The organism is Micromonospora sp. AMSO1212t, assembly GCF_008868145.1.
GTDB lineage: Bacteria > Actinomycetota > Actinomycetes > Mycobacteriales > Micromonosporaceae > Micromonospora > Micromonospora tulbaghiae.
Window position 1 is genome coordinate 1 of record NZ_WBKS01000024.1, and the last position, 55,363, is coordinate 55,363.

At 72.7% G+C, this 55,363-nt stretch carries 45 protein-coding genes, 2 tRNA genes, 1 rRNA gene, 1 other RNA gene and 1 pseudogene; 30 read left to right on the forward strand and 20 right to left on the reverse strand.

Features of this window, described 5'->3' with window-relative positions:
* The first annotated feature begins 4 nt into the window (after positions 1 to 4).
* A 5S ribosomal RNA gene (gene rrf, locus F8279_RS09325) occupies positions 5 to 121 on the forward strand.
* 206 nt (positions 122 to 327) lie between these two features.
* A complete protein-coding gene (locus F8279_RS09330; RefSeq protein ID WP_151499681.1) occupies positions 328 to 954 on the forward strand; it encodes an NADPH-dependent F420 reductase in 627 nt (208 codons plus the stop codon).
* A 58-nt stretch (positions 955 to 1,012) separates the two neighbouring features.
* Here F8279_RS09330 and F8279_RS09335 read toward each other — a convergent pair whose 3' ends face one another.
* Positions 1,013 to 2,827, reverse strand: a complete 1,815-nt coding sequence (locus F8279_RS09335; protein WP_192580664.1) for a VanW family protein — start codon at positions 2,825 to 2,827, stop codon at positions 1,013 to 1,015.
* A gap of 186 nt (positions 2,828 to 3,013) precedes the next feature.
* On the opposite strand from F8279_RS09335, the gene nudC reads away from it, so the two are divergent.
* Positions 3,014 to 3,958, forward strand: coding sequence for an NAD(+) diphosphatase (gene nudC, locus F8279_RS09340; protein ID WP_091426076.1), 945 nt, complete (start codon positions 3,014 to 3,016; stop codon positions 3,956 to 3,958).
* On the opposite strand, the pseudogene F8279_RS30550 reads toward nudC, so the two are convergent.
* A pseudogene (locus F8279_RS30550) lies at positions 3,861 to 5,105 on the reverse strand (polysaccharide biosynthesis protein); the annotation flags it as partial. The gene nudC and the pseudogene F8279_RS30550 overlap by 98 nt on opposite strands.
* Entirely contained in the window at positions 5,102 to 9,616 is a 4,515-nt protein-coding gene (locus tag F8279_RS09345; RefSeq protein ID WP_151499684.1) for an alpha-(1->3)-arabinofuranosyltransferase, read from the reverse strand. The pseudogene F8279_RS30550 and the gene F8279_RS09345, both read right to left, overlap by 4 nt.
* 162 nt (positions 9,617 to 9,778) lie before the next feature.
* Here F8279_RS09345 and F8279_RS09350 point away from each other — a divergent pair, with 162 nt between their 5' ends.
* The 3 genes from F8279_RS09350 to F8279_RS09360 are packed head-to-tail and all read left to right on the forward strand — an operon-like array spanning position 9,779 to position 13,601.
* Entirely contained in the window at positions 9,779 to 11,662 is a 1,884-nt protein-coding gene (locus F8279_RS09350) for a hypothetical protein (RefSeq protein ID WP_151499686.1), read from the forward strand.
* Complete coding sequence (locus F8279_RS09355; protein ID WP_091425996.1) at positions 11,662 to 13,371, forward strand: hypothetical protein; 1,710 nt, start codon at positions 11,662 to 11,664, stop codon at positions 13,369 to 13,371. The genes F8279_RS09350 and F8279_RS09355 overlap by 1 nt, the downstream gene beginning before the upstream one ends.
* A gap of 35 nt (positions 13,372 to 13,406) precedes the next feature.
* A complete protein-coding gene (locus tag F8279_RS09360) occupies positions 13,407 to 13,601 on the forward strand; it encodes a hypothetical protein (protein WP_091425994.1) in 195 nt (64 codons plus the stop codon).
* Here F8279_RS09360 and F8279_RS09365 read toward each other — a convergent pair.
* Positions 13,586 to 14,764, reverse strand: coding sequence for a glycosyltransferase family 4 protein (locus tag F8279_RS09365; protein WP_091426073.1), 1,179 nt, complete (start codon positions 14,762 to 14,764; stop codon positions 13,586 to 13,588). The two genes, F8279_RS09360 and F8279_RS09365, sit on opposite strands and share 16 nt — an antisense overlap.
* Positions 14,765 to 14,915: 151 nt before the next feature.
* Entirely contained in the window at positions 14,916 to 16,145 is a 1,230-nt protein-coding gene (locus F8279_RS09370; RefSeq protein WP_091425991.1) for an acyltransferase, read from the reverse strand.
* Between the two features lie 113 nt (positions 16,146 to 16,258).
* Here F8279_RS09370 and F8279_RS09375 point away from each other — a divergent pair, with 113 nt between their 5' ends.
* The 3 genes from F8279_RS09375 (at position 16,259) to F8279_RS09385 (ending at position 20,065) form a co-directional block, all read left to right on the forward strand.
* Positions 16,259 to 17,416, forward strand: coding sequence for a DUF3068 domain-containing protein (locus F8279_RS09375; protein WP_091425988.1), 1,158 nt, complete (start codon positions 16,259 to 16,261; stop codon positions 17,414 to 17,416).
* Between the two features lie 391 nt (positions 17,417 to 17,807).
* Positions 17,808 to 18,431 carry a DUF6230 family protein gene (locus tag F8279_RS09380; protein ID WP_091425986.1) on the forward strand — a complete coding sequence of 208 codons (624 nt, stop codon included), beginning with the start codon at positions 17,808 to 17,810 and terminating at the stop codon, positions 18,429 to 18,431.
* 77 nt (positions 18,432 to 18,508) lie between these two features.
* On the forward strand, positions 18,509 to 20,065 hold the full coding sequence (locus F8279_RS09385) for a DUF6114 domain-containing protein (protein ID WP_091426071.1): 1,557 nt from the start codon (positions 18,509 to 18,511) through the stop codon (positions 20,063 to 20,065).
* A 45-nt stretch (positions 20,066 to 20,110) separates the two neighbouring features.
* Here the strand turns inward: F8279_RS09385 and F8279_RS09390 are convergent, their stop codons facing one another.
* Entirely contained in the window at positions 20,111 to 21,781 is a 1,671-nt protein-coding gene (locus tag F8279_RS09390; RefSeq protein ID WP_151499688.1) for a DUF885 domain-containing protein, read from the reverse strand.
* A 73-nt stretch (positions 21,782 to 21,854) separates the two neighbouring features.
* On the opposite strand from F8279_RS09390, the gene F8279_RS09395 reads away from it, so the two are divergent.
* Positions 21,855 to 22,829 (forward strand): DMT family transporter, encoded by a 975-nt coding sequence (locus F8279_RS09395; RefSeq protein WP_192580663.1) that lies wholly within the window; start codon positions 21,855 to 21,857, stop codon positions 22,827 to 22,829.
* Between the two features lie 3 nt (positions 22,830 to 22,832).
* On the opposite strand, the gene F8279_RS09400 is transcribed toward F8279_RS09395, so the two are convergent.
* Entirely contained in the window at positions 22,833 to 23,903 is a 1,071-nt protein-coding gene (locus tag F8279_RS09400; protein WP_091425981.1) for a PHP domain-containing protein, read from the reverse strand.
* Between the two features lie 56 nt (positions 23,904 to 23,959).
* Positions 23,960 to 24,700 (reverse strand): M23 family metallopeptidase, encoded by a 741-nt coding sequence (locus F8279_RS09405; RefSeq protein ID WP_091425979.1) that lies wholly within the window; start codon positions 24,698 to 24,700, stop codon positions 23,960 to 23,962.
* A 175-nt stretch (positions 24,701 to 24,875) separates the two neighbouring features.
* Between F8279_RS09405 and F8279_RS09410 the strand changes: the two genes are divergently transcribed.
* From F8279_RS09410 to F8279_RS09420, 4 genes are all read left to right on the forward strand, one after another.
* Complete coding sequence (locus F8279_RS09410) at positions 24,876 to 25,172, forward strand: hypothetical protein (RefSeq protein ID WP_091425977.1); 297 nt, start codon at positions 24,876 to 24,878, stop codon at positions 25,170 to 25,172.
* A 72-nt stretch (positions 25,173 to 25,244) separates the two neighbouring features.
* On the forward strand, positions 25,245 to 25,415 hold the full coding sequence (locus F8279_RS30235) for a hypothetical protein (protein ID WP_175438845.1): 171 nt from the start codon (positions 25,245 to 25,247) through the stop codon (positions 25,413 to 25,415).
* 122 nt (positions 25,416 to 25,537) lie between these two features.
* The gene (locus F8279_RS09415; protein WP_091425975.1) at positions 25,538 to 26,059 is read left to right on the forward strand and encodes a tRNA adenosine deaminase-associated protein; all 522 of its coding nucleotides are present in this window, start codon (positions 25,538 to 25,540) and stop codon (positions 26,057 to 26,059) included.
* Between the two features lie 172 nt (positions 26,060 to 26,231).
* Positions 26,232 to 26,675: a nucleoside deaminase gene (locus tag F8279_RS09420; protein ID WP_357905441.1), complete on the forward strand. Its 444-nt coding sequence runs from the start codon at positions 26,232 to 26,234 to the stop codon at positions 26,673 to 26,675.
* A gap of 4 nt (positions 26,676 to 26,679) precedes the next feature.
* On the opposite strand, the gene F8279_RS09425 is transcribed toward F8279_RS09420, so the two are convergent.
* The 3 genes from F8279_RS09425 to deoD all read right to left on the reverse strand — a co-directional run bounded on the left by F8279_RS09425 (position 26,680) and on the right by deoD (position 28,602).
* Positions 26,680 to 27,147: a thioesterase family protein gene (locus tag F8279_RS09425; protein WP_151499692.1), complete on the reverse strand. Its 468-nt coding sequence runs from the start codon at positions 27,145 to 27,147 to the stop codon at positions 26,680 to 26,682.
* A complete protein-coding gene (locus F8279_RS09430; protein WP_151499694.1) occupies positions 27,144 to 27,782 on the reverse strand; it encodes a TetR/AcrR family transcriptional regulator in 639 nt (212 codons plus the stop codon). The genes F8279_RS09425 and F8279_RS09430 overlap by 4 nt, the downstream gene beginning before the upstream one ends.
* A 112-nt stretch (positions 27,783 to 27,894) precedes the next feature.
* Complete coding sequence (gene deoD / locus F8279_RS09435; protein ID WP_151499695.1) at positions 27,895 to 28,602, reverse strand: purine-nucleoside phosphorylase; 708 nt, start codon at positions 28,600 to 28,602, stop codon at positions 27,895 to 27,897.
* Between the two features lie 75 nt (positions 28,603 to 28,677).
* Between deoD and F8279_RS09440 the strand changes: the two genes are divergently transcribed.
* Positions 28,678 to 28,764 (forward strand) — tRNA-Ser (locus F8279_RS09440).
* Positions 28,765 to 28,832: 68 nt separating this feature from the next.
* Here the strand turns inward: F8279_RS09440 and F8279_RS09445 are convergent.
* From F8279_RS09445 to F8279_RS09455, 3 genes are all read right to left on the reverse strand, one after another.
* Entirely contained in the window at positions 28,833 to 31,325 is a 2,493-nt protein-coding gene (locus tag F8279_RS09445) for a hypothetical protein (RefSeq protein ID WP_151499697.1), read from the reverse strand.
* A gap of 102 nt (positions 31,326 to 31,427) precedes the next feature.
* A complete protein-coding gene (locus F8279_RS09450; RefSeq protein ID WP_151499698.1) occupies positions 31,428 to 31,949 on the reverse strand; it encodes a hypothetical protein in 522 nt (173 codons plus the stop codon).
* Positions 31,946 to 32,560, reverse strand: a complete 615-nt coding sequence (locus F8279_RS09455; RefSeq protein WP_151499700.1) for a hypothetical protein — start codon at positions 32,558 to 32,560, stop codon at positions 31,946 to 31,948. The genes F8279_RS09450 and F8279_RS09455 overlap by 4 nt, the downstream gene beginning before the upstream one ends.
* 233 nt (positions 32,561 to 32,793) lie before the next feature.
* Here F8279_RS09455 and F8279_RS09460 point away from each other — a divergent pair, with 233 nt between their 5' ends.
* Positions 32,794 to 33,126, forward strand: a complete 333-nt coding sequence (locus F8279_RS09460) for a YciI family protein (protein ID WP_151499702.1) — start codon at positions 32,794 to 32,796, stop codon at positions 33,124 to 33,126.
* Complete coding sequence (locus tag F8279_RS09465; protein WP_151499704.1) at positions 33,123 to 34,343, forward strand: RNA polymerase sigma factor; 1,221 nt, start codon at positions 33,123 to 33,125, stop codon at positions 34,341 to 34,343. The genes F8279_RS09460 and F8279_RS09465 overlap by 4 nt, the downstream gene beginning before the upstream one ends.
* 63 nt (positions 34,344 to 34,406) lie before the next feature.
* On the opposite strand, the gene F8279_RS09470 is transcribed toward F8279_RS09465, so the two are convergent.
* Positions 34,407 to 34,491: transfer RNA gene (locus F8279_RS09470), tRNA-Ser, on the reverse strand.
* Between the two features lie 81 nt (positions 34,492 to 34,572).
* Here F8279_RS09470 and ffs point away from each other — a divergent pair.
* The 9 genes from ffs (at position 34,573) to F8279_RS09515 (ending at position 44,954) form a co-directional block, all read left to right on the forward strand.
* Positions 34,573 to 34,662, forward strand: an RNA gene (gene ffs / locus F8279_RS09475) — signal recognition particle sRNA small type.
* 107 nt (positions 34,663 to 34,769) lie between these two features.
* Positions 34,770 to 37,676, forward strand: coding sequence for a DNA polymerase III subunit gamma and tau (locus F8279_RS09480; protein ID WP_151499705.1), 2,907 nt, complete (start codon positions 34,770 to 34,772; stop codon positions 37,674 to 37,676).
* Between the two features lie 108 nt (positions 37,677 to 37,784).
* Positions 37,785 to 38,093, forward strand: coding sequence for a YbaB/EbfC family nucleoid-associated protein (locus F8279_RS09485; RefSeq protein WP_064446817.1), 309 nt, complete (start codon positions 37,785 to 37,787; stop codon positions 38,091 to 38,093).
* An 8-nt stretch (positions 38,094 to 38,101) separates the two neighbouring features.
* Positions 38,102 to 38,695, forward strand: a complete 594-nt coding sequence (recR, locus tag F8279_RS09490) for a recombination mediator RecR (protein WP_013289050.1) — start codon at positions 38,102 to 38,104, stop codon at positions 38,693 to 38,695.
* Positions 38,696 to 39,017: 322 nt separating this feature from the next.
* The gene (locus F8279_RS09495; RefSeq protein WP_091425902.1) at positions 39,018 to 40,679 is read left to right on the forward strand and encodes an ABC transporter substrate-binding protein; all 1,662 of its coding nucleotides are present in this window, start codon (positions 39,018 to 39,020) and stop codon (positions 40,677 to 40,679) included.
* A gap of 78 nt (positions 40,680 to 40,757) precedes the next feature.
* Positions 40,758 to 41,762, forward strand: a complete 1,005-nt coding sequence (locus F8279_RS09500) for an ABC transporter permease (protein WP_091425900.1) — start codon at positions 40,758 to 40,760, stop codon at positions 41,760 to 41,762.
* Positions 41,759 to 42,727, forward strand: a complete 969-nt coding sequence (locus F8279_RS09505; RefSeq protein ID WP_091425898.1) for an ABC transporter permease — start codon at positions 41,759 to 41,761, stop codon at positions 42,725 to 42,727. The genes F8279_RS09500 and F8279_RS09505 overlap by 4 nt, the downstream gene beginning before the upstream one ends.
* A gap of 11 nt (positions 42,728 to 42,738) precedes the next feature.
* The gene (locus tag F8279_RS09510; RefSeq protein WP_091425897.1) at positions 42,739 to 43,854 is read left to right on the forward strand and encodes an ABC transporter ATP-binding protein; all 1,116 of its coding nucleotides are present in this window, start codon (positions 42,739 to 42,741) and stop codon (positions 43,852 to 43,854) included.
* Positions 43,851 to 44,954: an ABC transporter ATP-binding protein gene (locus F8279_RS09515; protein ID WP_151499706.1), complete on the forward strand. Its 1,104-nt coding sequence runs from the start codon at positions 43,851 to 43,853 to the stop codon at positions 44,952 to 44,954. The genes F8279_RS09510 and F8279_RS09515 overlap by 4 nt, the downstream gene beginning before the upstream one ends.
* Before the next feature lie 53 nt (positions 44,955 to 45,007).
* Here the strand turns inward: F8279_RS09515 and F8279_RS09520 are convergent, their stop codons facing one another.
* A complete protein-coding gene (locus tag F8279_RS09520; protein WP_151499707.1) occupies positions 45,008 to 45,460 on the reverse strand; it encodes a hypothetical protein in 453 nt (150 codons plus the stop codon).
* The gene (locus F8279_RS09525; protein ID WP_091425889.1) at positions 45,442 to 46,101 is read right to left on the reverse strand and encodes an HNH endonuclease family protein; all 660 of its coding nucleotides are present in this window, start codon (positions 46,099 to 46,101) and stop codon (positions 45,442 to 45,444) included. The genes F8279_RS09520 and F8279_RS09525 overlap by 19 nt, the downstream gene beginning before the upstream one ends.
* Before the next feature lie 108 nt (positions 46,102 to 46,209).
* Between F8279_RS09525 and F8279_RS09530 the strand changes: the two genes are divergently transcribed.
* On the forward strand, positions 46,210 to 47,655 hold the full coding sequence (locus F8279_RS09530; RefSeq protein ID WP_151499709.1) for an MFS transporter: 1,446 nt from the start codon (positions 46,210 to 46,212) through the stop codon (positions 47,653 to 47,655).
* Positions 47,656 to 47,673: 18 nt separating this feature from the next.
* On the opposite strand, the gene leuA is transcribed toward F8279_RS09530, so the two are convergent.
* Both leuA and F8279_RS09540 read right to left on the reverse strand, forming a co-directional pair.
* Positions 47,674 to 49,419, reverse strand: a complete 1,746-nt coding sequence (gene leuA / locus F8279_RS09535) for a 2-isopropylmalate synthase (RefSeq protein WP_151499710.1) — start codon at positions 49,417 to 49,419, stop codon at positions 47,674 to 47,676.
* A gap of 238 nt (positions 49,420 to 49,657) precedes the next feature.
* Positions 49,658 to 50,932, reverse strand: coding sequence for an MFS transporter (locus F8279_RS09540; RefSeq protein ID WP_091425882.1), 1,275 nt, complete (start codon positions 50,930 to 50,932; stop codon positions 49,658 to 49,660).
* Positions 50,933 to 51,003: 71 nt separating this feature from the next.
* Between F8279_RS09540 and F8279_RS09545 the strand changes: the two genes are divergently transcribed.
* Complete coding sequence (locus F8279_RS09545) at positions 51,004 to 51,990, forward strand: DUF5937 family protein (RefSeq protein WP_151499711.1); 987 nt, start codon at positions 51,004 to 51,006, stop codon at positions 51,988 to 51,990.
* A 23-nt stretch (positions 51,991 to 52,013) separates the two neighbouring features.
* Here F8279_RS09545 and F8279_RS09550 read toward each other — a convergent pair whose 3' ends face one another.
* Positions 52,014 to 52,739, reverse strand: a complete 726-nt coding sequence (locus tag F8279_RS09550) for a hypothetical protein (protein ID WP_151499715.1) — start codon at positions 52,737 to 52,739, stop codon at positions 52,014 to 52,016.
* Positions 52,740 to 53,013: 274 nt separating this feature from the next.
* Here F8279_RS09550 and F8279_RS09555 point away from each other — a divergent pair, with 274 nt between their 5' ends.
* Together F8279_RS09555 and F8279_RS09560 are read left to right on the forward strand one after the other, a co-directional pair.
* On the forward strand, positions 53,014 to 54,279 hold the full coding sequence (locus F8279_RS09555) for an aspartate kinase (RefSeq protein WP_091425876.1): 1,266 nt from the start codon (positions 53,014 to 53,016) through the stop codon (positions 54,277 to 54,279).
* 6 nt (positions 54,280 to 54,285) lie between these two features.
* Positions 54,286 to 55,363: aspartate-semialdehyde dehydrogenase (locus F8279_RS09560; protein WP_151499713.1), on the forward strand; the 1,078-nt coding region annotated here is incomplete at its 3' end.

Genomic DNA, 55,363 nt, shown 5'->3' on the forward strand with positions numbered 1-55,363 from the left:
GAGTTACGGCGGTCATGGCGGAGGGGAAACGCCCGGTAACATTCCGAACCCGGAAGCTAAGCCCTCCAGCGCCGATGGTACTGCACTCGGGAGGGTGTGGGAGAGTAGGACACCGCCGGACAATCTTTCATTCAGGGCCACCCCACACGGGGTGGCCCTGAATCGTATTCTCCCCCGGAAAACACCACGACGGGCCCTCTCGATCTCGTACCGTCGAGCGGGAACCGTCGACGCACGCACACGCCCGCCGGCTCGGTGGCGCGAAACGTGACGTGCCGTACGCCGGGACCGTGATCGGGTCCGACCGCACGGGGTACAGGAGTGGGCATGGAGATCGGAATCATCGGGTCGGGGCACATCGGGGGCACCCTCACCCGTCGTCTGCGTTCACTCGGTCACGGCGTCGCGGTGGCCAACTCCCGCGGGCCACAGAGCCTGACCGACCTCGCCGCCGAGAGCGGCGCCCGGGCCGTGTCGGTGGAGGAGGCCGTCCAGGGCGCCGAGCTGGTGGTCATCGCGATCCCGCTGAACGCGGTGCCGCAGCTGCCGGCGGCGCTCTTCGACGGCAAGCTGGTGGTCGACGCCAACAACTACTACTCCCAGCGCGACGGCGACATCCCCGAGCTGCTGGACCGCAGCCTCAGCTCCAGCCGCTGGACCGCTGATCACCTCAAGGGCGCGCGGGTGGTGAAGGTCTTCAACAACATCCAGGCCGCGCACCTGATGGACCAGGGCAAGCCGGCCGGTACGGCGGGCCGGATCGCGCTGCCGGTGGCCGCCGACGACGCGGACGCCAAGCGGATCGTGATGGGGCTGGTGGACGAGCTGGGCTTCGACCCGGTCGACGCGGGCACCCTGGACGAGAGCTGGCGGCAGCAGCCGGACACGCCCGTCTACGGCACCGACCGGGACGCCGACGGCGTACGCGAAGGGCTGGCCGCGGCGCGGCCCTGAGAAGCATGGAAAAAGCCCCGCCGGATGCGTCCGGCGGGGCTTTTCCGCGTTCGGTGGATCAGTCGTCGCCCGGCTTCGGGGCGCAGATGAAGCGCGGCTCGGCGTCGTAGCGCCAGCTGAACTTCTCCCGCTTGAACACCTTGCCGTCCTTCTTGATGACCCGGTACGCGTCCTGGGCGAACCCGACTGCGCCGGCGGCGGCGATGCAGCTCGGTCCCGGCGTCAGGTAGACCGTCTTCGGCTGGGTGATGTTGCGGCGCGGGCCGTACTCGGTCTTCACGCTGTCGTAGATCTTGGTGCTCCAGATCGAGACGGTGATCGAGCTGGACGTGTACGACGTGTCGATCAGTACGCCGTAGGGCGTGTTGTTGCGGAACTTGAAGTCGAGCTGCGGCCAGTAGATGGTCGACTCGATCACCGCCGGGTAGCGGCTGAAGTAGAACGAGTGCGGCTTGTGCTCGACGTCCTCCAGACCGGCGTAGTAGCTGGCGTTGAACAGCGTGGTGGTGAACTGGGAGACGCCGCCGCCGACGCCCGGCACCAGCTTGCCGCCGACGATCGTCGGGGCGTCCTTGTATCCCTGGTCGTAGCCGCGTTCGCCGGTGTGCCCGTTGAGCGAGAACGTCTCGCCCGGCTTCACCAGCGCGCCGTCCACGTCCTTCGCCGCGCGGACGATGTTCTGGCTCCGCGGCGACGAGAGGCCACCGGTGAAGTGGGTGGTGAAGGTCGACACCCGCTCCTTGATACCGAGCTTCGCCAGCTCCGCCTCGGTCAGCTCGGGGGCGGCCGGCTTCAGCTCGGCGGTCACCGTACGGCCCTCGGTCTTCGGCAGCACCGCGAGCAGGGCCGGGCCGAGCGCGGCGGCGTCGACCTGGCGCCCGGCCTTGCTGGGCAGCACCTTCGGCTTGCCGCCGCTGATGGTCAGCCCGGCGTTCTGTGGCTCCACCTCGAGCTTCGTCAGCCGGTCCCCGAGCGCGGTACGCAGCCGCTTGACGTCGACCTTCGGGGTGAGCGTGCCGGCGTCGTCGGCGGAGAAGCGCAGCGACCGGGCGATGGCGGCGGGCGGGACGGTGACCGAGCCTCCGTCGGTGGTGAGCGTGACCGGTGCGGCCACCGCGGGCCGGGCCAGTTCGGCGATGATCCGGTCCACCTCCTCGCGGGTGGTGGCCGGCCACTTCTCGACGAGCGGCACGGTGACCGGCTCGGCGGCCAGCCAGCCGGCCTTGACCACGGCGGCGGCGCCGTCGGTGTCGATCGTCAGCGCCGGCTTCGGGTAGACGGGCTTCGGTGTGGTCCCGGTCCAGATGATCGCCGGCATGGTCATCTCACGCCCCTGCGCGCCCATCACCTTGCGCAGGGCCGCCCCCAGCTTGGCCTGGTCGACGGTGACCACCGGCTCGACCGACCGGGAGCCGACGAGTCGGCTCACCGCGTGCGCGTCCGCCTCGGCGGCCGCCGCCACGGTCGCCTCCACGTCGATGGCGAGCCCCACGTCGGACGGCTTCAGCTCGGCCTTGTTCCCACCGACTGTGACCGCGAGCGGGGTGTTCAACGTGTCGGCCCGGCGTTCCAGCTCGGCGCGGAGCGCCTGGGCCGCTTCGGCCTTGCTCCGCCCGCCCAGCTCGGTGCCGAGCACCGTGGTGCCGCGGGGCACGTCACCGGCGTACGCGTAGGCACCCAGGCCGACGCCGCCGGCGAGCACGGCCGCGACGATCCCGCCGGCCAGCAGCAGCCGGGCCCGTCGCGAGCGTGCCGGCTTGCCGCCGCCCCCCGGTGGTGTGGCGACCGGCTCCATCTCGACGCCGGGCCAGCTCACCGCCGCCACCTTGATGGTGGGCCGGTCGTCGGCAGCCGGCATCTTCTCGCCGTACATCGTCACTGCAACCTCGATCGGAAGTACACGCGGGGACCGCTTCCCCCGCGGGAGACACCTACGGTAACCAACGCTCGGGCCCGCCGGGAGTGTCCGGTCCGGCGGTCGTGTCGGTTGACCGCCGGTGTCGCACCGATCACCCGTTTCGGGGCCGTGCCGGGGCGTGGATCGTGGCACGGTGAGCTGGTGCGGACACAGGATCGGGTGCCGGCGTACGGCGGCGGATGGCTGGACCGGGCGGGGGCGCGACGCGTCGACGCGGACTGGCTGGCCGAGCGGCTGACCGATCCGGCGAGCGTGGTGCTGCCGTTGTGGCGGGACCGCTGCCTCGTCGACGGGGACGGCCCGGTCCGGCTCACCGGGGAGCGTGCGTCGGCGGTCCGGGCCGCCGCGGGCGAGACCGTCTTCCTCGGGGTCGACGGCGATGCCGCGGTGTTCGCCGTGGATCTCTCCGCGCTGGGCGAGCGGGCCGCCGTGGCGGCGGCCTCCGCGACGGGGACTGTCGACCTGCGGGCGCTGGCCGGTCGGCTCGACCCGGCCGGGGCGGCCGTCCAGGCGTACGCCCGGGGGTTGCTGTTGTGGCACCGGCAGCAGCGATACTGCGGCGCGTGCGGCGCGGCGGCCGTGGCCGGGGGTGGCGGGCACGTCCGGACCTGCGCCGGCGCGGAGTGCGGGCGGCTGCTGTTCCCCCGGATCGAGCCGGCCGTCATCGTGCTCGTCGAGGCGCCCGGCCCGCCGGGGCGCTGCCTGCTGGCCCGGCACGCGGGCGCGGCCGAGGGGGCCTGGTCGACGCTCGCCGGCTTCGTCGAGGTCGGTGAGAGCCTGGAGGACGCGGTCCGTCGGGAGCTGGCGGAGGAGGCGGGTGTCACCGTCACCGACGTGACCTACCAGGGGTCGCAGGCGTGGCCGTTCCCCGCCGGCCTGATGGTGGGTTTCCGGGCCGTCGCCGCCTCCGAGCAGATTCGCGTCGACGGCGTGGAGCTGCTGGAGGCGCGCTGGTTCACCCGGGCGGAGCTGCGGGAGCGGATCGCGTCCGGTCGGCCGCTGGGCCGGGTGGACTCGATCGACCACCTGTTGCTGGAGGACTGGCTGGGCGCCGACTCGCCGGCACGGCCATCAGCAGTGTCGTGACCACGGCCGTCGCGAGGGCCGCGACGACCAGACCGCCGACGGTACGCGGGCGCACGATCGCGGCGACCGTCACCAGCGCGCAGGTGCCCAGCCACAACGGTGCCGCCGCCCACCTGACGCCCCCGGCGAGACGGTCGTTGAGCAGCACGAACGTCACCGCGTAGAGCGCGCCGACGGCGGCGAACAGCGGCGCGTACCGGCCCAGCGCCGTGTAGCCGGGTCCGCCGACGAGCCGGAAGGCCAGCCCGCCCGCGACCGCCGACGCGCCCACCAGGACCAGACCGCAGGCACCCGTCACCGCGAGCGCGACGGTGCGGCTGCGGCGGTCCCCGCGGGCCAGGCGCGGCAGGGCCAGGACGGCGGCGACCTGCGGCGCCCAGAGCGCGCCCTTGGTCAGGACCGTCCCCACCGAGTACGCCCCGGAGCCCGACGGCGGCAGCAGTTGCCGGGCCAGCAGCAGGTCGGCGTAGGAGACGACGAGCATCGCCAGCGTCGCGCCGCATCCGGCGGTCACCTGGGCGACGGTCAGGCGCGGTGCGGCGGACGGTCGCCGGGGCGTACCGGTGAGCCAGGCCAGCGCCGGGGGCGCGAGCGCGGCGGTGAGCGCCCCGATCGCGAGCGCGCCGGTCAGGCCCGCGCCGAGCAGCAGCCCCACGATCACCCCGCCGTAGCGGGCGGCGGCCAGCAGCGCCATCGCGGTGGCGAGCCGCAGGAAGCGCTGGCCGCCCTGCAACTCGCCGAGCGAGCGGGACGAGAGCACCACCGAGGCCGTGGTGACCGCCAGCAGCGCGGGTACCACTGCGGGCAGGTCCAACGCGGCGACCAGCACCGGCGTCGCCACCAGCAGCGCCCCCGCGCACACGGCGGCGGTCAGCACGGTGAGCCGCCGGGTGTCCGACGGGCCGTGCCGGGCGTGGTGCACGGCGACTGCCAGTTGCAGGCCGAGCCCCGGCACACCGGCGATGGCCACCAGTCCGAGGGCGGTGGCGAGCGCGCCGAGGTCGTCCGCGTCCAGCTTCCGCGCGGCGAGCACCGGCACCAGGTAGGCAAGGCCGTTGACCAGGACACCGGCCAGCGTGACGGCGACACCCGCCGCCCCCAGCCCGGTTCTCCGGGCGTCCGCGGCCTCCGGCCGGCCCTCGCTCACGTGATCTCCGAGACGCGGGACACCGGGTCGCCGCCCGGCCCCGGCCGCCCGTCCGAGCCCGGCTCGGCCCGACCGTCCGGGTCGGCACCTCGGTCCGCGTCCGGGTCGGTACCTCGGTCCGCGTCCGGGTCGGCGTCGAGGTCCGGTCCTCGATCAGGACCCGCGCCCGGGTCGGTGTGGTCGGCGGGAGCGGCGACGGCCGCGGCGGCGAGGGCGGGGACGGGCGTCGGCGCCCGGGGGGCCGGCACGGCCGGGCCCGCCGCCGAGGCCGGGCGGATCCGGCGTACGGGCCGTCGGCGGGCGGTCGTGGAGAGCCAGAGCGCGCCCAGGGCGGCGACCGTGAGGAGCTGCGGCAGCGCGTCGGTGTGCTGGTCGGCCGATTCCAGGTAGACCCATCCGGCGAGCACCACGAGCGCGCCGGGAAGCCACGTCTCGGCGGCCCGGGCGATCCTCCTGACCCGCCGGGGGTCACCGATCCAGGGCAGGCGGCGCGGCCCGGGTACGGCGAGCATGAAGCCCGCCGCGACCAGCAGGGCGCCGAGCAGACCGCTGTGGAGGACGAGCGCGGCCGCGCCGACTGCGAGCAGCGGCAGCGAGCGGGTGAGCCGTCGACGGGCCGCCGGCACGACGGCGACCGCCCGGTCCCCGGCCGGCCGGCGATCAGGCAGCACCGCGAGCAGGACCACCGCCGCCAGCAGAACCCCGCCGAGCAGCAGACCCATCCGGTACGGGGTGTCCGGCGTGAAGCGCAGCACCACGTCCCCGGAGACACCGGCGGGAAGGATCCAGCCCTGCTGCCAGCCGTCCACCACGAGCGGGGTGAGCGTCCTCCCGCCGATGGTCGCCTGCCAGCCGGTGTTGGTGTTCTCCCGTACCGCGAGCACCCGGTCGACGGGGTGCTCGGAAACCCGTACCCGCCGCTCGGTGGCCGACCAGGAACCCACCTCGATGTCGCTGGCGGTGGCCGCCGCGGCGGGCGTGGCGGTGCGTGGCGCCAGCGCGACCCGGGTGGCGGTGGCGAGCGTGCTCGCCGTGGTGACGACGCGGTGCTCGCCGCTGCCCAGGTCGAGCTGCCGGGGCGTGTTCCGGCCGCAGGCGGTGACCGGCATCTCGCGCAGTTCCAGCAGGTCGCGCACCGTGCCGGTGAGCGTGGTGGTGATCCGGGACGACCCCACCTGGAGCGTCGGGCCCGATCCGCAGGCCAGCTTCAGCGGGGTCTCCGGACGGGGTGCGACGGTGGTACCGAGGGGCAGCACCGTCACCTCGCCGACCGCGACGGGCAACGCCTCGGGCAGCCGCAGGCCGTACGGGTCGGTGCTGGTGGCGGACGGCTTGTCGAGGAACTGGATGGTGATCTCGTCGGTCCGCATCGGCGGGTCGAGCGTGAGCACGCCGTCGTTGGTGAGCAGGTTGCTGCGGAACCCGTCGTCGCCGACCACCCGTACGCTGCCGAGCCGGGTGGCGGCGGTCCCCTCCTCGACGGTGAAGCGGATCCGGCTGATGACCTGCGGTTCGAGCCAGGTGAGGCGCAGGATCGGCGCCTCGTCGTTCAGCGCCGGTGACCAGCTCGTGGCCGGGTCGCCGTCGAGGACCGCGCCGGGCCGGCCGGCCGGGTCGGGCACTGCCGTCGAGGACGCGGTGACCTGCGGCGCGAGGCGCAACGGCTGGGCGTCGGCGACCAGCTTGTCCAGGGCGGCGTTCAGCTCCGGGCCGGGCGTCGGTCGTGCCCACAGCTTCGCGTCGTACGTCCCGGCCACCGGCAGCGTGAAGGTGCGGTCGATGGTGGAGGCGTCCTCCGAGCCGCGGATCGCGTCGGTGGAGCAGCGCGGGCGGCCGTCGACGGTGAAGCAGGCGGGCGTGGACGGCGCGGCCGACACGACGACACCGGCCGGCTGGTCGGTGGCGGGGGCGGCGGGCAACTGGAGCGTCCGGCCGGTCTCGACTCCGGGAATCTTGATCTCGGTGATGCCGACCGACTTGTCGCCGAACGGGCGCAGGTCGAACGCGGCGTCGACGGAGACCTCGACCTTGCGGGTGGCGTGGACGCCGGGCAGCTCGAAGACCATGTGGTCACCGAACTGCTCGACGGTGCGGCTCTCGTACCCGGCGGTCACGGTGACCGTGGTGGGCAGGGCGTCGGCCTTCAGGTCGAACCACACCTCCACCCGGGTGACCCGGGTCGGGTTCGCCAGGTTCACCTCGATCCACTGCCTGTCGCTGCGCGAGTGCGGCGCCGAGCGCCAGGACGTGGCGGTGTTCCCGTCCATCGCCGCGTACGGCTGGTATTCCGGCCGGGCGCCGCCGGTCGCGTCGATCTGGGAGCGGGCGGTCGAGGCGCGGATCCCGCTGATGCCCTCGAAGCGGGCGACCGTCGACCACTCCGGTCCCCAGTCGGGCAGATAGTCGTGCGCGGGCGCGGACACCGCGAAGGTGTCGCCGGCGGTGAGCGTCTGGGAGGAGTTGTCGCGCAGCCGGCCGAACGAGACGTCGCGCCGCCGCAGCCCGTCGGTCATCACGACCGGCCCGGTGGTCCCGCCGGCCTTCGCGTCGCCGGCCAGGACCGTGGGCGCGGCGCTCAGCTGGCCCGAGGCGGCCAGGTCGAGCAGCGACTCGGGACCGCCGACGACAGTGGTCACGTCGTCGCGGTCGTACGCGACCACCGGCTGGACGGCCCGGTCCACCCGGTACACCTCGAGTGCCCGGCCGGGCACGTCCAGGCCCTGGTCGCGGAACTCGTCCGGGGAGTCGGAGCCGCCGCGTACCGGGCCGAAGGCCACGACGCGGGTCAGCCCGGGTGAGCGTTCCAGCGCCTGCCGGACGACCGCCGGGCGGGCCGTGTCCGAGCGGCCGTGGTCGAGGTCGGCGCGGAACAGGACGTGGCTGATCCCGGAGCGGGCGAGCAGATCGGCCAGGCCGTTCGACCCGGCGCCGGTGGCGAGCGTCGACTCGATCGCGTCCAGCAGCCGGATCGTGGCGGGCGGGGTGAACGGGATGGCGTTGCGGACCGCCCACCGGCTGTCGAGCAGCGGCTGGGCGATCTCGTCGGTGGTGCTGCCCCAGTCGTACGTGGGGAAGCGCGCGGCGGGGACCACGAGCACGCGCCCGCGTCCGGTGTTGGCGTCCAGCCAGTCGGTGGCCTGGTGCCAGTAGCCGGGCACGTCCTTGACCGCGCCCGGGGTGGCGAGGCCACCGGCGAGCGCCGGTGAGGCGACGCCCGCAACCGCGACCATGGCCGTGCCGGCGGTGAGCCAGGCCCGGGCCGTGGCACGACCGCGGCGCTGCTCGGGCGCGGTCCGGGCGGCGCGTACGGCGAGGCTGACCAGGTGCGCCAGGCCGAGTGCCAGCGGCAGGCGGAGCAGCACGTCGAACTTGTGCACGTTGCGCAGCGGAGCGCCGATGCCGTCGAGGAACTGCTGCTGCGGCCCGGCGAGGATGTTCGGCAGATCGCCGGTGTGCCCGAGCCCGACGAGCGCGACGCCGAGCAGCAGGCCGGTGATGAGGAACCGGCGGTGCGGCATCCCGCGCCGGGACAGCCCGAGCACCCCGAGCACGGCCACCGCCAGGGTGGCCACGACGAGCAGCGTGTCGTTGGCCAGCCGCGCGCCGGCCGGGATGTTCGCGCCGAACGGGGAGGCCAGGTACGCGACCCAGTAGGAGGCGCCGCGTAACGTCGTCACCGCGTCGGTGACGCTCGTGGTGTTGCGGGCGGTCTCGATGTAGTCCAGGAAGGGCGGGCTGTACCGGCCGAGGACCAGCAGCGGGATGAGCCACCACGCGGTGGCCAGGGCGACCGCGCCGCACCAGGCGGCGAGGGCGGTGACACGGCGGCGCAGCGGCCGGAGCGTGGCGAGCCAGAGCAGGGCGAGCGGCACCACGGCGGCGACGGCGGTGGCGTTGACGCCGCCCGCGCAGGCGACGGCGACCGCCGACCCGGCGACCGCGCGGCGCAGGCGGGAGCCCCGGGCGAGTCCCACGAGCGGGATGAGCACCCACGGCGCGACGGCGCTGGGCCAGGACTCCACCGACGACCAGCCGAGCTGGGTCAGGATGCGCGGGGACAGCGCGAACGCGACACCGGCGATCATCCGGCCGGCGGGGCTGCCGATGCCGAGCCGGCCGGCCAGCCGCACCACACCGAGGTACGCGACGCAGAACAGCAGCGCCCACCACAACCGCTGGACGATCCACGGCGCGATGCCCAGTTCCGTCCCGAGCAGGAAGAACGGGCCCATCGGCCAGAGATATCCGTACGCCTGGTTCTGGAGCTGGCCGAACGTGCCGGTGGGATCCCACAGGTGCAGCGAACGCAGCAGCCACCCCGCCGGGTTGACGTTCAGGTCGACCTTGGTGTCCGGGACGACCTGCCCGGGTGCCTGCTGGAAGGCGAGGGCGGTGAGCGCGAGACAGATCGTCAGGTGCCGGAACCGTCGGGCAGTCTGCCGGGCCCGGCCGGTCTCCCGGACGGGGGTGTCCGTCCCCGTCGGCGACGTTGTCGTCCCGTCCGCACGCATTTTCGGCTCCTGTCTCGCCGGCCGTACGCGCACCTGCAACATGACGCGTGTCGCGCGACGTTATCCGGACCGGACGCGCGGCGGCGACCTGGGGGCGCTGCGGGGCGTTATCAGGAGAACGGCCGTCCCCACGGCGTGTAAGCGTGTGGCAGGCTGCCGACCATGTCAATGCCACAAGCAGCGGCCGAGACGCATCCGGCAGCCGTCGGCGCGGAGGACGACGGACCCGGACCACTCGGTCGTTGGATAGCCGCCGACCGCGTCCGCGCGGTCGCGATCGCCCTCATCATCGTGTCCGTCGCGTCGCGCGCCGGGCTGGCCGCGCGTGGCTGGTTCTCGCAGGACGAGTTCGTCATCGCCGCGCAGGTGCTCGACACCCGGCTGGACCCGGACTACCTGCTGGGCACGTTCAACAACCACCTCATGCCGGGCGGGCTCGCGGTCGCCTGGTTGATGGTCCGGGCGGCCGGTTTCGCCGGCTGGCCGTGGATCCTGCTGCTGGCGGCCGGGCAGGCGGCGGTGGGGATCGCCCTCTACCGGCTGCTCCGTGACCTGCTGCGGCCCGGCTGGGGGCTGCTCGTCCCGCTGAGCCTGTTCCTGTTCAGCCCGCTGACGCTCGAGGTGTCGTCGCTGTGGCTGGTCGGGCTGCTGGTGCTGCCGCCGCAACTCGCCCTGGTCCTCGCGGTGGCGGCCCAGGTCCGGTACGTGCGCACCGGCCGGAGACGGCATCTCGTCCTGGTCGCGTTCTGGCTGGTGTTCGGCCTGCTCTTCGACACCAAGGCGCTGCTGATCGTGCCGCTGCTGTTCCTGCTGACCGCGTTCCTGTTCACCAAGGGCCGTGCGTGGCGCAGCCTGGTGACCACCGTCGTGCGGTTCTGGCCGGCGTGGCTGATGCTCACCGTGCTGTCCGGGGCGTACCTGGCGTACTACCTGACCCGCCCGGCCCGGGGGCTGGACGAGCCCACCTCGGTCGGGCAGGTCTTCTCCTTCCTGGGCGACCTGATCGGCGACACGGTGGTGCCGGGCCTGCTCGGCGGGCCGTGGCGCTGGACGTACGCCGGTGACGGGCCGCCGCTGTCCGACCCGTACGACATCGCGAAGTGGCTGTCCTGGGCGGTGCTCGCGGCGCTGGTCGTGGTCACCGTGCGGCGGCGGCCGTCCGCCGGGCGGGCCTGGCTGCTGCTCGCCTGCTACCTCGGCCTGGTCGCGGCGCTGTTCGCGGTGACCCGGCTCGGCGGACCGCTGGGGCCGCTGGTCGGCGTCGTCCCCCGGTACGTCGCGGACGTGGTGCTGGTGGCCGCGATCTGCGTCGGGGTGGCGCTGCTCGGGATGAAGGACAGCGACGAGGACGACGTCTCCGCGTGGCCGCTGCCGACTGTGCTGCGGGAGCCGGGCGCCTTCGCCGTGGGTCTTGTCTCGATGGTCGTGCTGCTGGCCACCATCGGGGTGGGCACGCTGTGGAGCACCGCGCGGTTCGGCGACAACTGGAGCATCAAGCACGGGCGGGACTACCTGGCCACGACGCAGGCCGAGCTGGCCGCCGCGCCGCCCGGCACCGTCTTCTTCGACACGACCGTCCCGGACCGGGTCGTTGCCGGATACTTCTGGCCGGACAACCTCCAGTCCCACTTCTTCCGCCCGGCGGACCGTCGGCCGACGTTCGTGACGATGAGCGAGAAGCCGTCGACGTTCGACGAGAACGGCCGGATCCGTCCGGTCGTAGTCGAGGGACGCAAGGTCGCGCCCGGCACCGTGGAGGGCTGCGGGCACCTGGCCGAGGGCGGCCGGACCGTCCGGATCCCGATGGACGGCTATCTGGTGGAGTGGCCGTACGTCGTGCACTTCGGCTACGTCAGCTCCGGTGACTCGACGGCGGTGTTCAAGCTCGGCGACGCCACCCGGGAACTCACGCTCAAGAGCGGTCTGAACGACGTGTTCTTCATGCTGGAGGGCGCCGGGTCCGCCGTCGAGCTGACCGTGAACACGCCGGGCGTCAGGTTGTGCACCAACCTCGTCACCATCGGCCGGGCGGTGCCGAAGCCGTAATGACCGGACGCCCCGCCGAGGCCGGCGGCCCCGCGGTCCGGCGGTGGCGGGAGACGCTGCCGCTGTACCTCGGGGCGGTCGTCGTCACCGCGTTGATCCTGGCTCCGCTCGCGGCGCCGGGCTACGCGCTGCGGTACGACATGGTGTTCGTCCCCCGGCAGCCGCTGAGCTGGGATCTGGTGGCCCCGGCGCAGAGCCTGCCCCGGGCGGTGCCGATGGACGCGCTGGTCTCGCTGGTGACCCAGCTCGTGCCGGGCTGGGTGGTGCAGCGGGTGGCGCTGGCCGGGGCGGTCCTGTTCGCCGCCGTGGGCGCCGGACGGCTGGTGCCGACGCAGCGGCGTGCGGTGCGGCTGGTCGCCGCGGTGGCGTACGCGTGGACGCCGTACCTGGCCGAGCGGCTGCTGATCGGGCAGTGGGGGCTGCTGCTGGCGTACGCCGCGTTGCCCTGGCTGGTGCGGGCGGCGCTGGACCTGCGGGCGGGCCGTGACGGCGCGCTCGCCCGGGTGGTGCTGCTCGCCGCTCCCGCCGCGATCACCCCGACCGGCGGCCTGATCGCGCTGGCGACGGTGCTGGCGCTGGCGACGGACCGGGCGCGGCTCCGGCTGTCCGCGGTCGCGGTGGGCGGTGTCGCGCTGCTCAACGCCCCGTGGATCGTGGCGGCCCTGGTCACCGGCGCGGGCGGCACGTCCGACCCGGCCGGCGTGGCGGCGTTCGCGGCGCGCGCAGAGAACTGGGCGGGCCCGCTGGTGGCGCTCGCGGGCACCGGCGGCATCTGGAACGTGCAGGCCACTCCGGCCAGCCGGTCCGCCACGCTGGCCCCGCTGGCGACAGTGGTGCTCGTGGTGCTGGCCGTGGTCGGCGCCGGCCTGTTGCGGCGTCGGCTGCCGGCGGGCGCGGCGGTACGGCTGGGCGTGCTGGCCGGCGGCGCGTACCTGCTGGCCGCCCTCGCCGTGCTGCCCGGCGGCAACGCGGCGCTGAGCTGGGCGGTGGCGCACGTGCCCGGGGCGGGGCTGCTCCGCGACGGGCAGAAGTTCCTCGCGCCGTACGCCCTCGTGCTGGTGGTGTGCGCGGCGCTCGGCGCCGAACGGCTGGTTGCCCGGATCGACCGCGAGGTGGGCGGGATCGTGCTGGCCGGGCTGCTGCTCCTGCCGGTGGCCGCGATGCCGGACCTGGCGTTCGGCGGGGCCGGCCGGATCAGTCCGGTGCGCTACCCGGCGGACTGGCGGGCGGTCGCCGAGCGCCTGCCCGACGATCCCGGTGAGATCCTCGCCCTGCCGCTGACCACCTACCGGGCCTATCCGTGGAACCCGGGCCGGGTGGTGCTGGACCCGGCGCCCCGCTATCTGCCGGGAACCGTGCTCACCGACGACACGCTCGTGGTCGACGACGTCGCGGTGGCCGGCGAGAATCCGCGCCTGCGCGAGGTGCGCCGGGTGCTTGCCGAGGGGCGGCCGGTCTCGGCCACCGGCGTGCGCTGGGTGGTGGTGCAGCACGGCACACCGAGCACAGTGGACCCGGCCGTCCTGGCCGGTCTCGACCTCCGGTACGAGGGGGAGTCGCTGAGCCTCTACCGGAACCCGGCCGCCTCGGATTCGCCGCCGCGGGCCGGAGCGAGCCGCTGGCTGGTCGTGCTCGCGTGCGGAACTGCCGTTCTGGCGGTCATGGCTGCCGCCTTTTCGACCCTACGCCGGCGAGCTACTGCGTGGTAACGTCCGCTCGCACGTCTCACCATCGGAGGAATGGCATGCGTAGAGCTTTGACCCTTGTCGTGTCCGGCCTGGTGGCGGCGTTGCTCGGGGTCCTGGCCCTCGGCGGGCTCTCGGCCGCCGCGACCGCCACGGCGGAGGAGGCCGCGACCGAGGCGCGTAACGCCACGGAGGCGGCCAAGCGGGCCGGGAAGCAGGACCCGTACGCCCCCGAGGTCTACGGCAACAGGTAGGACGGGTCGCCCCGCCGCTGGACCGGGCGGGGCGAGTCCGCAGTCTCCAGCAGGGTCGCGAAGCGTTCCCCCGCCACCGGCCAGGTGAAGTTCGCCGCGTGCCGCCGGGCCTGGGCGCCCATCTCCTGACGCATCTCGTCGTCGTGCAGCAGCGCGCGCACCTTCGCCAGGTAGTCGTCGATGTCGTCGGCCAGCAGGCCGGTACGCCCGTCGACCACCGCCTCCGCGACGCCACCCGCCTCCCGGAACGCCACTGTCGGTGTACCCGCAGCGCCGGCCTCCACGATCGTCAGCCCCCAGCCCTCCTTGAGCGACGGCGTCAGGGCGACCCAGGCCGAGGCGAGCAGCGCGGCCTTCTCCTCCTCCGTCACGAAGCCCCGGAAGTCCACCCGGTCGGTGATGTCCAGCTCGTCGGCGACCTCGCGCAGGTGCGACTCCCACCAGCCCTGCCCGGCAACCACAAGCCGGAGCTGGGGCAGCTCGTCGGCGAGCGCCGCGACCGCGCGCAGCGCCACCTCCACCCGCTTGTGCGGCACCAGGCGGTTGAGCGTCACGAGCAGCGGGAACGGGGCGCGCTCGGCGTCGGTTCGGGGCAGCTCCGGCGTGCCGTTGTAGACCACCGAGACCTGCTCCGGCGGTACGCCGAGGGTGGCGAGTTCACGCCGGGTCGCCTCGGACACGGTGACGTACCGGCAGCGCCGGTAGACGCGTACCGCCAGCGACGACTCGACCCACCAGCCGAACCGGGCGGCCCACTGCGGCAGGACCACCGGCCACTGCTCGCGGTGCACGTGGTGGATCAGCTTGACCACCGGGCGCCGGGCCCAGAGCGGGGAGAGGAACGGCAGGCCGTTGCAGACGTCGACGAGGATGTCCGGCCGGCCGCCCCGCCGCGCGGCGAGCGGGCCGAGGCCGAACGCCCCGGCCAGGTAGCAGAGCGCGGCCCAGAGGTAGACGGTGTGCCGGCCGCCGCGCCGGACGAACCGGATGCCCTCGTCGTTGACCTCGTCGGCGGGGGCTTCGCGGTGCGCGGCGCAGAACAGGGTGGCGCGGAATCCGCGCGCCACCAGCTCGGCGGCGATCCGTTCCACGTACACCTCGGAACCGCCGCCCTCGGGGTTGCGAGTGTCTCGCCAGTTGAGGAACAGCACGTGTCCGGGCATGCCGAAGCGACGCTCCACGCGAACCCTACTCTCAAGTAATTTAGCGGTGCGCGTCACATTAAGGGCTGGGCCTGCGCCCGGCAATGCCCCGACCGGCGGCGTCGGCCGTCCGGCCGGTGCCGGGTCACGGAAGGTGAGCGGTGCGTGACAGCTAGGCGGGCGCCGCGACGTCCGGTGTGGTGGCCGGGACGGCTGATGTCCCGGATGCCGGCCCACGCCCGGTCGGCCGGCGGCGGCTCTGCGTGCCGAGCGTCTGGAGGGGGCGCTCGACGCCGTAGTAGCTGACCGCGGCGTACGCCAGGCCGAAGACCATGGTCAGGGCGAAGGTGTTGACGAATCCGCCGGTGAACAGCGGCCGGTCGTCGAGCAGGTAGATCAGCTCGATGACCAGCGGGTGCCACAGGAACAGGCCGTACGACACGTGGCCCATCCACCGCGCCCACCCGCTGCTGAAGGCCTCCTTCGCCCGGGTCGGCCCGCCGAACGCCACCGGGATCGTGATCAGGACGGCGATCAGGAGGTAGAGCGCCAGTTTGGTGCCGAACTCGGTGGCGGTCGGGCTGGTCAGGTCGCGCGGACCGGCGATCGGCGTCGTCGCGATCGCCATCACCGCGACCGCGGCCGCCCAGCAGGCGAGCGGCGCCGAGGCGAGGTCGTCGAGCACGCGGAAGGCGGCCGGCGCGGTGCCGGTACGCAGGGCCACGTGTGCCGCGGCGAGCGCCATGCCGCCGCCGAACCAGGCGCCGTACGAGGGGAACCACATCGTGTGCAGCGCGCCGTCGAGCCAGCCGGCGCCCATCATGGCGACCCATGCGAGGGTCAGCAACGCCCCGGAGGAGGCGAGCAGCACGGTGCGGACGGGACGCCACGTCCGGCCCACGGCGAGCACGGCGATCAGCGGCAGGAGCAGGTAGAAGACGACCTCGGTGGCGAGGCTCCAGGTCTGGCTGAGCCCGTGCCCGAGCTGGCCGGCTTCGTAGATCTGGGTGAGCGTGAGGTGGCGCAGCCAGTCACCCGCCGACACCGGGTGGTTGCCGGGCAGGACGACGAAACAGACCACCACCGCCAGCCAGTACGCGGGCAGGATCCGCAGCGCGCGGCGCCAGAAGTACCGCTTGGTGCGGGGCCGCGGCCGTCCGGTCGCGACGCTGAGCGCCCACGGGCGGAACAGCAGGAAGCCGGACAGCACGAAGAAGATCGCCACGCCCACGTCCAGACGCGCCAACCAGCCGCCCCACGTGGTGTTCATGGTGACGGCGGTCTGGAAGCCGACGTGGTGACCGACGACCGCCACCGCGCCGATCGCTCGCAGCGCGTCGAGGGCGGGAAGACGGCCCGTTACCGATGGCTCCGGGGTTGTTGGCGTGGTGGCTGTGGACATCTGGACATCCAGGGGGTCGCTTTTGAAGGTGACTGGGGAGTAACCTCCCGCCAATGCTAAGGATCGGGTGCCCCGGACGACAGACCGTAGGGCGGCAGGTTACAGGAGGATGAGTGAAGCTTCGCGTGGGCGCCGCGCTCTTCGGGCTAGGTGTCTTGTTGCTGGTCTTCGCGGCCGGGCTGCCGTTCTACGTGGCCCCTGCCGTGACCAAGCTGCCCTATGACCTGGAACCAACGACGTCCGTCGCGGAGGCGAAGGGCGCGAAGTTCCTACAGATCAAGTCCGAAGCCGGCGCGGTGAGCATCGAGGTGCCGCAGGCCGACCTCGTGTCCAGCATCGAGGTCATCCCGCAGCCGGAGGACACCAAGGACCGCGTGCCCAAGGAGCTGAAGGGCGACGCGGTCATCTGGAACGTCTTCCAGACGGTCAAGCGCAGCGACAACCAGGATGTGATCAGCCAGTACAGCACCGAGCTGGCGCTGTACCGGATCTCCGGCGCGGCGGCGCCGTGGGACGAGCAGTGGCTCAACGAGTCCGGCGCGGAGCAGACCCCGGTCGGCAACGTGCGCTACTCCGGCCAGATCTACAAGTTCCCGTTCGGCACCGGCAAGCGTGACTACCAGGTGTTCGACCGCGACCTGAAGAAGACGTTCCCGGCGCGGTTCACCGGCACCGAGAAGATCAAGGGCGTCGAGACGTACCGCTTCGAGCAGCGGATCGAGAACGAGCCGCTGAACACCCCGGCGGACAGCGTCAAGACGCTGCTGGGCAAGTTCGCGCCGACCGCGACCACCGGCCAGGTCGTCTACAGCAACACCCGTACGCTCTGGGTCGACCCGGTGACCGGCGCCTACGTCAAGGTGCGCGAGCAGCAGTACAAGGAGCTGCGTCCGGACACCGGCGCCCCGACCGTGCTGCTGGACGCGGACTTCAACTACAACGACGACACGATCAGCCGCAGCGTCGAGACGGTGAAGGACAACCGTTTCAAGATCGGCATGATCAGTGTCTGGGGCCCGATCATCGCCGCTGTGCTCGGCCTGATCGCCCTGATCGCGGGCGTGTGGCTGGTGACCCGGCCCAAGGGCGACGGCAACGCCCGACACCGCGCGGACGCGCCGGCCTCCGACCCGACGCCCACCCGCGTCGACCAGGAGCCCGTGGGTGGCCCGCTCGACGACGAGATCCCGCCGGCGTCGACGAACTGGCGGTCCGACGATCCGTCGGTGCCGGGCCAGCGCTCGGGCGCCGGTGAGGTGGAGCGCCGCTGACCGGTACGCCGGAAGCACGACGGAGGGGTGGACCGCACTGCGGTCCACCCCTCCGTCGTGAAGATCTCCCATGCGGGCGACCGTACTTTACATTCGTTACTCGATTGTAACGGCGAGATATCCAGTGACTTTCCGTCGCGTTCACCATCATCTATGCCCGGTTTGGCGCGACATTTCGCCCTCGTCGCCCCGCCTGGCCTGGGATTTCGTGACGCCCCGTCATCTCCGCGTCCCATCTCGGTGTTACCGCCGGGTAATCGGGGGGTTGTGAGCTACACCGCATCGGGTGCACGATCAGGCTCGATCGTTACCCGTCGGTAACAGAGGACGGGCCCGGCGCGGGCCGCCGGTTCGAACCGGCCGCCGCGCACATTCGTTCGAGGAGGAACCCGTGCAGAATCGGCTCGACAACCAGGGTCGCACCCGGTGGCGGCGGTTCGCCGCCATGATCGTGCCCACCACGGCCGCCGCCGGTGCCATCCTGTTCGGCATGTCGACCGGCGCCATCGCCTCCGACATCACCGTGTCCGGGCAGACGTTCAAGATCGGCGCCGAGCGCCTGGAGGGCGAGGGCTTCAAGCAGTACGGCGGCATCGTCCGCGAGAAGGGCGAGGACGGCAAGGCCGGCGCGACGCGCCCGGTCGCGATGGCCGAGATCAGCAGCGCCGACCTGTACAAGCTCTGCCAGTCCGTCCGCGCCGACCTGCCCGGCCTGCCGGTGGTGCTCACCATCAACGCCGGTGAGGGCAAGGACCCCGCCCGGGCCAAGGACCTCGTGATCGCGATGGACTCGCTCGAGGGCAACGCCACCTTCACCAACATCCAGATCGGCCGCGACGCCAGCGACCTCAACCCGACGGCGCAGCGGGGCTCGTTCGGCCAGAACTCCGACCGGGTGACCATCCGCGAACTGAAGCAGGTGTCCCGCTACACCACTTCCTCGACGTTCAACCTGGTCGGGCTCCGGCTCAAGGTCAACGTGGGCGACGACGCCAAGGGCAAGGAGTGCTTCTGAGCTGAGCACGGCCCGCGGTGGCCGACCACCGCGGGCCCGCCCCACCGTCCCCGTCCCCGCTCCGCCAGGAGGAGTACGTGACAACCGTCGAACCGTCCCACGCCCGGCTCGGCACCGCGGCCCGGGCTTGGCGGACCTTCCGCCGCTGGCAGCGGAGCCGGCCGTTCTGGGGCGGCCTGTTCATCATCCTGGCCGGGGTGGAGATGCTCGCCTCCACCCGGTTGACCCTCAACGGCCTGAGCTTCAGCAGCGGCGCCACCGGCCTGCTCTCCCTGCTGATCCCAGGCATTCTCGTGACCTGCGGGGTGCTGCTCTGGCTCAGTCCGGCGCAGCGGCTGTTCTACTCGATCGTCGCGGCGATCACCGCCGTCTACTCCCTGATCGGGCTCAACCTCGGCGGCTTCTTCGTCGGCCTGCTGCTCGGCATTCTGGGCAGCGCGCTCGCGTTCGCCTGGGTGCCGACCCCGCCGGCCGGTCCCGCCGGCGCCGAAGCGGCCGAGGCCGAGCCCGGCACCGACGAGCCCGGCACCGACGAGCCCGGCACAGACGAGCCCGGCACCACGGTGGACGACGAGCCCGAGACGGCCGTGGACGCGCAGCCCGCGGACGAGCGGCCGACCGTCGAGGTGCCGGTCGGCGTCCGTCCGGCCGTCGAGCAGCCGACTGCCGAGCGGCCGGGCGGGGAGCGGCCGGTCCCTCGGCAGTCGGTGAACGGGCAGGCGGCCGGATCCGACGGCGGCCCGCCGGAGTGGGCGGGCCGTTCGGCGGACCCGCGCACCTTCGGCATCGTCCTCGTGGTGCTCGGCCTCGCCACCGCCGGCCTCGCCGTACAGCCGCGGGCGGTGCAGGCCGCCCCGAGCAAGCCCGCCGCGAGCGCCTGCCCGTCGAAACCCGCCACGCCGTCCTCCGGCGCGAGCGCACCCTCCGCCACGCCCACCCCGACGCCGAGCGCGAGCCCGACACGGGAAGGCAACATCATCACCGACTTCTTCGACGGGATCGGCGACCTGTTCAAGGGCGGCAGCGGCAAGAGCGCGACGCCCTCGCCCACACCGACCGCGAGCGGGTCGGCGGCCCCGACGAGCAAGCCGACGACCCGTCCCGGCTCGACCGACTGCCCGGCGCCGGGCAAGCCGGGCAAGGAGGAACCGGCGAAGCCCGGCAAGGTGGAACCGGGCAAGCCGCTGCCGCGTATCGCCGCCGACCCGAGCCTGCCGAAGGTGGGCCAGCAGCCGTCGAAGCTCACCGGCTCCAAGGTGGCCATGACCGGGCTGCGGTTCGAGGGGATCACCGACCTGCAGACCGAGCAGGGCGCGCTCAAGGTGCTGAAGTTCAGCATGAAGGAGGCGGTGACCGACGACTTCCTGCTGGTCGCCGACGGTCCACGCGGTCGCACCCAGCGGTACGTGACCCCTCAGCTCGTCGTCCGCGACGACGTCGCGTTCTACTGCACCCGGTTCGTCGGCAAGCTCGCCGGCATCAAGCTGACGCTGACCCCGGACCTGCCGTTCCCGGACGGGCTGCCGGTCACGCTGCCCTTCAAGGTGACGTTCACCGACCCGGTCATCGACCTGGCGTACGTCACCAGCGACACGTTGACCGGCGAGCCGCTGCGGTTGACCCTCGGCGCGTAGGGCGACGGGTGCCGGCGGACGCACCGCCGGCACCCGGACCACGGCTCAGATCCGGGCCAGCGCCTTGCGCAGCGGGTCGAGCCCCAGCGAACCCAGGTCGAGCGCCTGGCGGTGGAACTCCTTGAGGTCGAAGTCGGCGCCCTTGCGGGCCTTCGCGTCCTCCCGGGCCTGCAACCAGATCCGCTCGCCCACCTTGTACGACGGCGCCTGCCCGGGCCAGCCCAGGTAGCGGTTCAACTCGAAGCGCAGGTTCTCGTCCGGCACCCGGCAGTGCGCCCGCATGAACTCCCAGCCCAGCTCCGGCGTCCACCGCTCGCCCGGGTGGAAGCCGAACGGGTTGTCCTTCGGGATCTCCAGCTCCAGGTGCATGCCGATGTCCACGATGACCCGGGCCGCGCGCAGCGCCTGCCCGTCGAGCATGCCGAGCCGGTCACCCGGGTCGTCGAGGTAGCCCAGCTCGTCCATCAGCCGCTCCGAGTAGAGCGCCCAGCCCTCGCCGTGCCCGGAGACCCAGCACAGCAGCCGCTGCCAGCGGTTGAGCAGGTCGGCCCGGACGGCGGTCTGGGCGACCTGGAGGTGGTGACCCGGCACGCCCTCGTGGTAGACGGTGGTCACCTCGCGCCAGGTGGAGAAGTCGGTGATGCCCTGCGGCACCGCCCACCACATCCGTCCCGGGCGGGAGAAGTCCTCGCTCGGACCGGTGTAGTAGATGGCGCCGTCGCTCGTCGGCGCGAGGCAGCACTCGATCCGGCGCACCTGCTCGGGGATGTCGAAGTGGGTGCCGTTCAGCTCGGTGACCGCCTTGTCGGCGAGCGCCTGCATCCAGTCCCGGAACGCCTCCTTGCCGCGTACCGTCCGCGCCGGGTCCGCGTCGAGAACGCGTACCGCGTCGTCGACCGAGGCGCCACGCCCGGCGATCCGCGCGGCCACCGCCCGCATCTCGGCCTCCAGCCGGGCCAGCTCGGCGAAACCCCAGGCGTACGTCTCGTCCAGGTCGACCTTCGCGCCGAGGAAGTACTGCGAGGCCAGTTCGTAGCGCTCCCGCCCGGCGGCCTGCTTCTCCCGCCCCACCGGCGCCAGCTCCGTGCGCAGGAACTGCCCGAACTCGGCGGTGGCGGCGGTCGCGGCGGCGGCGCCCTTGCGCAGCTCCGCGCCGAGCGCGCCGTCGGCGTCGATCCGCTCGACCAGCCCGTGGAAGAAGTTGTCGCCCTCCGGGTCGACCCAGACGTCGCACTGCTTGGCGACCTCGACGAGCTGCACCCGCGAGCTGACCCGTCCCGCGGCGGCGGCCTCGCGCAGCGTGCGCTTGTAGCCGTCCAGCGCGGACGCGAAGCGGTTGAGCCGGGCGGCCACGTTCGCCCGGGCCTGTTCGCCGTCGGTCGGCATCAGGTCGAAGACCATCCGGATCTCGTGCAGCCCGCTCGCGATCACGTTGACCTCGCTGCCGGTCTCGCCCGCGTCGTGGCGGGCCAGCTCCAGGCCGAGGCGCTCCTGCATGGCCTCCTGGGCGGTCCGCTCCGCCTCGGTCTCCGGCTCGGTCACGTCGAGTTCGCCGAGCGTGCGGCGGGCCAGCTCGGCGCGGGCCGCGTAACCCTCGGGCGACAGGTCGTCGAGCTGGTCGTCGTAGCCGGCGATGCCGACGTAGGTGGCGCCGGTCGGGCTCAGCGGAGCCCACTCGGCCACGTACCGGTTGGCGAGGTCATCGATTCGTCCCACCAGGCGACCCTACGTGACCCCGCATCCGGAATACCGCGCGACTTCGTCGTACCTCTGCGGCAGAGTGTCAGGGGTGAACGTCGAGATCACTCCTGACCGCGCGCCGGTACGGAGCTGGCTGCCCGGGTTCGTCGCGCTCGCCGCCATCTGGGGTTCCAGCTTCCTGTTCATCAAGATCGGCGTGACCGAGCTGCACCCCGTGCACCTCACCCTCTACCGGGTGGCCACCGGCGCCCTGACGCTGCTCGTGGTGCTGGCCGTGCTGCGCGACCGGCTGCCCCGCGACCCCCGGGTGTGGGCGCACATGCTCGTGGTGGCCGCGTTCGGCGTCGCGGTGCCGTTCACGCTGTTCGGCTACGGCGAGCAGCGGGTCGAGTCGATGCTCGCCGGCATCTGGAACGCCACCACGCCGCTGATCGTGCTGCCGCTGGCGGTGCTGGTGTTCCGGACCGAGCGGCTGACCGCCCGGCGTGCGATCGGGCTGGGGCTGGGCTTCGTCGGCGTGCTCGTGGTGCTCGGCGTCTGGGAGGGCGTGGGCGGCGCCCACTTCGTCGGCCAGCTCATGTGCTTCGGCGCGGCGGCCTGCTACGGGCTGGCGATTCCGTACCAGAAGAAGTTCGTCGCGGGCAGCGCGTACTCCGGCCTGTCGCTGTCGGCGGCCCAGCTGCTGGTGGCGACCGCGCAGCTCGCGCTGGTCGCGCCGTTCGTCGGTACGCCGCCGTCGCCGATCGGCCTCTCCCCGCGCGTGGCGGTGAGCGTGCTGGCGCTCGGCGCGCTCGGCACCGGGCTCGCCTTCGTGATCAACATGCGCAACATCCGGCTGGCCGGGGCGAGCACGGCGTCCACAGTGACGTACCTGATCCCGGTGTTCGCGGTGCTCGTCGGCGCGGTGGTGCTCGGTGAGCGAATGAACTGGCACCAGCCGGTGGGCGCGTTCGTGGTGCTCGTCGGCGTGGCGGTCGCCCAGGGTCTGTTCGGGCGGCGCCGTCCACGCCCGGAGGCGGTGGCGCCCGCCGTACGCGCCGCCGAGCCGGCCGCCCAGGGCTGACGCTCAGCTGCGGCCGGCCGTCCACTTCACCAGGCGGTCGGCCGTCCAGGTGTTCACCACCCGCTTCGCCGGTACGCCGCACAGCGCGGCCCGCTCGCAGCCGAAGCGCTGCCAGTCGAGCTGGCCCGGCGCGTGCGCGTCGGTGTCGATCGCGAACCTGCACCCGGCCTCCAGCGCGAGGCGGATCAGCCGCTTCGGCGGGTCCTGCCGCTCCGGCCGGGAGTTGATCTCGACGGCCACGTCGTGCTCGGCGCAGGCGGCGAAGACGGCGTCCGCGTCGAACTCGCTCTCCTTGCGGGTACGCGCCCGGTGCCCCCGGTCGCCGGGCCCGGTCACCCCGGCGGGCCGGGAGGAGACCATCCGGCCGGTGCAGTGACCGAGGATGTCCAGGTGCGGGTTGGCGATCGCGGTCAGCATCCGGCGGGTCATCTTCGCCCGGTCGTCGTTGAGGCCGCTGTGCACCGAGCCGACCACCACGTCGAGGCGGGCCAGCAGGTCCTCGTCCTGGTCGAGCGAGCCGTCGGCGAGGATGTCGACCTCGATGCCGGTGAGGAGGCGGAAGCCCTTCGGCAGCGCCTCGTTGACGGCGGCGACGTGGTCGAGCTGCTTGCGCAGCCGCTCCGCGGTCAGACCCCGCGCCACGGTGAGCCGCGGCGAGTGGTCGGTGAGCACCAGGTACTCGTGACCCAGCTCGACCGCCGCCAGCGCCATCTCCTCGATCGGCGAGCCGCCGTCTGACCAGTCCGAGTGGGTGTGGCAGTCGCCGCGCAGCGCGTCCCGCAGCTTCGCCGCCGCCTCGTCCAGGTCGGTGCCCTCGGTGGCGAGGAGCCGGCGCAGGTAGACGGGTTCCTCGCCGGCCAGCGACTCGGCCACGCAACGGGCGGTCACGTCACCGACGCCGGAAAGCTCGGTCAGCTTGCCGGTACGGGCCCGCTCGGCCACCTCGGCGGCGGGCAGCGCGCCGAGCGTCTTCGCCGCCGAACGGAACGCCCGGACCCGGTAGGTGGCCTCGTTCGCCCGTTCCAGCAGGAACGCGATCCGGCGCAGGTCGGCGATGGGATCCCGGGCACTCATGCCCTGGAACCTACGCGCATACGCCGTCCGCCGCGTGTCCCCGCGGCGCGAGTCGGTCAGCCGCCGCGGGTGGACCGGCCGGGCGAGGCCGGGCAGCCGTGCTTGCGCTGCCAGGCGGTGACCTCGGCGACCGGCGAGCGGTTGCCGCCCTTGCGCCAGGAGTTCAGATACGGAGCCGGCCAGACCACGCCCCGGCGAATCCACCAGTCGTCGGCGCCGGTGCACTTCGGGGACAGGCCGAAGTGCAGGTGGCAGACGTTGTTGGCGTTGCCGGTGCGGCCCACCTTGCCGAGCTGCTGCCCGGCGCGCACCCGTACCCCGGCCTCGACGCCGGCCGTGATCGCGCTCAGGTGCGAGCCGTAGTAGCGCACCCCGTCGTCGCCGAGCAGCGAGACGGAGAGCCCGCCGTTGTTCGGGCCCAGCGGCCCGCGCTTGTCGAACCGGTCGACGCGGCTCACCTCCAGGACCACGCCGTCGGTGACCGCCACCACCGGCTCCCCGCAGTCGGCGAACACGTCGGTGCCCGGGTAGCCGCCGTGCGTCGGGTGGTAGTCGACGTTGCCGGCCCGTACCGGGAAGACCCGCTTCACATCGGTGCGCGCCGGCGACGCCGCCGCCGACGAGGAGGCGGCCGGCGGGGTCGGCTCGGCGGGCTGCGCGGCCGTCGCGACCGGGCTCGGTTCCTGCCACCTGTCGGCGCGCCCGGCGGGGGCGCCGCACCCGGCGGCGAGCGCCGCGACGAGCAGCAGGACCGGGTACGCCGGCAGCGTGCGGCGTCCGATCGATGGCGAGCGCATCCGGTCATCCTGACAGACCACTACCGTAGGGACGAATGCCGAACGCGGGACGGACGGTCCGGGAAAGGGGGCGGCGGTGACGCACGGATGGCACGGCGGACCCGAGGGGACCGGTCCGGGGGCGTTCCCGCCACCGCCGCGTACGCCCTCGGGGCTGTTTCCGTCGAGCACGTCGATGCGGCCCAGCTACCGCGAGCCGTACCCGATCACCGGCGCCGGTGTCGCGGTCGGCGCGCTCGTCGCGTTCGCCTGGTTGCTGTTGTTCGGGCTGGTCGGCGGCGGCGTGGCCGGTTACGCCTGGTGGACGCTGCTGGCCGGCGGCCTGGCGTGGCTGGCCGCCGCGGTGCTGGTCCGCCACGGCGACCGGGGGGTGGCGACGGGCGTCGCGATCGTCACCGCGGGTGGCTGGAGCATCGCCGCCGCGATCGTCGCTACCCGGTGGGCGCAGACCGGGGACTGGCCGCTCTGGTGACCTTCGGTGCCGGTTTCGCTGCGTAGCGAAGGCCACCTTGACGTACGCCTGAGGACGGTCCACCCTCGCGGTATGGCCTGGACCACACCGCCGCGGCTCGACCCCGAGCGGAGCCGCCGTCGCCTGCAACTCCTCGCCGAGTTGGCCGGTGCCCGCGCGGTACAGCAGCGCCAGCGGCCGCAGCGGGTCCGCACCGAGCGGCTGCGCCAACTGATCGCCACCCGCCGGCGCGTCGTCGGCTGACCGGATTTCTCTTCAGGAACGGCCGGCCCATACGGGGCGTTGACCGCTCGCCTGCCGACCCGACCGGTTAACGTGCATCGCGTGACGTGTCGGCGTGCTGCCGAGGCCAATTTGGGGGGACCGTGTCGTACTTCGCTGCTGCCGTGGCGCGCGTCGACGGCGGCTGGACCGCGAGTGAGGTGAGCCTGCGGGGCGTCACCGACATCGAGGAGGTGGCCGACCGGCTGCGCGACGTCGAGCCGGACGCCGACCTCTCACTGCTGTTCGTCGAGGCCGACGACACGTACCTGGTCGTCCTGCGCCTGGACGAGGGGGAGGACCTGCGGGTCTTCGGCTCGGACTCGGCGTACGCGGAGGAGTCCCGGCTGGGCGCGCTGCTCGTCGGTGACCTGAAGACCTCGGTGACCGGCCTGGAGGAGGTCGACGAGCCGCGCGCCTCCGGCGACGACGACACCGAGCAGCCCGCTGTGGACCCGGAGGCCGACCCGGTGGGCGACGCGGACCTGCTCGCCGACCTGGGCATTCCGGCGCAGAAGCTGCTGGCGCTCTGCGCGCACGAGGGCGCCATGCCGGCCGACGTGACCGCCGAGATCTGCCAGGTGCTCGGCTGCGTGGACGAGGTCGAGGAGCTGCGTGAGGTCTGAGCCCGGGGACTCCCTGACGCCCGGCGCCGCCGAACCCGCCGACGCGACCGATCCGGCGCTGGAGACCGTACGGCCGGGGCAGCCCACGCCCGGCCGGGCCGCGAGCGCCGGCCCGGGCGCGGACGAGGCGCTCGCCGACCCGGGCGCGGTCGGCCGCCGGCAGCGGCACGAGCTGTGGATGCGCCGGGCCCTGGAGGTCGCGGTGACCGGCCCGGACGACGCCACCCCCGACGCCGACGACGTGCCGGTCGGCGCGGTGCTCTACGGCCCCGACGGCGCCGAACTGGCGATCGGGCGCAACGAGCGGGAGCTGACCGGCGACCCGACCGCGCACGCCGAGGTGCTGGCGCTGCGCCGGGCCGCGCACCGGCTGGGCCGGTGGCGGCTCGACGACTGCACGCTCGTCGTGACGCTGGAGCCGTGCACCATGTGCGCGGGCGCGATAGCGCTGGCCCGCGTCTCGACAGTGGTGTTCGGCGCCTGGGAACCGAAGACCGGCGCGGTCGGGTCGCTCTGGGACGTGCTGCGCGACCGCCGCGTCACGCACCGCCCGGAGGTGTACGGCGGCGTGCTGGAACGCGAGAGCGCGGCGCTGCTGCGCGCGTTCTTCCGCTGAGGGCTCAGGCGCTTGCCGGCGCAGGGCGCAGCAGCGTCGCGGCGATTGCGCGGCCGACCTCGGTCCAGGCGGTCGGGCGCAGCGTGGCCGGGTCCAGCCGGACGATCGACCGGGTGCCGGTGGCGTGCACGGTGGTGCCGTCGGTCGAGCGGAACTCGAAGGCGTACCGGGCGCTGCTGGTGCCGAAGTGTTCGAGCCAGAAGTGCACAGCCACAGTGCCGACGCCGATGATCGGCGCCTGGTAGGTGATGGTGAACTCGCGGACCGCGTGGAACACGTCGGGGGCGGCGTGCACGTCGCCGCGGAAGACGACGCCGCGCTCGGCCCAGTAGGGCGTGAGTGCGCGCTCCAGCAGCACCGCGTAGCGGGCGTTGTGCAGCAGGCCCATGGCGTCGAGGTCGTCGAAGTGCACCGGCACGTGCGCGACGTGCCCGAACTCGGCGGCCTGCCGGTCGACGGTGGCGTGGCTCATGACTGGCCTTCCGGTAGCAGGGTCGGATCCGGGCACAGCGCCCGCAGCCGGTTCAGCAGGCCCTGGCGGGCATGCCGGTAGGTGGCGTCCGGGTCGAGCAGCCGGGACCGCATCGCCGCGCTGATCCCCAGCGCGTCGATCTCGTACGCCAGCAGTGGCACGTCCAGGTCGGCGGGAAGTTCGCCGAGGTCGACGGCCTCCTGGACGAGGCGTTCGAGGAGCGCGGTCCACCTGCCGAACGCCTCGGCGAGCCGGTCCCGGACCGGGCCGGGACGGGCGTTGTACTCGAACTCGGTGTTGGCGAAGAAGCAGCCGCCGGGCAGTACCCGGGCGGCGTAGAAGTCGATGCGGGCCTCGTGCAGCGCGCGCAGCCGGCGGACACCCGGTGGGGCGTGCAGGGCGGGTGCGAGGATCCGCTCCTGCCACTGCGCGACGGCCCGGTCGACGGTGGCGAGTTGCAGCGCCTCCTTGGATCGCCAGTGCGCGAAGAGGCCGGACTTGCTCACCTCCAGCCGGTCGGCGAGCTGGGCCAGGGAGAGGCCGTGCAGGCCGACCTCGGTGGCCAGCGCCACGGCGGTGTCCAGCACCGCGGTGCGGGTGCGGTCGCCACGGGCGACGCGGCCGTCGGAGGTCATGCGGTCAGCGTAGAGGAAATAAGCACGACCGGTCGTATTTATTTTTGTGACGCGGGTAACGCGAACCGCCCCGCCACCTCGCGGCGACAGGGCGGTCCAGGATCGATCAGGGTCAGGCGATGATGGTGTCCAGGGCGATCTCCACCATCTGGCCGAAGGTCTGCTCACGCTCCTGCGACGTGGTCTTCTCGCCGGTCTTGATGTGGTCGCTGACGGTCAGGATGGTGAGCGCGCGGGCCTTGAAGCGCGCCGCGATCGTGTAGAGCGCCGCCGACTCCATCTCCACCGCCAGCACGCCGTAGTCGGCGAGCCTGTCGTACAGGTCCGGCCGGTCGGTGTAGAAGGCGTCCGCCGCCAGGATCGGCCCCACCCGCATGCTGATGCCGCGCCGCTCGGCCACCTCGACCGAGGTACGCAGCAGCCCGAAGTCGGCCACCGGGGCGTAGTCGATCAGCCCGTCGAATCGCATCCGGTTCATGTTCGAGTCGGTGGACGAGCCGATCGCCGCCACCACGTCGCGCAGCTGCAGATCCTCGGTCAGGGCCCCGCAGGAGCCGACCCGGATCAGCGACTTCACGCCGTACTCGTTCACCAGTTCGTGGGCGTAGATCGAGGCGGACGGCATGCCCATGCCGGAGCCCTGGACGGACACGTCAACGCCGTTCCACCGCCCGGCGAAGCCCAGCATGCCGCGCACCGTCGTGTAGCAGCGGGCCCCCTCCAGGTAGGTCTCCGCGATCCACTTGGCCCGCAGCGGGTCGCCCGGCATCAGGACCCGCTCGGCGATCTCTCCCGGCTCAGCGCCGATGTGCGTACTCATGGCAAAGATCCTGCCAGGCCGGGCCGAGGGATACCGGTTCGGCGTCCAAGCCGGTGGTCCTGTACCCTCGTCGGCGGTGGCGTGTCCGAGCGGCCTAAGGAGCACGCCTCGAAAGCGTGTGAGGGTTTACGCCCTCCGAGGGTTCAAATCCCTCCGCCACCGCTCGTGAACAGCGAGAACGCCCGGTCGATCCGCGAGGATCGACCGGGCGTTCCGCGTCGGGTCGCCGGTCAGCCCGCAGGCTGGCTCGCGTCCCGGTGGGTGAGCTGGTACGTGGCGTCGACGGCGTCCGCCTCCAGGACCACCGTTACCGGGCCGGCGGGCAGCGGGCAGGAGACCGTCCGCTCGACCGCGTACCCGGTCGGTCCGCAGTACCGGCGCCCGGCCGAGTCGAACACCGACAGGCGGGCGTCACCGGTGCCGCCGGTCCGCTTCCAGGTGATCGACTCGGTGGCGCCCCGCTCGTCGGCCGGGATCGAGAGGCAGACCCCGAAGCGGTCGGCGCTCGTCGTCACGGTAGTGCCCGTCGTACCCGCCGTCAGCGTCGGGCAGGCGGGCGGGCCGTCGGTGCGGGCGAACGCGAGGGAGTACGGCCCGTCCGCGTCGCCGTTGCCCGAGTTGAGTACGACGCGGAACGGGGCCTGGCCGGTCAGCTCGCAGTGGTACTGCCGCAGCGAGTACTCGTCGCACACCCAGGCGCCGGTGGAGTCGAACACCCTCATCTCCGGCCGGCCGGCTCCCGTGGCGTCGCCCGGGAACAGTCCGGTGAGAACAGCGCCGGCAGGGCTGCTCAGCTCCAGGCAGTCGAACTGTGCGGGAGTGGCGAGCCGCCCTCGCACCGGCGCGTCCTGCCAGCCGTTGTCGGACACCGGCCGGCAGTCGGACGGCATCCAGGGCAGCACCGCGAGGTGGTACCGCAGACTGTCGTCGATCACCGCGCCCGGGACGCCGCCGCTGAGCACCAGCGTGTACCGGCCGGCGGCGGGAACCTGGCACCACTCGTCCGTGCACAGCCGGTGGCCGTCACCGTCGTAGACGTTCGCGTACTGCCGGTAGTTGTCCTCGCCGACCGCCTTGACGCGGAACGTGCCCTCGGGCAGGTCCAGGACGCGGCAGCGGACGCCGGCGAGCGAGCCGGCCGGCGCGGCGTTGTAGGCGCCGGGCGTGACCGTCGGGCAGCCGGTCGGATCGTTGAGGTCGCGCACCTGCATCCGGTAGGTCAGGTCGGTGTCGTCGGGCTCCCACCGGGAGAGGTGCGAGACGACCCGGAAGGTGCCGGTCGACGGCAGGACACAGCCGTCGCTCTCCGAGTAGGCGGTGCAGAGCACGGCGCCCTGCGCGTCGACCAGCCAGGAGAAGACGTCGTTGTACCGGTCCGGCGCCCGGTAGACCATGACCCGGTCACCGGCCTCGCCCTGGAACGGCTGGCAGTTGGTCTGCACCGGCGAGGTCTGGTGCACGGTCAGCGTGGGCTGCGTCCAGGTCGTCCCGGTGAGGGCGGCGCAGCCCGCGGTCCCGTCGAGGCGGGTCACCGCGACCCGGTAGGTGACCGGCTCCCAGTTCGAGTTCTGGGCCAGCAGCGTGTACGGGCCGGCCGCGGGCACCGCACAGGAACGCCAGGACTCGTACTCTCCGCACACCTCCCGGCCGGCGTCGTCGAACACACGCCAGTAGAGGTGCTGATTCGCGTACTGGTCGAAGCGGACGACCAGCGGGCCCGGGGTGGCGACCCGCAGTGCCTGGCAGCTGATGCCCTCGCTCGGCGGCACACTCCCGGTGCCGACCGCCGTTCCGGGGTCACCGAACGCGGCCAGCGGCAGGGCCGGGCAGCCGACCGCCCTCGAGATCCGCGGCATCTTGAGCGTGTAGGTCGCCTTGTCGCCGTAGCTCTGCTGCAGGAAGAGCCGGTACGGCCCGGGCTCGCCGAGCGTGCACTCCGTGGTGTATCGCACCGTGCAGAGCGGCTGGAACTGCCCGTCCAGGATCGAGCCCTCGATGCTCCCGCCGCCGCCCGGATCGGCCAGGTGCAGGACCGTGCCGGTGGGCTGGGTGAACGTGATGCAGCGGGCGGCCAGGCCGGCGGGCAGCGTGCCGCTGCGACCGGCCGAGGCGAAGGAGAAGAAGCTCTCCGACAGGGTGGCGCAGGTGGAGGGCGTCCGCATCGACTCGGCGGACAGCGAGTAGGCGCCCTGGCCCGTGTTGTAGGTGAGGGAAACCGTGATCGTGTAGGTGCCCGCGGCGCCCAGCCGGCAGTCCGTCAGGTACGAGCCGGCGAAGCAGGCGCGGACGCCGTCGGGTCCGTGGACCTGGGCGCCGACTCCGTCACCGGACACCTCGCGGAGGCGGATGAAGAGGGTGTCCTGGTCGACGGTCGAGGTGACCTTCCACGTCTGCTTCGTGTCACCGGTGATCGAGGCGCAGTTCTTGACCTGGCCGAGCGAAAGCTTGCCGCCGCAGGTCACGGTGCCGCTGGTGGCCGTCGCCGATGCTTTGGCCCTGCGGTCCGGGGCGGGAGCGGCGGTGGTGGTGGGCGCCGCCGGGGTCGACGGCGCCGCGGCGGGGCGTGCGGATTCGGTCGTCGCGGCGGGTCGCGGCGACGGCTCCGCCGCCGGGGCGGCGGTTGCCGGGCCGGCCAGCAGACCTCCCGCGGTGATGCTCATGGCGGCCACTGCCGCCCACTTCGCCAGGTGTCTCCACCATGGATCGGGCACGACTGTACGCATGCGGACTCCCCCGTAGACGTCGCGCGATCTGCGCGAGCGACGAGATGATCGCATGTGGATCGACCGCCAACAATCGGCTTGCGGGTCGTGCTTGTCGCTCGATCAGCAGGGGCCGTAACCCTCGTCGAAGAGGCGGCGGGCCCAGTCCGCGTACCCGGCGATGATCTCGCGGACGGTGACGCCGTCGTGCAGGAACAGGTACGCGCGGTCGCCGTCGCGGGCGAGCAGTCCGGCGAAGCGGTGACTGCCGGGCGGCGCCGGCAGGTCGACGGCGCCGGGGTACGCGGCGCGGACCTCGCCCACCGGTGTCCCGGCGCTGACGCCCTCGGGCGTGCTCATCGGGTCGTCGAGCCAGAGCAGGACGAGCCGGTCGTCGACGAAGATCGGGCTGACCGAACCGTGCCCGACGAGCGCGGGCCCGCAGGCCGCCTCGTCGGCGCGCAGCACGCCGCGCCGGGTCAGGTCCGCCTCGGTGTCGCCGAACTCCGCGTTGCGCAGACCCTCCAGACTGACCACCTGGGCGGCGCCGACCGGACGGGGCGGCCATTGTGGATGAACGCCGCTGCCGGCTGCGGACGCGGCAGCAAGCAGTGCGGCAATAAAGCCGAATTGTCGTAGTTTCATGCAATCCCCCAGTCACCAACGGGACCAGGGCGATGAGGTTGCTGTTGTTGGTCGGATTGGCGCAGTTCCCACTCGTCAGCCAGCTCGTCCCAGTAGTCGGCGGACAGTCCGCGCCGGCCGTGCGTCAGCCAGCCGTCCGTGTCGCGCTCCAGGTGCAGGCCCAGCTCGGCGAACGGGTCGATCCACGCGCCCGGCTCCGCGCCCAGCCGGGCCAGCGCGGTGTTGATCGGCCACTCGGACCGCGGCCGGTCCAGCGCGGCGTCGTAACGCGGCCCCCAGCTCACCTCGCCGCCGAGCCAGACGACCGCCGACTGGTGGCCGAGCCCGCCCGCGAACTCCGCCTCCAGGTACGCCACCGGGCCGCCCCTCGACCAGCGGGCCAGCACGTCCGCCAGCGGCGGCGAGAGCACCAGCCGGAACGGACGCTCGGCACGCGGCTCGTCGGTGGCGTAGTCCGGCAGGCCGCCGGTCAGCTCCTGCACCAGCTGCGGGGTGACCGGCAGCAGCGCGAAGTCCTGGCGGAGCGCGGCGAGCACCGCGTGGTCCAGGTCGGCGGTCTGCTCGCGAAGCAGCTCGACGTCGGCGACCACGGCGCTGAGCTGGTAACTCATCCGGTCCTCTCGGCGTCCACAGGCTGTGGATGGAACATGTGTGCGACGGATTGTGGGGTATCTCGGCGCGCTCGACGAGTGACGCGACCGATGCCCAAAGTACGGGCGCGGCAACGGTCGCGCAGCATCGCGCCCGATACTCGCCTTGCACGGTTGTCGGATCGGGGCGGCGGCGTTCGTAGCCGGGGTGACGGCGGCCCGGGCGGCGGTCGACCAGAGTGAAAGAGGAGCCGATGGCGCAGTACCTGATCTCCGTACTCGACGACACCACGGGCTCGGCCACCGACGCGGAGATGGCCGCGATCGGTGAGTTCAACGAGCGGCTGCGAGCCGACGGCCACTGGGTCTTCGCCGGTGGCCTCGCGGCGCCGGAGACCGCCACCGTCGTGGACGCGCGAGACGGGAGTCCACTGCTCACCGACGGGCCCTACCTGGAGACGAAGGAGTACGTCGGCGGGTTCTGGGTCATCGAGGCACCGGACTTCGACGTTGCGCTCCCGCTCGCCGCACTGGCGTCGCAGCGGTGCAACAGGCGAGTCGAGCTGCGGCCGTTCCTGGGCGCGTGATCGACGTCGGCGAGGCGCTCACCCGGGTCCACCGCGAGGAGTGGGCCCGGGTCGTCGCCACGCTCGCCCGGCGCATCGGCGATCTCGACGTGGCCGAGGAGATGACCGCCGAGGCGTTCGCCGCCGCCGTCGAGCGGTGGTCGGCCGACGGCGTACCGCCGAACCCCGGCGCGTGGCTCACCACCACCGCGTACCGGCGGGCCGTCGACCGGATCCGGCGCGAGAGCCGGCGGGAGGACAAGCACCGGGAGGCGCTCATGCTGGCCGACGTCCCGGAACCGCTCGGTGTCATCGACGACGACCGGCTCCGGCTGATCTTCACCTGCTGCCACCCGGCGCTGGCCATGGAGGCGCGGGTGGCGTTGACGCTGCGCCTGGTCGGCGGGCTCACCGTGCCGGAGATCGCGCGGGCGTACCTCGTCCAGGAAGCCGCCATGAGCAGGCGGATCACGCGGGCCAAGACGAAGATCAAGGCGGCCGGGATCCCGTACCGGGTGCCGTCCCGCGACGACCTGCCGGCCCGGGTCAGCGGCGTGCTCGCCGTCCTGTACCTGATCTTCAACGAGGGCTACCTCGCGTCCGATCCCGGCAAGGAGGCGGTGCGTGCGGACCTGACCGCCGAGGCGATCCGGCTCACCCGGCTGGTCCGTACGCTGCTGCCCGACGACCACGAGGCCACCGGTCTCCTGGCGCTGATGCTGCTCACCGAGGCCCGCCGGCCCGCCCGGGTGTCCGCGACAGGCGAACTCGTCGTCCTCGCCGAGCAGGACCGAAGCGCCTGGAACCGCCAGCTCGTCGCCGAGGGGCACGCCCTGGTCCGCGCGTGCATCGCCGCCGGCCGGCCGCCGGGCCGCTACCAGATCCTCGCCGCGGTCAACGCCGTCCACACCGACGCCCGCGACGCGCGGGACACCGACTGGGCGCAGGTCGCCGCGCTCTACGACCATTTGGTACGCGTCGACCCGTCGCCGATCGTGCGGCTCAACCGGGCCGTGGCGGTCGCCGAACTGGACGGGCCGCAGGTCGCGCTGGCCGAGGTGGACGGGCTGCCGCTGGACGGCTATCACGCGTACCACGCCACGCGCGCCGAGCTGTTGCGCCGGATGGGGCGAGGTGGGGAGGCGCGTGAGGCGTACGACCGGGCGATCGAGTTGGCGGGGAACAGCGCGGAGACGGCGTACCTGAAGCGGCGGCGGGACCAGTTGGGCGGCCGGTGAGGGGCGCCGCAGAGAACGACTCAGGGCCGGTCCCGTGCGGGAGCCGGCCCTGTCGTCTGCGAGCGGAGGATACGAGATTCGAACTCGTGAGGGTGTAAACCCAACACGCTTTCCAAGCGTGCGCCCTAGGCCTCTAGGCGAATCCTCCGCGAGCCAGGATACAGGTCTCCCGACGGCGGGCCACCCCACCCTCCCGGAAGATCCACAACCCTTCGGGTAGGCTTGGCGTCACCTCCCGTGCGGCGGTACCTCGTGAACCTCCCCAGGGCCGGAAGGCAGCAAGGATAAGCGAGCTCTGCCGGGTGCACGGGAGGCCTTTCTGTCTCCCGGGCCGGGTAACGTCGCTGCGGGTCGGGTCACGGGGTGGTGGGTGGTCACCCGGGGCCGACCGGCGCAGAATGGCTCGGTCGAGAGGAGGCGGGACGGGTGGCACTGGCCCTTTACCGCAAGTACCGGCCGCGGACGTTCGCCGAGATGATCGGCCAGGAGCAGGTCACTGAGCCGCTGTCGCAGGCGCTGCGCAGCGGGCGGCTCAACCACGCCTACCTCTTCTCCGGTCCGCGGGGCTGCGGCAAGACCTCCAGCGCCCGGATCCTGGCCCGCTCCCTCAACTGCGAGCAGGGCCCCACCCCCGAGCCGTGCGGGCAGTGTGACTCGTGCCGCGGGCTGGCTCCCGACGGCGGCGGCTCGATCGACGTCATCGAGATCGACGCGGCCAGCCACGGTGGTGTCGACGACGCCCGTGAGCTGCGCGAGAAGGCGTTCTTCGCCCCGGCCCGCAGCCGCTTCAAGATCTACATCATCGACGAGGCGCACATGGTCTCGTCGGCCGGCTTCAACGCCCTGCTCAAGCTGGTCGAGGAGCCCCCGGAGTACGTCAAGTTCATCTTCGCCACCACCGAACCGGAGAAGGTCCTCGGCACGATCAAGTCGCGGACCCACCACTACCCGTTCCGGCTGTTCCCGCCGAAGGTGGTCCGCCCCTACCTCGAACAGCTCTGCGAGGCAGAAGGCGTCAAGGTCGAGCCGGCGGTCTTCCCGCTGGTGGTGCGCGCCGGCGGGGGCAGCATGCGTGACAGCCTCTCCGTGCTCGACCAGCTCATCGCGGGCGCCGGCCCGGAGGGCGTCGACTACGCCCGGGCCGCCGCGCTGCTCGGTGTCACCGACGCCGCGCTGATCGACGAGATGTGCGACGCGCTCGCCGCCGGTGACGGCGCGGCCGCGTACGCCACCGTCGACCGGGTCGCCGAGGCCGGGCACGACTCGCGCCGCTTCGCGTCCGACCTGTTGGAACGTCTCCGCGACCTGATCGTCCTGCAGCAGGTGCCTGATGCCGCCGCCAGGGGCCTGATCGACGGCCCGGCCGACCAGATCGAGCGGATGGCCGCCCAGGCCCACCGCCTCGGCCCGGCCACGCTGTCGCGCTGCGCCGACATCGTGCACAACGGCCTGGTCGAGATGCGCGGCACCACCGCGCCCCGGCTGCTGCTGGAGCTGATCTGCGCGCGCATGCTCCTGCCCGGCGCGGACGACTCGTCCGGCAGCCTGCTCCAGCGCCTGGAGCGGATGGAGCGCCGGCTGACGCTCGGGGGCGCCGAGCTGCCGTCGGTCGCCGCCGACTCCGCGCATCCCACTCAGAACCAGGGGGTACGCCCGGCGGCTCCCGCCCCGGGCGCGGCTGCCGCCGCGGTCCACCCGGATTCCGCCGGCACGCCGGCGGCTGCCGGTGCCCCGGCCGGTGCTGCCGCCGCACGTGCCGCTGCCGCCGCTGCGGCGGGTGCCCGGAACGCCGCCCCTGGTTCCCGCCCCGGCTCTGCCGTCGGGGCTACCGGCACCCGTCCCGCCCCGGCTGGTGCGGCTGCCGACTCCGGCCCGTCCGCCGCCGAGTCGGGCCCGCGTCTCGCCCCGGCGGCGACCGAAGCGACAGCGGCTGCCGAGGTCCACCCCGACACGGACGCCGGGTTCCCCGCGTCGGCCGCCGCCGAGCTGGCCGACGCCGGCTCGGCGAATTCCGGTCAGGCTGCTGCCCGACGCCCGGTACCGCCGTCCGCGGTGATGCCGGATCCGGCCACGCCCGAGCCGCCCCGCCCCGGAGCGGGCAATCCAGGCGCGCTCGACGCGGTCGCGGTGCGCCGGGTCTGGCCCGAGGTGGTCGGCAAGGTGAACCGCAGCAACAAGCGGATCGCCGCGCTGATGCGTGACGCGGTGGTACGCGACCTGGACGGCGACACGCTCGTGCTGACCGTGAAGTCGACGGTGCTGGCGAAGATGATGGCCGATCACGCCGCCGTGCTGACCGACGCGCTCTACGAGGAGCTGGGCGGTCGCTGGCAGATCCGCTGCGAGGTGGCGGGCGAGCGCGGCGCGGCCTCACTCGGCGGCCCGTCCCGCCCGTCCGGGGCGAGCCGCGCGCAGGCCGACGCCGCACCGGGCCGCAACGCGTCCGACAGCGCTCCGGCCCGCCCGGTGACCGCCCCGCCTGGTCCGGCGTCCGACGCCGTGTCCGGTCGCCCGGATGCCGGGGCGGCAGGTACCGCTCAGGGCCGTCCGGACGCCGATGCGGGGCGTGTCCGCCCGAACGCGGGCGCGGCGGACGCCGGGTATGGACAGGACACCTCCGGCTCGGACGGCACCACGGGCAGAGGAGCCACGGGCAGCCCGGCCACCGGCAGTCAAGGTGCGAGAAGCCAGGCCGGGGGACCGCCGGGCCGGGCCGGCGCGGGTTCGGCCGAGGCCTCGCACCGGCCGGCGGCGACCGCTGCTGTCGACCAGGCCGGCGAGGAGGACTGGCCGGAGCCGGCCCGACCCGGTGGCGCGGCCACCGGCACGGCCTCGGCGACCAGCACCGCCTCGGCGGCGAGCACCGGCGACGGGGAGGGCTGGCCGGCGGCGGCCCGTCCGGGCGGGGGCACGGCGACCGCTACCGCGCCTGTCGTCGTACCCAAGCCTGCTGCACCTGCGGCGGCGCCTGCCGGTGGGGCGCGGCCGGCGGGGGCGAAGAACAGCGCGATCGCGGCGGCGCGTGCGGCTGCGGCGGCGGCCGCTGCGGGCGGTGGTCCGGGCAAGGGGCCGCGCGCGGCGCAGCCGGCGCGGAAGACGGCCGATGCCGAGTGGGCGGGCGAGCCGCCCTACGACCCGGACTTCGACGGCCCGGTGCGGGGCGGGGGCGCGCCGGCGGCGGCGCCTGCCTACGAGGGTTTCGATCCGGGTGACGAACCGCTGGACGACGTGATCGACGAGCGGACCGCCCGGCAGTCGAGCGAGGAGCAGGCGGTGCAGCTGCTGCGTGAGACGTTCGGGGCGGAGAAGATCGACGAGGTGGACGCGCGCTGAGCGCGCGCCGACCGCGATTCAGCGGTGCCGTGGCCCGACTAGGCTAGTCGCGGCCGAGCAGACGAGTGGAAGAAGGAGCGGTCCGTGCGCCCAGGTGGACAGCCGAACATGCAGCAGATGCTGAAGCAGGCGCAGAAGATGCAGCAGCAGATCGCCAAGGCCCAGGCCGAGCTGGCCGAGGCGGAGCTGACCGGCACCGCCGGCGGTGGCCTGGTCACCGCGACCGTCGCCGGCACCGGTGAGCTGAAGGCGATCAAGATCGACCCGAAGGCGGTCGACCCGGAGGACGTCGAGACGCTCGAGGACCTGGTCGTCGCGGCCGTGCACAACGCCGCCGAGGCGGCCCGCGAGCTGACCGAGAAGAAGATGGGCCCGCTGGCGGGCGGCATGGGCGGCCTCGGCCTGCCCGGGTTCTGAGCCGGCAGATGTACGAGGGTGCCATCCAGGATCTGATCGACGAGCTGGGCCGGTTGCCGGGCGTGGGCCCGAAGAGTGCCCAGCGGATCGCGTTCCACGTGCTGTCGGCGGATCCGGCCGACGTCAACCGGCTGGCCGGCGCGCTGCGCAAGGTCAAGGACCTGGTGCGGTTCTGCACGACCTGCTACAACGTGGCCGAGTCGGAGCAGTGCCGGATCTGCCGCGACCCACGGCGTACCGACGAGGTGCTCTGCGTGGTCGAGGAGCCGAAGGACGTGGTGGCGATCGAGCGGACCGGCGAGTTCCGCGGGCGCTACCACGTGCTCGGCGGCGCGATCAATCCGCTAGAGGGCATCGGCCCGGACAACCTGCGGATCCGTGAGCTGATGACCCGCCTCGGCGGCGGCGAGGTCCGCGAGCTGATCCTCGCCACCGACCCGAACACCGAGGGCGAGGCGACAGCCACCTACCTGGCGCTGATGGTCAAGCCGATGGGGATCGCCGTGACCCGACTCGCGAGTGGACTGCCGGTCGGCGGCGACCTGGAGTACGCCGACGAGATCACGCTGGGCCGGGCCTTCGAGGGCCGACGGGCCGTCTGAATCCAGTCGTGCCGCCTCCGGCGGGTGCCCTCCGGGGTGCCCGCCGGACGTGTCTCCGGGCCGGACCGGACGCCCGTCGATCTAACAGGAACGTGCGTCCGGGACCGGATCGACGTAATAAATTCGCCCTTCAAACCGACGAAAGTTCGGCGATGCAAGGGATTCGCCTTCGATCCGTATGCCTCGTTGCGGAACAGACACGATTCGATACCAACCCACCCCCCGCCGGTTTCCGGGCCGTCCGCCCGAGGGCTAAGGTCTGCGCACATCGGTGACCCTGTCACCACGTTGTCCGTACCCCCAAGGACGAGGTGAAAGCACCATGCGTGCATCCAGGCCGAAGGTCGCAATCGCGGCCGTCGCGGTCGCGGCCCTCGCGGTTGCAGGCTGCGCCGAGAGCGACCGTGAGAGTGGCTCCGGAGATAGCAAGAAGGACACCCTCGTCTTCGGCGTCGCCGGAGACCCGAAGGTGCTCGACCCCAGCTTCGCCAGCGACGGTGAGTCGCTGCGCGTGGCGCGCCAGGTCTTCGAGACCCTGGTCCGTCCGGAGGAGGGCGGCACCAAGGTGACGCCGGGCCTCGCCGAGTCCTGGACGCCGGACGCGGCGGGCACCACCTGGACGTTCAAGCTCCGCTCGGGAGTCAAGTTCCACGACGGCACCGACTTCAACGCCGAAGCCGTCTGCGCCAACTTCGACCGCTGGTACAACGCCAAGGGCCTCATGCAGAGCCCGGACGTGACCGCCTACTGGCAGGACGTCATGGGCGGGTTCGCCAAGAACGAGGACCCGGAGCTGGGGCCGAGCCTCTTCAAGTCCTGCACCGCCAAGGACGCCACCACTGTGGACCTCGCGTTCACCCGGGTCTCCAGCAAGATCCCGGCCGCGCTGATGCTGCCGTCGTTCTCGATCCAGAGCCCCAAGGCGATGGAGCAGTACGACGCGAGCAACGTGACCGGCACCGCCGAGGACATCAAGTACCCGGCGTACGCGATGGAGCACCCGACCGGCACCGGCCCGTTCAAGTTCAAGGCGTGGGACATCGCGAACAAGTCGCTCACCATCGAGCGCAACGACGACTACTACGGCGACAAGGCCAAGCTGAAGACCATCATCTTCAAGACGATCTCGGACGAGAACGCCCGCAAGCAGGCGCTCCGCTCGGGTGACATCCAGGGCTACGACCTGGTCGGCCCGGCGGACGTGGAGCCGCTGAAGAAGGAGGGCTTCAACGTCCTCACCCGGCCCGCCTTCAACATCCTCTACCTGGCGATCAACCAGAAGGGGAACCCGAAGCTGGCCGACCTGAAGGTCCGGCAGGCCATCGCGCACGCGCTGAACCGGCAGGCCCTGGTCGACTCGAAGCTGCCCCCGGGCGCCAAGGTCGCGATGAACTTCTTCCCGGACACCGTCGAGGGCTGGAACGGCGACGTCACCAAGTACGACTACAACCCGGAGAAGGCCAAGCAGCTGCTGGCCGAGGCGGGCGCGTCGAACCTGACGCTGAAGTTCCACTACCCGACCGAGGTCACCCGGCCGTACATGCCGAACCCGAAGGACATCTTCGAGCTGCTCTCGGCGGACCTCAAGGCGGTCGGCATCAACGTCCAGGCCATCCCGCTGAAGTGGAGCCCGGACTACCTCAACGCCACCACCTCCGGCAACAAGCACGACCTGCACTTCCTCGGCTGGACCGGTGACTACGGCGACGCGTACAACTTCATCGGCACCTTCTTCGACCGCCAGAAGGACGAGTGGGGCTTCAACAACCCCGCGCTCTTCGCGCAGTTCAAGGACGCCGACACCACCGCCGACGTGGCGGCCCGGACGGAGAAGTACAAGGCGCTGAACAAGACGATCATGGACTTCCTGCCGGGTGTGCCGATCTCGCACTCCCCGCCGGCGATCGTGTTCGGCAAGGACGTGACCGGGGTCAAGGCGAGCCCGCTCACCGACGAGCGGTACGCGACCGCAGAGTTCAAGTGATCTGAAGGCACCGTACGCGGGCGGGCGCTGTGACCACAGCGCCCGCCCGCACCCCTCCGCACACCCTCCGAGGCGCCCGTGTTCCGGTTCATCATCAGACGCCTGCTACAGCTGATACCCACGCTGTTCGGGCTCTCCGTCCTGCTGTTCATCTGGCTCCACCGACTTCCGGGCGGGCCCGAGACCGCGATCCTCGGTGAACGGGGCACGCCCGAGACGCGCGCCGCCATCCGGCGCAACCTCGGCCTCGACGAGCCGATCCTGGTCCAGTACGCCCGCTTCCTGCGGCGGATGATCCGGCTCGACCTGGGCACCTCGACCGGTACGAAGCGGGCCGTCACCACGGAGTTCGTGGAGCGGTTCCCCGGCACCGTCGAGCTGACCGTCATGGCCATGATCCTCGCGGTCGGCATCGGCATCCCGCTCGGCTACCTGGCCGCCCGCCGCCGGGGCCGGTTCCTCGACCACGCCTCGGTCGGCGGATCGCTCATCGGCATCTGCATCCCGGTCTTCTTCCTGGCGTACGTGCTCAAGGCGATCTTCGCGGAGAACCTGGGCTGGTTCCCCTCCAGCGGCCGGCAGGACCCGACCATCGGGGCGACCCGGGTCACCAACTTCTTCGTCCTCGACGGGCTCATGACCCGCGAGTGGGACGCCGCCGCCGACGCGCTGTGGCACCTCGTGCTGCCGGGCGTCGCGCTCGCCAGCATCCCGCTCGCGATCATCGTCCGGATCACCCGGGCCAGCGTGCTGGAGGTGCTCAACGAGGACTTCGTCCGGACCGCCGAGGCCAAGGGCCTGACCGAGCGGACCGTCCGCCGCCGGCACGTGCTGCGCAACGCCATGCTGCCGGTGGCCACCTCGATCGGTCTCCAGACCGGTCTCCTGCTCTCCGGCGCGGTGCTCACCGAGACCGTGTTCGCGTTCAGCGGCATCGGCGCGTTCGTCGCCGAGTCGATCAGCCAGCGCGACTACCCGGTGCTGATGGGCTTCATCATGATCATTGCGGTGGTGTACGTGCTGGTGAATCTCCTGGTCGACCTCTCCTACAGCGTGATCGACCCGAGGGTGAGGGTGCGATGACCATCACCGGTGGCAAGAAGCGCGAGAAGATCGACCGGCTCGCCGAGCTGGCCGCCCGCGAGGACGAGCAGGGGGTGAGCCTCTGGAAGGAGGCGTTCCGCCGGCTGCGGCGCAATCCGGCGGCCGTCATCGGCGTGGTCATCCTGGCGATCTTCGTCCTGGTCGCGGTGATCGGGCCGTTCCTCGTCCCGTACAGCCCGACGGACTCCATCGGCATCCGCGAAGGGCTGGTCAAGTCCGGCCAGGGCATCATCCCGGGGGTCTCCGCCGACCACTGGCTCGGCTTCGACCACCAGGGCCGGGACGAGTTCAGCCGGCTCATCGTCGGGGCCCGGCAGACGCTGCTCGTCGGCGTGGTCTCCACCCTGATCGGCCTCGCGGTCGGCGCGCTGATCGGCGGCGTCGCCGGTGCCGCGGCCGGTCTGGGCGGGCGCTGGGGCCGCTGGATCGACACCACCCTGATGCGCTTCATCGACATGCTGCTGGCCATGCCGAGCCTGCTGCTCGCGGTGAGCATCGCCGCGCTGCTCGGCGCCAGCCTCACCACCGTGATGATCGCTGTCGGTGTGGTGTCGGTGCCGATCTTCGCCCGGCTGCTGCGGGGCTCGATGATCGCGCAGGCCAACAGCGACTACGTGCTGGCCGCGACGTCGCTCGGCGTGAAGCGGTCCAAGATCGCCCTCACCCACGTGGTGCCGAACTCGATCGCCCCGGTCATCGTGCAGGCCACGCTGACGCTGGCGACCGCGATCATCGAGGCGGCCGCGCTGTCCTTCCTCGGTCTCGGCAACCCCGACTCGGCCATCCCGGAGTGGGGCGTCATGCTCGCCGACGCGCAGCCGTACCTGGGCATCCGGCCGGGACTGGCGATCTATCCGGCGCTCGGCATCATCATCACCGCGCTCGGGTTCACCCTGCTCGGTGAGGCGATGCGCGAGGCTCTCGATCCAAAGCTGCGGAAGTAGGTCAGTCAGCCATGGCACTGCTCGAAGTGGACGACCTCTCCGTCACGTTCGCCCGTCGTGGGCAGCGCACCGTGCACGCGGTGGACGGGGTGTCCTTCTCGGTCGACGCCGGCGAGGTGGTCGGCCTGGTCGGCGAGTCCGGCTGCGGCAAGAGCGTCACGTCGCTGGCCATCATGGGCCTGCTGCCCAAGCAGCCGGGCCTGCGGGTCGGTGGCAAGGCGGTCTTCGACGGCACCGACCTGCTCCAGCTCGACGACCGGTCCCGCCGCGACATCCGCGGCCGGGATGTCGCGATGATCTTCCAGGATCCGCTCTCCTCGCTGAACCCGGTCATCCCGATCGGGCTCCAGGTGACCGAGGTGCTCGCCCGGCACCGGGGCATGAGGGGCGAGGCGGCCACCAGGGAGGCGGCCGACCTGCTCGACCGGGTGGGCATCCCGGACCCGCGGCGGCGCCTGAAGGAGTACCCGCACCAGCTCTCCGGGGGCATGCGGCAGCGGGCGCTGATCGCCATGGCGGTCGCCTGCCAGCCTCGGCTGCTGATCGCCGACGAGCCGACCACCGCGCTCGACGTCACCATCCAGGCGCAGATCCTGGAACTGCTCAAGGACCTGGTCCGGGACTCCGGCACCGCCCTGGTCATGATCACGCACGACCTCGGCGTGGTCGCCGGCATGTGCGAGACCATCAACGTCCTCTACGCCGGCCGGGTGGTGGAGACGGCCACCCGCCGTCCGCTGTTCCGCCAGCCCCGGCACCCGTACACCGAGGGGTTGCTCGGTTCGGTGCCGCGCCTGGACGCCGGCCGCGGCGAACGGCTGAACCCCATCCCCGGCTCGGTGCGCGACGTGCTGCCCTGGCCGGACGGCTGCGCGTTCGCCCCGCGCTGCACCCGCCGCGTCGACGCGTGTGTGGGCGAGCCGCCGGAGCTTGTGCTCACCCACGACGCGCGCAGCTACCGCTGCGTCAACCCGGTGCCGGTCCCCGGCCTGACCCCGGAGGCGGACACCCGCGCGACCGCGCCGACGACCGCCGAACCGGGTGCGGTGCCGGCCCAGGCCGAGCCGGCCGACCCGCCCGCCGTGCCCGGCTTCGGACCGGCTCCGCGCGAGGAGGAGACCCCATGAGCGACAACGACATCCTCGTCGAGGTCCGCGACCTGAAGGTGCACTTCCCGATCCGCCGGGGCGTGCTGTTCGACCGGACCGTCGGGCACGTCAAGGCGGTCGACGGGGTCGACCTGAGGATCCCGCGCGGCAAGACGTACGGGCTGGTGGGCGAGTCGGGCTGCGGCAAGTCCACGCTCGGCCGGGCGCTGCTCCAGCTCAACCCGCCGACCAGCGGCGAGGTGAAGTTCGACGGCGTCGAGCTGACCACGCTGCCCGCCGGCAAACTGCGCACGATGCGCCGCCGGATGCAGATGATCTTCCAGGACCCGATGTCCAGCCTGGATCCCCGCCAGAACGTCGAGTCGATCCTGACCGAGGGCCTCCAGACCCACGGCATCGGCGCGAACCGGGACGACCGGCGGCGGATCATCGGCGAGACGCTCGACGCGGTCGGCCTGCCGAAGTGGGCGCTGTCCCGCTACCCGCACGAGTTCTCCGGCGGCCAGCGCCAGCGCATCGGCATCGCCCGCGCGCTCGTCCTCGGCCCGGAGCTGATCGTCGCCGACGAGCCGGTCTCCGCGCTGGACGTGTCGATCCAGGCGCAGGTGGTGAACCTGCTCGACGAACTCCAGGACAGCCTCGGCCTGACGTACCTGGTCATCGCGCACGACCTGGCCGTGGTGCGGCACATCTCCGACGTGGTCGGCGTGATGTACCTGGGCGCGCTGGTGGAGGAGGCGCCGAGCGACCGGCTCTACACCGAGCCGCTACACCCGTACACCCGGGCGCTGATGTCGGCGGTGCCGGTGCCGGACCCGGACGTGGAGGACCGGCGCGAGCGCATCCTGCTCGCCGGTGACCTGCCGTCGCCTGCCAACCCGCCGTCGGGCTGCCGGTTCCACACCCGCTGCCCGTGGGCGCAGCCGACCCGCTGTGCCGACGAGCGGCCGGAGCTGCGCTCGATCGGCGCCAGCCGGGTGGCCTGCCACTGGGCCGAGCAGATCGCCGCGGGTGAGCTGCGCCCGCACGAGGTGACCGCGAAGATCACCCGGCCGGAGGGCGAGGGCGAGGAGCCGGGCGTGGTCTCCGCGCCCAGCGAGCCCGGATCGTACGTCTGACACGACAAAGCGCGTCCCCACCCGGCCCGGGTGGGGACGCGCTTTGTCGTCGGTCAGCCCTCGGGGCGGTTGAGCAGGCCCACCGCGATCGTGTGCACGGCGTCCAGCGCGGCCGGGTCGGCCAGCGGCGCGGAACCGTCGGTGACCGCGTACCACTCGTCGGCGTCCTTGTACTGCACCCGCAGCGTCACCCGGCCGTCGGCGTGCTCGGTGCGCAGCGTCAACTCTCCGGTCACCACGCCCACCTCGTCGGTCATGACCCCGCCCGGCCCGGCGGTGATGTCAGCGGTGCGGTCCGCCGGTCCGCCCGGCGCGCCGCCGGCCGGCGCACCCGGCACCGCGTCGGCGGTCATGCCCGCTCCGGCGACGTCGGCGGGTGCCGGCTGCCGGCCGTCAGCCGTCATCCCGGCCGAGGCCGGACCGGCCGGTGCGGACTCCGGGGCCGGTGCGCCGCCTGCCTCCGGCGCCGGTGTGGCGTCCGGCCCAGTCACGGTTTGCTCGCCCATGTGCAGCCCTCCAGCATGTCGGTGAGAGCGGCCTTCTCGGCACTTGTCACAGTCAGCCGCCAGTAGTGCTTGACCGTCACCCAGTCCGCCGCGTACTGACACCAGGACGACCGGTTCGGCGGCTTCCACTGGGACGGATCCTGGTCACCCTTTGCCCGGTTGGACCGCGCCGAAACCGCGATGAGCTGCGGCCGGGTCAGGTCGTTGGCGAAGTCGCCGCGCTTCGAGTCGTCCCACTCGTCCGCGCCCGAACGCCACGCGGCGGCCAGCGGCACGGTGTGGTCGATGTCCACGCCCGACGGATCGTTCAGCACCACCCCGTCGTAGACGCTCTCCCACCGGCCGCCGACCACGTTGCAGCCGGACAGCTTGATGCCCTCGCCGTCGCGTTGCAGCACGCTGTCGCGTACGTCGCAGTTCTTGCCGGTGCCGCGCCAGTGCGGGAAACGGGAGCGGCTGTAGCCCTTCATCGACCCGGCGGTGGCCACGGTCAGCTCACCGAGCTGCTTGTTGACGTTCCCGGCGGCGCTCGGCGGCGCCTCCGGCTCGGTGACCGACACGTCGCAGCCGGCCACGCCGAGGGCCAGCACCGCGCTCAGCGCGGCCGCCAGCCCGGCTCGGGCTCCTGATCTCGTACGCACAGACGACACCTCTCCAGCTTGCGGGCTCCGGGCGAGTCCGCACAGTACCCGGCGGCGGTTTCCGCGATTCGTGGCGTCGAGGGTGGGCGGCGGGCAGAGTGGTGAGACGTGACCGCACCCGCTCCCGCGCTGCGTACCGGCTCCGCCGCCGGACGCGGCACGCTGCTCGCCGCGATCCTCGCCTCGGGCATGGTGTTCCTGGACAGCACGGTCGTCAACGTCGCGCTGCCGCGCCTCGGTGCCGAACTGGACGCCACAGTCGCCGGTCTGCAGTGGACCGTGAACGGCTACCTGCTCATGCTCGCCGCGTTCGTGCTGCTCGGCGGTGCGCTCGGGGACCGGTTCGGGCGGCGGCGCGTCTTCCTGTTCGGCGTGGTCTGGTTCGCTGTGGCGTCGGTGCTCTGCGGGCTGGCCCAGGACACCGGCTGGCTCGTCGCCGCCCGGTTCCTCCAGGGCGCCGGCGGGGCGCTGCTCACCCCCGGCTCGCTGTCGGTGCTCCAGGCCAGCTTCCACCCGGACGACAGGGGCCGGGCGATCGGCACCTGGTCCGGGCTGTCCGGGGTGTCCACAGCGCTCGGTCCGCTGCTCGGCGGCTGGCTGATCGACACGCTCTCCTGGCGGTGGATCTTCTTCGTCAACCTGCCGCTGGCCGTCGGCGTGGTGCTCGCCGCGCTGCGCTGGGTGCCGGAGAGCCGGGACGAGGAGGCGTCGCGTACCGGGGAGGGGCGGCGGTTCGACGTGGCAGGTGCGCTGCTCGGCGCGCTCGCGCTCGGCGGAGTCACGTACGCGCTGATCGACGCGCCGGCGCGTGGCCTGGACTCCCCGGCGGTGCTGGTCACGGCGGTGCTCGGGGTGGCCGCCGTGGTGGTCTTCGTGCTCGTCGAGCGGCGGCGCGGCGACACCGCGATGCTGCCCACCGGGCTGTTCTCCAGCCGGCTGTTCTCCGTGCTGAACGTCTTCACAGTGGTGGTGTACGCGGCGCTCGGCGGGTTCACCTTCTTCCTCGCCGTCTACCTCCAGAACGTGGTCGGCTGGTCGGCGCTGCTCACCGGCCTGGCCACGGTGCCGATGACGGTGCTGCTGCTGGTCGGCTCGCCGCGCGCGGGCGCGCTGTCGGCCCGCATCGGCCCCCGGCTGCCGCTCACCGTCGGCCCGGTGATCGCCGCGGTGGGTCTGCTGCTGTTGCGCCGGGTCGGGCCGGGCGCGTCGTACTGGGTGGACGTGCTGCCGGGCGTGGCACTGTTCGGCGCCGGGCTCACGCTCGTGGTGGCGCCGCTGACCACATCGGTGCTCGGTGCCGTCGCGGACCGCTTCGCCGGGGTGGCGAGCGGATTCAACAACGCCGCCTCCCGGGCCGGCGGCCTGCTCGCGGTGGCCGCGCTGCCGCTGCTGGTCGGGCTCTCCGGCACCGGGTACGAGCAGAAGGGCGCGCTCGCCGACGCGTACCGGGGGGCGCTGGCCTGGTGCGCCGGGCTGCTGCTGGCCGGCGCGGTGCTCGCCGCCGTGCTGATCCACCGCCCCCGGCGGGAGGGCGGGGCCCCCGCGTCACGCTGAGGCCCCGCCGTGCCGGAATCAGGCGCGGGTGCGGTTCACCGCGCTCGTGACCGCCTTGATCGAGGCGGTGACGATGTTGGCGTCCACCCCGACGCCCCACACCGTGCGGCCGTCCACCTCGCACTCCACGTACGCGGCGGCCTGCGCGTCACCGCCGGAGGACAGCGCGTGCTCGTGGTAGTCGAGCACCCGCACCGCCACGCCCAGGGACTGCAGCGCGTTGACGTACGCGTCGATCGGGCCGTTCCCGACGGCGGTGAGCGCGCGGGTCTCGCCGCCGAAGCCGACGCGGGCGTCGATCTCGACCTTGCCGTCGACGGTGCCGATCGTGTACTCGGCCAGCTTCACGGCCGGGTCGACCTGGTGGTCGACCAGGTAGTTGCGGGCGAAGATCTCCCACATCGCGCCCGGCTCGACCTCGCCGCCGCCGTGGTCGGTGACCTGCTGCACCACGCCGGAGAACTCGATCTGGAGGCGGCGCGGCAGGTCGAGCTGGTGCTCGGTCTTCATGATGTACGCGACGCCGCCCTTGCCGGACTGCGAGTTGACCCGGATGACCGCCTCGTAGGTGCGGCCCAGGTCCTTCGGGTCGATCGGCAGGTAGGGCACCGCCCAGGTGAAGTCGTCCACCGGCACCCCGGCCGCCGTCGCGTCGGCGTGCAGCGCGGCGAAGCCCTTGTTGATCGCGTCCTGGTGCGAGCCGGAGAACGCGGTGTAGACCAGGTCGCCCGCGTACGGGTGGCGCTCGTGCACCGGCAGCTGGTTGCAGTACTCGACGGCCCGCTTGACCTCGTCGATGTTGGAGAAGTCGATCATCGGGTCGATGCCCTGGGAGAACATGTTCAGGCCCAGCGTCACCAGGTCCACGTTGCCGGTGCGCTCGCCGTTGCCGAACAGGCAGCCCTCGATCCGGTCCGCGCCGGCCAGCAGGCCCAGCTCGGCGGCGGCCACGCCGGTGCCCCGGTCGTTGTGCGGGTGCAGGCTCAGCACCAGGCTGTCCCGCCGGGGCAGCCGCCGGTGCATCCACTCGATCGAGTCGGCGTAGACGTTCGGCATCGCCATCTCGACGGTGGCCGGCAGGTTGATGATCAGCTTCCGGTCCGGCGTCGGGTCGATCACGTCGATCACCGCCGAGCAGACCTCCAGCGCGTACTCCAGCTCGGTGCCCGTGTACGACTCCGGCGAGTACTCGTAGTGGATGTCGGTGTCCGGGGTGTGGATCTCCGCGTACTTCTGGCACAGCCGCGCGCCCTGCGTGGCGATGTCGGTGATGCCGTCGCGGTCCAGGCCGAAGACCACCCGGCGCTGCAGCGTCGAGGTGGAGTTGTAGAAGTGCACGATGGCCCGGCGGGCGCCGCGCAGCGACTCGAAGGTCCGCTCGATCAGGTGCTCCCGGCACTGGGTCAGCACCTGGATGGTGACGTCCTCGGGGATCAGGTCCTGCTCGATCAGCTGCCGTACGAAGTCGTAGTCGGTCTGGCTCGCCGACGGGAAGCCGACCTCGATCTCCTTGTAGCCCATCTGCACCAGGAGCTGGAACATCCGGCGCTTGCGCTCGGGCGACATCGGGTCGATCAGCGCCTGGTTGCCGTCGCGGAGGTCGACTGCGCACCAGCGGGGCGCGGCCTCGACGCGGCGGGTCGGCCAGGCGCGGTCCGGCAGGTCGACGCCGAACTCACGGTCGTACGGGACGTAGCGGTGGACCGGCATCCGGCTGGGGCGCTGGCTGGCGAACGGATCGGTCTCGGTGACAGGTTGAGCCATCTCGGAGTGCTCCCTGGAACATGTGGCGTCAGCAGATCGGAAAGGTGTCGGCGAGATGCCGGGCGACGGTGCGCGGCGGTGCCGAGAAGAAGATCGGATGTGCTGGACGGCGCGTTTCTACTCCGCGACGAGGTGCCGGCCGGTCAGGCCTCGTCGCGGCAGCCAAGGAGAAGGTACGCGCGCCACATGACAGGGTCACCCTACGTGGTGGGACGTGCCGTGGGAAGGCTGGTCCGGACTATGGGACCAGAGTCACGGAGTCGGAGGACTTCGCCACGCCCGGTAGCCGAGGTGTCCGCTCCGCCCGGGTCACCGCGGGCACGATCGCCAGCCCGACGAGGGTGAAGATCGCCGCGGCCGGGTACCAGCCCCAGCCGCCGGTGCTCACGCCGAGCGCGGTCAGCCCGGCCGGAGCGATCAGGAACTGCACCTGGGAGCCGAGCCCGAACGCGCCGACGTACGCGCCGCGCTGGGCGGCGGGCGGCAGCGTGGCGGTGAGTCCCCAGGCGCCCGCCGACTCGATCAGCTCCGCCAGGATGAGCAGCGTCGCGGCGGCGACCAGCACCGCCACGGTGAGCGGTCCCCGGGTCGCGCCGGAGATCGGCAGGACCACGCAGAACGCGGCGATCAGCACCGCGCCCCGGCGGGACGCCCGGGCCGCGCCCGGCGCGTCGTCCGCGCCCCGGCTGGCGCGTACCTGGAACAGCACGATCAGCACGGTGTTGAGCAGCACCAGCCCGGCGATGATCGTCTTCGGCGCGTCGGTGTGGGTGAGGATCCACAGCGGCATCACCGTCAGGTAGAGCGTCTGGTGCGCGGTGAGCAGCCCGGAGAGCAGCGCGACGGCCATGAAGGGCCGGTCCCGCAGCACCGCCAGCCGGCTCATCGGCTCGGCGGGACGGGTCACCTCCGGCAGCCGGGGCAGGCGGCGGACGAAACCGGCGGTCACCAGGAAGACCACGGCGATGAACCAGACCATCCCGCGGTACGCCCAGATCGTGTCGACGGCCAGCACCAGGCCGCTGATCAGCGCGCCGACCCCGAAGCCGACGTTCAGCGAGGAGCGCTGGTAGGCCATCGCGGTGACCCGTTCCTCCGGGCGCAGCACGTTGATCGAGTAGACCTGGCGGGCCACGCCGGTCGCCGCGCCCGTCACGGCCAGCGCGATCACCACCGCGAGGAACCCGGCGACGCCGCCGACGAACGGGTACGCGGCGAACAGCGCCGCGTCCAGCAGCAGGCAGACGATCCACACCCGCTGCGGCCCGTACCGGTCGGTGAGCCCGCCCAGCGGCACGGTGCCGAGCAGGGACGCCCCGGCGGCGAGTGAGAGGCCGAGCCCCACCTGGGCCGGGCTCAGCCCGAGCGCCCGGGTGAAGAAGACGGCGCTGCCCGCCTGGAACAGGCCGGTGCCGACGGCGAAGACCATCGCCTGCACGGCCAGGGCGCGGGTCAGCCCGGCCGGTGGTACGACGTCGCGGACGGCGGTGCGGATGCTGTCTCTGGCCCCCATGACCGGTAAGCAGATCGTGCCCCCCACGCCAGGGGCGAGCCTTTTAGGCTGAGCCGAATCGGGGGGTGCGCATGTCCGAGTTGCGGTTCACGCTGGCCGACGTCGCGGGCGTGCGGTTCGGTGTGTCGCCGGCCAACGAGACGGTCATGAGCATGTGGGCGCTTGCCGATCCGGCCCGCTATCCGGTGCACCTGCAGTGGATCGACCGGGCCCGGACGACGCTGCGCCGCCCGGAGGTGGCCGAGCGGGTCGCTCCGCTGGTGCATCTCACCCTGCCGCGCCGCTGGCTGCCCGACTTCCTCACCCCGGCGGCCCGCCCGGGGGTGGAGATGGACGGCCAGCTCGACCAGATCGCCGCGACGCCGCCCGACGTGGTGGTCAGGGACCTGCTGGCGACCACGCCGAGCGGACCGCTGCGCCCGTTCGGGCGGGCGTTGCTCGCCGACCCGACCGGGCTGTTGCCGCGGCTCGTCGAGGCGATGCGGGTCTGGTACGACGAGGCGATCGCCCCGGACTGGCCGCGGATGCGGGCGGTGCTCGACGCCGACGTCGCGTACCGGGCGGCCCAGCTCGCCGAGGGCGGGACGGGGAAGCTGTTCGAGCGGCTCCACCCCGGCCTGCGGTGGCTCGGCGACCGGGTGGTCAGCGACGACCCGTTCGAGCGGGACTTCGACCTGCGGGGGCGAGGGCTGGCGTTGAACCCGAGCGTGTTCAGCCATCAGCGGGTGCTGTGGAACCTGCTGGAGGACTCGTTGCCCGCCGCGGCGTACCCGGTGCGGGCGGTCGGGACGCTCTGGGAACGCGCGCCGGAGCCCGAGGGCGATCCACTGGTCCGGGTGGTGGGGGCCGGCCGGGCCGCGTTGCTGCATCTGCTGGACACGTCGGTGACGACCACCGATCTGGCCCGGATCACCGGGATGTCGGCGGGGAACGTCTCGCAGCACCTCTCCGCGCTGCACGCCGCCGGTCTCGTCGTCCGGTCCCGGTCCGGGCGGCACGTGCTCTACCGCAACACCGAGGTGGGCGCGGCCCTGTTGCGCGCGGCCCGCGGTTCCTGAGCGCTCGGGTCGTACGCCCAGCGCTACGGCGCTCCCGGGCTCGGGGCGTCCCGGCTCACCGGCTCGCCGTCGGTCACCGCGCCGGCCAGCTCGACGGAGCCCGGCGCGGCGCCGGGCTCGCCGGTCAGCGTCAGGGTGCCGAACCCGGCCCGTACCGCCGCCGGTGTGCCGTCCTCCCGGAAGCAGTAGATGCCCACGTCGAGCGGCGCGTTCAGCGACGCCGAGGTGCTGTCGACCGTGTAGCACGGGCCGTCGGCGCCCGGCAGCGGCTCGGCGGGGGAGACCGCGAGCGGCGCACGCCGGTCGGTCAGCACCTCCAGCCAGTCGGTGAACGGGTGCTGCACCCGGGGATCCAGCCGGCGCGGCACCGCGTCGTCGGCGTCGCCGAGGCGGACGCAGGTCGCCGCCTGTGCCCAGCCGGCCGAGGGCAGCGCGCACTGGAACAGCCCGTCGGAGGTGCCGGCGAGTGAGACGTCCACCGTGCCGGCGTGCCCCCAGCCGGGCACGTCGACCCGCCAGCTGCCGTCGTTGGCGCTGGTGAAGGACACCGTGCGGGGGGCGCCCTCGGCGGGCGCGAACGCGTACGTGGCGGTGAGGTGCCGGTCCTGCGCCGCGGCGGCCAGCCCGGCCAGTTCCTCGCGGGCGGCGTCCACCTGCACCGGGACCGGGTCGGCGGTGCCGGTGGGCGCCGCATCGGGACGGCCGCCGTCGCAGGCGGCCAGCAGTACCGGCAGGGTGAGCGCGAGCACGCCGGTCAGGCGGGCCGCACGTCGATGAGCGTGCACCGGCTCATTCTGCGTCGTGGGGACGCTCGCGGACAGCCCACCGTACGGCTGTACCGCTTGGCGTGTCGCGTACTCCCGGGCTGGTGAGCCGCCCCACGGCGAGGCCGGATGGTGGGATCACCCGACCCGGCGTCGCGGCCCGCCCGATAGGCTGAGGCGGTCTGACACGCGCCGCCGGACCGAGAGACCCGGCGGCGTCGGCACGCTCAGGGTCGTCGCTGGGAGGGAGTGCACCGTCGTGGCACTCGTGGTGCAGAAGTACGGCGGGTCCTCCGTCGCCAACGCCGAGCGGATCAAGCGGGTGGCCGAGCGCATCGTGGCCGCGCGCAAGGCCGGTGACGACGTGGTGGTGGTGGTGTCCGCCATGGGCGACACCACCGACGAGCTGCTCGACCTGGCCAACCAGGTCAGCCCGCTGCCGCCGGGCCGCGAGCTGGACATGCTGCTCACCGCCGGGGAGCGGATCTCCATGGCGCTGCTCGCCATGGCCATCCACAACCTGGGGTACGAGGCCCGCTCGTTCACCGGTTCCCAGGCCGGCGTGATCACCACCTCGGTGCACGGCCGGGCCCGGATCATCGACGTGACCCCGGGGCGGCTCAAGGGCGCGCTGGACGAGGGCGCGGTGGTCATCGTGGCCGGCTTCCAGGGCGTCTCGCAGGACACCAAGGACGTGACCACGCTCGGGCGGGGCGGCTCGGACACCACTGCCGTGGCGCTCGCCGCCGCGCTGGAGGCGGACGTCTGCGAGATCTACACGGACGTGGACGGCATCTTCACCGCCGACCCGCGCATCGTGCCGAACGCGCGGCACATCAAGCTGATCACCTACGAGGAGATGCTGGAGCTGGCCGCCTGCGGCGCGAAGGTGCTGCACCTGCGCAGCGTCGAGTACGCGCGGCGCGCGGGCTTGCCGATCCACGTCCGTTCGTCATACTCGACCAACACCGGCACGATGGTCACCGGATCGATGGAGGACCTTCCTGTGGAACAGGCACTGATCACCGGGGTCGCCCACGACCGCAGCGAGGCGAAGATCACGATCGTCGGCGTGCCCGACGAGCCGGGCGCCGCCGCGTCGATCTTCGACACCGTGGCCGGCGCGGAGATCAACATCGACATGATCGTGCAGAACGTGTCCACCGAGGGCACCGGCCGCACGGACATCTCGTTCACGCTGCCCAAGGCCGACGGCCCGACCGCGATGACCGCGCTCAGCAAGATCCAGGAGTCGGTCAAGTTCAAGGGCCTGCTGTACGACGACCACGTCGGCAAGGTCTCCCTGATCGGCGCGGGCATGCGCTCGCACCCGGGCGTGGCCGCCGGCTTCTTCGCCGCCCTCGGCGCGGCCGGCGTGAACATCGAGATGATCTCCACGTCGGAGATCCGGGTCTCCGTGGTCTGCCGCGACACCGACCTCGACAAGGCGGTCCGGGCCATCCACGACGCCTTCGAGCTGGGTGGTGACACCGAAGCCGTCGTCTACGCCGGCACCGGGCGGTAACGCGTCATGGCGTCGCTACCCACCCTCGCCGTGGTCGGGGCGACAGGTGCCGTCGGCACGGTGATGTGCCAGATCCTCTCCTCCCGGCGCAACGTCTGGGGCGAGATCCGGCTGCTCGCATCCGAGCGGTCGGCCGGCCGGCGCGTGCAGTGCCGGGGCGAGGAGCTGACCGTCCAGGCGCTCACCGCCGACGCGCTCGACGGCGTCGACGTGGCGATGTTCGACGTGCCGGACGACGTCTCCGCTCAGTGGGCCCCGGTCGCTGTCGCGCGCGGCGCCGTGGTGGTGGACAACTCCGGCGCCTTCCGGATGGACCGCGACGTGCCGCTCGTGGTCCCCGAGATCAACCCCGAGCAGGTGCGCAACCGGCCCAAGGGCATCATCGCCAACGCCAACTGCACCACCCTGGCGATGATCGTGGCGGTCGCGCCGCTGCACCGCGAGTACGGGCTGCGCGAGCTGGTGCTCGCGTCGTACCAGGCGGTCTCCGGGGCGGGGCAGGCAGGCGTGGACGCGCTGCACCTCCAGCTCGGCAAGATCGCCGGGGATCGGGTGCTCGGTACCCGTGCCGGGGACGTGCGGCAGGCCGTCGGAGACGAGCTGGGTCCGTTCCCGGCGCCGCTGGCGCTGAACGTCGTACCGTGGGCGGGCTCGCTCGCCGACGGCGGATGGTCCTCCGAGGAGATGAAGCTGCGCAACGAGTCGCGCAAGATCCTCGGGCTGCCCGACCTCAAGGTGTCCGCCACCTGCGTACGGGTGCCGGTGGTAACCGGTCACTCGGTCGCCGTGCACGCGGTCTTCGCCACCGAGGTGGACGCCGAGGGCGCTCGCGAGGTGCTGCGCAACGCCCCGGGCGTGATCCTGGTCGACGACCCGGCGGCCGGGGAGTTCCCGATGCCGATCGACGCGGTCGGCACCGACCCGTCCTGGGTGGGCCGGATCCGCCGGGCGGTGGACGACCCCCGCGCCCTGGACCTGTTCGTGACCGGCGACAACCTCCGCAAGGGCGCCGCCCTCAACACGGCCCAGATAGCCGCTGTCCCTTCTACACATCTCCGAGCCCACGCGACCGTACTAGCTCCCG

Excerpts from the sequence above, each read along its gene's own strand:
- F8279_RS09365 (WP_091426073.1), bottom strand. The coding sequence starts at position 14,764 with ATGCCCGGACACGTGCTGTTCCTCAACTGGCGAGACACTCGCAACCCC.
- F8279_RS09540 (WP_091425882.1), bottom strand. The coding sequence starts at position 50,932 with ATGGGGGCCAGAGACAGCATCCGCACCGCCGTCCGCGACGTCGTACCA.
- recR (WP_013289050.1), top strand. The coding sequence starts at position 38,102 with ATGTACGAGGGTGCCATCCAGGATCTGATCGACGAGCTGGGCCGGTTG.
- F8279_RS09350 (WP_151499686.1), top strand. The coding sequence starts at position 9,779 with ATGTCAATGCCACAAGCAGCGGCCGAGACGCATCCGGCAGCCGTCGGC.
- F8279_RS09335 (WP_192580664.1), bottom strand. The coding sequence starts at position 2,827 with ATGTACGGCGAGAAGATGCCGGCTGCCGACGACCGGCCCACCATCAAG.
- F8279_RS09355 (WP_091425996.1), top strand. The coding sequence starts at position 11,662 with ATGACCGGACGCCCCGCCGAGGCCGGCGGCCCCGCGGTCCGGCGGTGG.
- F8279_RS09520 (WP_151499707.1), bottom strand. The coding sequence starts at position 45,460 with ATGGGCGAGCAAACCGTGACTGGGCCGGACGCCACACCGGCGCCGGAG.
- F8279_RS09410 (WP_091425977.1), top strand. The coding sequence starts at position 24,876 with ATGCGGCCCAGCTACCGCGAGCCGTACCCGATCACCGGCGCCGGTGTC.
- F8279_RS09360 (WP_091425994.1), top strand. The coding sequence starts at position 13,407 with ATGCGTAGAGCTTTGACCCTTGTCGTGTCCGGCCTGGTGGCGGCGTTG.
- F8279_RS09460 (WP_151499702.1), top strand. The coding sequence starts at position 32,794 with ATGGCGCAGTACCTGATCTCCGTACTCGACGACACCACGGGCTCGGCC.
- F8279_RS09330 (WP_151499681.1), top strand. The coding sequence starts at position 328 with ATGGAGATCGGAATCATCGGGTCGGGGCACATCGGGGGCACCCTCACC.
- F8279_RS09370 (WP_091425991.1), bottom strand. The coding sequence starts at position 16,145 with ATGTCCACAGCCACCACGCCAACAACCCCGGAGCCATCGGTAACGGGC.
- F8279_RS09510 (WP_091425897.1), top strand. The coding sequence starts at position 42,739 with ATGGCACTGCTCGAAGTGGACGACCTCTCCGTCACGTTCGCCCGTCGT.
- F8279_RS09515 (WP_151499706.1), top strand. The coding sequence starts at position 43,851 with ATGAGCGACAACGACATCCTCGTCGAGGTCCGCGACCTGAAGGTGCAC.
- F8279_RS09345 (WP_151499684.1), bottom strand. The coding sequence starts at position 9,616 with ATGCGTGCGGACGGGACGACAACGTCGCCGACGGGGACGGACACCCCC.
- F8279_RS30235 (WP_175438845.1), top strand. The coding sequence starts at position 25,245 with ATGGCCTGGACCACACCGCCGCGGCTCGACCCCGAGCGGAGCCGCCGT.
- F8279_RS09505 (WP_091425898.1), top strand. The coding sequence starts at position 41,759 with ATGACCATCACCGGTGGCAAGAAGCGCGAGAAGATCGACCGGCTCGCC.
- F8279_RS09400 (WP_091425981.1), bottom strand. The coding sequence starts at position 23,903 with ATGAGTGCCCGGGATCCCATCGCCGACCTGCGCCGGATCGCGTTCCTG.
- leuA (WP_151499710.1), bottom strand. The coding sequence starts at position 49,419 with ATGGCTCAACCTGTCACCGAGACCGATCCGTTCGCCAGCCAGCGCCCC.
- F8279_RS09425 (WP_151499692.1), bottom strand. The coding sequence starts at position 27,147 with ATGAGCCACGCCACCGTCGACCGGCAGGCCGCCGAGTTCGGGCACGTC.
- F8279_RS09445 (WP_151499697.1), bottom strand. The coding sequence starts at position 31,325 with ATGCGTACAGTCGTGCCCGATCCATGGTGGAGACACCTGGCGAAGTGG.
- F8279_RS09455 (WP_151499700.1), bottom strand. The coding sequence starts at position 32,560 with ATGAGTTACCAGCTCAGCGCCGTGGTCGCCGACGTCGAGCTGCTTCGC.
- F8279_RS09430 (WP_151499694.1), bottom strand. The coding sequence starts at position 27,782 with ATGACCTCCGACGGCCGCGTCGCCCGTGGCGACCGCACCCGCACCGCG.
- F8279_RS09485 (WP_064446817.1), top strand. The coding sequence starts at position 37,785 with ATGCAGCAGATGCTGAAGCAGGCGCAGAAGATGCAGCAGCAGATCGCC.
- F8279_RS09405 (WP_091425979.1), bottom strand. The coding sequence starts at position 24,700 with ATGCGCTCGCCATCGATCGGACGCCGCACGCTGCCGGCGTACCCGGTC.
- F8279_RS09495 (WP_091425902.1), top strand. The coding sequence starts at position 39,018 with ATGCGTGCATCCAGGCCGAAGGTCGCAATCGCGGCCGTCGCGGTCGCG.
- deoD (WP_151499695.1), bottom strand. The coding sequence starts at position 28,602 with ATGAGTACGCACATCGGCGCTGAGCCGGGAGAGATCGCCGAGCGGGTC.
- F8279_RS09450 (WP_151499698.1), bottom strand. The coding sequence starts at position 31,949 with ATGAAACTACGACAATTCGGCTTTATTGCCGCACTGCTTGCTGCCGCG.
- F8279_RS09545 (WP_151499711.1), top strand. The coding sequence starts at position 51,004 with ATGTCCGAGTTGCGGTTCACGCTGGCCGACGTCGCGGGCGTGCGGTTC.